The organism is Amycolatopsis sp. NPDC051061, from assembly GCF_040682935.1.
GTDB lineage: Bacteria > Actinomycetota > Actinomycetes > Mycobacteriales > Pseudonocardiaceae > Amycolatopsis.
In genome coordinates this window covers 1-51,155 of the sequence record NZ_JBFBBZ010000020.1, presented here as the reverse complement: position 1 = coordinate 51,155, position 51,155 = coordinate 1, and the positions used below count along the sequence as shown (strand labels likewise).

Below are 51,155 nucleotides of genomic sequence, written 5' to 3'. Positions count from 1 at the left end.
ACACAAAAAAAGTGTTTGTGCTTGTCGTCAGGTGGTGGCCCATCCTGTGGGGCGCGCCGGCGGCGCCCGCCGCCCCCCCCGGCGCGCCCCCCGCCCGGGTCGCTCCAGCGTTCGTAGGCGATCGTCATGACGAGCGCACCGAGCTGGGCGGCCACGCGTGAGGCAGGATCGGGCACACCGCGGCGTTCGAGGGCTTCGGCCATCGCCGCGGTGAGTCCGAGGCCCTTCAACGCCTCGCGTTCGCGCAGCTCCGGGTGGGCGGAGATCACCGCCCGCCGCCGGGTAGCGAACGCGCGGCGCTCGGCGGTGAAGGCTTCACGGCCGAGCGCGTCGAGGGCGTGGACGACGGCGTCGAGCGGGGTGGCCGCGGTCGGCGCGTCGGCGATCCCGGCGGCGAGCAGGCCGGCCATCGCGTCACCGCCGAAGAGCACCTCGCGCTTGTCCGGGAAGTGGCGGAAGAAGGTGCTCTTCGTCAGCCCGGCGCGTTCGGCGATCTCGATCACGGTCGTGTTTTCGTAGCCCCGCTCCTCGAAGAGGTCGAGCGCGGCGACGACGAGCCGCTCCGATGCGTTGGGCTGCCAGCGGGCCATGGGCCGAGTGTACGGGACTTGGTCCCGTCACCTCGTGTACGGTGATGGGACCAAGTCTCATCACTGTGGAGGTGGCTCATGAGCCGCGCTGTCATCTACGAGAAGTTCGGCGGTCCCGACGTCCTGGAGCTGCACGAGGTGCCGGAGCCGCACGCCGGGCCGGGCGAGATCCGCATCCGGGTGGCGGCCGCCGGCCTGAACCCGATGGACTGGGGCCTGGCGTCGCGTCCCGAGCTGGCGGCGCAGTTCGGCGTCACGGTGCCGTCGGGTTTCGGCTACGACTTGGCGGGGGTCGTCGACGAAGTCGGCCCCGGTGCCATGGGATTCACCGTGGGCCAACGGGTTTTCGGTGGTGTGATGGCCCGGGCCGTCGCCGACTTCGCGGTGGTGGCCACGCCGGCGGAGACCCTCTGGCCGACCCCTGACGGTGTCACCGACCTCGCCGCGGCGACGCTCCCGGTGGCGGGCATGACGGCGGCGGCGGCCCTGGCGGCGATCGGGTTGCGTTCGGGCGACACGGTCCTGATCGGTGGCGCGGCGGGCGGGGTGGGGGTGTTCGCGGTCCAGCTGGCCGCGCGCGCGGGTGCCCGGGTGATCGGAACTTCAGGAGAGGGCACGTTCTCGTTCGTGCGTGAGCTGGGTGCCACGCCGGTGGCTTACGGCCCCGGACTGGCCGATCGAGTCCGCTCACTGGCCCCGACCGCGGCAACCGACCTGTTCGGCACCGAAACCGCTTCGGCCGCGCTCGAGCTCGGCATCGCCCCCGAGCGGATCTCGACGATCGCGGCGGGCCCGAACCCGCCCGGGGGAGTCCGCGCGACCGGCGGTGTGGACGCGGCCCCGGAAGCGATGACGCGGCTCACGGACGCGATCGTCGCCGGCGAGGTCGTCGTGCCGATCGCGGCGACTTTCCCGATCGAGAAGGTGCGCGAGGCGGTGGAGCTGCAGGCTGGTCGCCACGTCCACGGCAAGATCGTGCTGACGCTGTGACCGGGGGCTCGCCGAAGTTCTTCGGCGGCCCCGGCTACGAATAAGTCCAGTGGCCCAGCCAGGATTCGCGCCAGGCCACCGTCAGCTCGCCCACTCCGTCCACACCGGACTGGTCCACGTGGGCCTTCCACGCCTCCTCCAGCGACGCGCACAGCTTGGACGCGGGCAACTCGCCGCCGCCCGAGGAGAACTGGCGCAGGACCGACTTCGGCACCGCCAGCTTCGCCTTGCCCCGCACCACGGACTGCTCGGTGGCGCGGCAGATGAGGTACTCGACGGTGGCCAGGTCGCCCGCCGAGCCCGGGGTGTCCGGGGACACCCGGGGCGCCACCTGGGCCAGCGCGCGGTACAGGCAGTCCAGCGGGGCGGTCAGGCCTCGCTGCTGGCGGGCGATCTCCCACGACACCCACACCGCCACGCAGTCCGGCATCTGGTACGGCCGGTAGGCGAACGCGGGGCCGGTGAACGTCTGGTAGTCGCCGGTCGGATCCTGGACGGACGGGCTCGGCCCGTCGGGGTCGGGCGGCAGGCCGAGGCGCTTGAACAGCTCGCGCAGCAGCTTGTGCGGCCGGGCCGGCGTCGTCGACTCGCCGAGCAGCTTGCCGAGGATGCGGTTCAGCCGGTCGGCGGCCACGCCGTGGATCGCCAGCTGCAGGTGGACGAAGGCGACGTCCGACAGCGTCGTGGCGGCGCAGCCGACCACCCCCACCTGGGGATAGCGCTGCAGGAAGGAGGCGATCGCGTTCGTGGAGCCGATCCGCGCCGGCCCGACGAACGTCACCGGCAGGACCGTGCCGATCCGCTGGCGGGACCGGAGGTCACCCTTGTACAGCGGGGAGAACTCGCCGTCGGCGTGGTAGACCTCGAACCAGTTTCCCTGCCGGTGCCCCGGCCGCGTGTCGGCGAGCCAGAAGCTGTACCCGTGCTTCTCGCACAGCTCGCGGAACCGGTCGGCCAGCTCGAACCGCGCGGCCGCGGACGCGTCCCGCAGCGCGATCGCGAACCGGACGGCCAGCGACGCGCACGGCGACGCGACTTCCTTGCGGGTGCGGAGGTCGTGGTTGCGGGTTTTGACGAGCGTCGGCAGCTGGGCCGGGCTCTGCAGCGACAGCAGCGGCGCGTCGATGAGCGAGGCCGCGGCGTCGGAGATCTCCCGGATCAGGTCGCGGACGGCGAGGCCGTGCCACTCGCACACCTCGCGCGCCGCCGGGTCGATCGCGATCAGGCCCTCGAACGTCTGCGCGGACTCGTAGATGAACGTCGGGTTGGGCGAGGTCGTCTGGTGGAACACCCAGCCGCCGTCGTTCTGCTCGGGGCGTTCCGCCGGCTGCTGGCCGTCGACGCGCTCGACGACCTCGGTGCCGTCCAGGGGCTTGCGGGTGCGGGTGCCGATCACGACGCCGGCACCGTTGGTGGCCGAGCACAGCGTCTCCAGGAAGACGGTGTTCTCGGAGTCCGTGGAGACGAGCTCGCGCAGGTAGCCGTGGCGGGCCGCCGCGTGGTGCACTTCGAAGTCCACCTTGGTCACCGGCTGCCGGGCGATCTCGAAGCCGGCCCGGGCCAGGTCGGCCACGTTCCGCACGGAGATCCGCTGGCCGCGCACCTTCACCACCCCCCGGACGAGTCGAACCGCACGTCGGCCTCGAGGGGCTTGCGGCGGTCCCAGGCGCCGGAGCCCGCCCACCGCGGCGCCCCGATGCGGGAGAGCGGGATCGCCGATTCACGCCACGACGCCTGGCCGAACAGCACGAGCGCGGCGAGCACCGGCAGCCCGACCGCGACCGTCAGGGTGGCCTGCACGACTTCGCCCCGGCTCTGCGTCGCGACGGCCGCGGCGAACGCGGCGACGGCCGCGATGCTCAGCTGCACCAGCGCCTGCGGCAGCGTGCCGAGGTAGCCGAGCACGGTGCGCCGCGGCGGCAGCGACAGGCGGCTGTAGAGGAAACCCGGCAGCAGCAGCAACATCGTGATCACGGACTGGCCGTCGCCGACGTGGCCGAGCGCCCCGGTGGCGGCCCGGCCGTACGGCCACGGGCTGCCCACGAGCATCCAGCCGAGCACGAACGAGACCGCCGCGACGGCCAGCGCGTAGAAGGTCACGTTGAGCGGGCCGGACTTCGTGGAGTCCTTGAGCACGAGCGTCGCGCGCACCCGGACGTGGTCGCCGCGCGGGTCGCGGCCGCCGGAGCGGCGCCAGTAGGCCCGCGCCTCGTTGTCGGCGATGCCGTTGACCAGCACGAGGTCCTGGCCGAACTCCCGCTCGGTCAGCTCGCGTGCGGCCTCGCGCAGGTTCGCGGACGTGAACTCGGGATGGCGCCGCAGCGAGTTGTCCAGCTCGCCCGAGCCCGTCCGCACCGCCTCGCCCGTGGTGGCCGCGGCGGTGAGCCGGTGGCAAACCGGCAGGCTGCGCGGGGACAGCTCCACCCCGGACTGGCCGGCCTCCCACTTGCGGCGGCGCACCAGGTCCGCCAGCCGCCGCAGCACGGTCTGCGCCTGCAGCTCCAGGATCTTGTGCCGGGCGCCGTCGGCTTCCTGCAGCGGGGCGGCGTCCTGGCGTTCGGCCAGGGAGAGCAGGTCCTCGGCCAGGCCGTCCACCTGGTGCTGATCGGCGTCGGTGGACAGGTACATCCGGGAGATCTCGGCCTCCGGCGCGGTGCGGGCCACGAGGTGGTAGGACTTCAGCGTCGCCGGGATCATGGTCTCGTAGCTCACGACGTAGCCGCGCCGGCTGGCGGCCAGCCGCCGCCACTGCTCCTTCGCGAGGGGTTGCCGGGCGTCGACGTGCAGCGGGGTTTCGTAGCTGAGCCGGTGTTCCTCGACCGAGTCGTCCAGCGCCACGACCAGCATGTAGTCGCGGACGGCGACGTTCAGCAGGTACGCGTATTCGACCAGCAGGTCCGCGCAGCCGGTGAGGATGTCGAGGGCAAGGTCCCGGCACTGCCTCCCGTACCCGGGAACCGTGCCGCCGGTGGGGGCCAGCGCGAACTTCTCCTCCGGGTGGTTCCGCTCGGTGAGCAGCGTCAGCAGCGCCTGCTGGATGAGCCAGCGCGGTTCGTGCACCTGGAAGAGGAAGGTGTTGAGCTCGTGCTTGGCGGTCTGCGCGTTTTCGTCGCCGGCGAGGATCCCGCGCAGCAACCGGTAGAGCCCGGCGGCGACCAGCCGGGACGCCTCGTGCTGGGTGAGCCGCGGCAGCTTCTGGCCGGCGCTGTCGAACACGTCGATGGGGGAGACGTCCCGGCGCGGCAGCCGGGCGAGCGGCACCCAGAGGGACCGCTGCCGCGCCGGTCTCGAGGCGGCCCGCTCGCCGTGTTCCTGGCCGATGAGGTCCTGCAGCTGCGCGGTCGCCTGGCGCTGCCCCTCGTCGAGGAGCTTGAGGCTGACGTCGACCTCGGTGCTGCGCCGCGCGGTGCCGTGCTCGACGACGGTCAGCCGCTCGGTCAGCCGGCGCACGTGGTTGAGCCGCAACGACGTGTCCAGGAGGGCCAGCCCGACGGCCGCGCCTTGCCGCGAGAGCCGGGGCGGGGCGCCGGGAATGGGGATCGTCTCGATCGCGTGCCGGAGACTCTCGATGCCGTCCACACCACTGAGAGTAGGAGGTGGGGCGCCGTGATACACGAAAAATGCGGCTATTGCCCGACCGGACGCCGACAAAGGCCATGAGGGGCACCCTCATGGCCTTTAGAGCCATGAAGGTGCCCCTGGCAACGGCCGGGCGTGCCGGCCGCGTCAGGCGGCGCGGCGCAGCTCGTCGTCTCCCTGGTAGGGGCCGGGCTTCGGGCGGACCTTGCCGCCGGGGAACGCCAGCCGCAGGATCGTGCGGTGGACCGTGCCGAGCTGGCGGGAGAACGGCCCCGTGTTGTACGGCAGGCCGTAGCGGCGGCAGATCTCCCGGACCTGCGGCGCGATCTCCGCGTACCGGCTGCTGGGCATGTCCGGGAACAGGTGGTGCTCGACCTGGTAGCCGAGGTTGCCGCTCAGTAGGTGGAACAGCGGGGAGCCGGTGATGTTCGCCGCGCCGACCAGCTGCCGGACGTACCAGCCGCCGCGGGTCTCGTCGCGGACCTCCTCCTGGCTGAACGTGTAGGTCTGGTCGGGGAAGTGACCGCAGAAGATGATCGAGTGCGCCCACAGGTTGCGGATGATGTTCGCGGTGAAGTCCGCCCAGAACGTCGCGGCGAACGTGCCGCCGCCCTCCGCGCGGGCCGCGGCGAGCTGGGCCCGCACCGCGCCCTTCCGGCGCCGGCCGCGCGCCCGGTCCGCCAAGACCCGGGCCCGGGAACGGGGCTCGCGCTGCACGAGCCGGCCGACGGCGGTCGCGGCCAGCGCGCTCACCAACGGCCAGCCGACGTAGTCCTTCAGGATCTGGTCGCGGGCCTTGCCCGAGATGCCCTTGAGGTCGTGCCACACGTCCTTCATCGGCTTCTCGCCGGTGCGGATGGCTTCGACGTCGAGGTCGTGAACCGCGACGCCCCATTCGAAGAAGGCCATCAGCAGCAGGTTGTACAGCGGCTGCGCCAGGTATGCCGGGTGCCACTTCTGGTGCGGGTCGATGCGCATGATCTCGTAGCCGAGATCCTTGTCCTTGCCGCGGATGTTCGTGTACGTGTGGTGGATGTAGTTGTGCGAGTGCTTCCACGCCGTCGCCGTCGAAGCGGTGTCCCAGTCCCATGTGGACGAATGGATGTACGGGTCGTTCATCCAGTCCCACTGGCCGTGCAGGACGTTGTGCCCGATCTCCATGTTCTCCAGGATCTTCGCGATCGCCAGGCAGCCGGTGCCCGCCGTCCAGGCCACCTTGGACCGGGAGCCGAGCAGCAGCGCCCGGCCGGCCACCGCGATCTGCCGGTGCAGCCGGATGACGCCCTTGATGTACCGGCGGTCGCGCTCGCCGAGGTCGCCGCGCACCTGGTCGTGGATGGCGTCGAACTCGCGGGCGAGTTCGTCGAGCTGGTCCGCGCTCAGGTGGGCGAACGGGTGGGTGGTGGAGGGCATGGGTTCCTATCTCCGCTCAGAGTTCGACTCAAAGTTCGACCGTGACCCGGCCTTCGGCGCCGTGCACGCACGTGCGCACGATCTCGTTGTGCTTCTCGCTGACGGCGTTCGTGCGCAGGTCCCGGATCCGGCCTTCCCGGATCGGCAGCACGCACGTGTGGCAGACCCCGACCCGGCAGCCGAAGGGCATGTCGACGCCCGCGTTCTCGCCCGCCACGAGGATCGGGGTGCCGGGCGGGCAGTCCGCGTCGAGGTTGCGGTGCGCGAACCGCACGGTCCCGCCCGCCCCTTCGGCGTCCTCGCCCCCGACGATCGGCTGGAACCGTTCGTGGTGCAGCCGGTCGACGTCGCCGTGCTCCTTCCAGTGCTTCTGGAGCGCGTCGAGCAGCTCGCCGGGTCCGCAGGCGTAGGTCTCCCGCTCGCGCCAGTCCGGGCACAGGGTGTCCAGGTCGGCGGGGGTGAACCGGCCGACCTCGCTCGTGATGCGCAGTTCGAGGCGGAAGCCGTCGTGCTGCTTTTCGAGCGCGGCCAGCTCGTCGCCGAAGGTGACCCCGTCGGCCTCCCGCGCGGAGTGCACGTGGACGACGTCGCGCAGGCCGGGCCCCGGCGCCAGGTGGCGCAGCATGCTCATCACCGGCGTGATGCCGCTGCCGGCGGTGACGAACAGCAGGCCGCGGTCCAGCCGGTCCGGCAGGGTGAAGGAGCCTTCGACCTCGCCGAGCCGGACGACCTCGCCGGGGTGGACCTCCTCGACCAGGAACGGCGAGACCACCCCGCCGTCGACCCTCTTGGGGGTGACCGAGATGAGCCCGTCCGGGCGGTCCGGGCTCGACGTCAGCGAATACGCGCGCCAGTGGTGGACACCGTCGATGACCACGCCGAGGCGCACGTACTGCCCGGGCCGGTGCCCGACCCAGTCGAAGCCCGGCCGGATCAGGACGGTGGCCGCGCCGCCCCGTTCGGGCTCGACGCGCTCGACGCGTCCGCGCAGCTCCCGGGTCGACCACAGGGGGTTGATCAACTCGAGGTAGTCGTCCGGGCGCAGGGGGGTGAACAGCCAGCGCAACGCGCGCAGTGCCCGCCGTCGCAGCGGCGACGCCGGGGGACACATTCCCACTTCAGCCATGCTCGTTGAGTGTACAGACGTGCACTCAGTTCGCACGCCGAGTGGGGTGAAACGTTTAAGTCAACGGCACGCCGACGAGCCGGTACGGCCGGAGCGCCACCGGCCCGAGCAGACCCGACGCGAGCACCTGGCCGCGTGCGTTGGCGCCGGTGTTCGTGACGCGCACCCGGACGCGGTTGCGGCCGGGGCGCAGGGTCGCCGTCACGTCGACCCGGTACGGCGGCCACAGCCGGGACCCGGCGGCCTCGCCGTTGACCTCCACCTCGGCCACTTCGTGGACCTCGCCGAGGTCGAGCGTCCACCGCCGGCCGGGGACGGCGGGCAGGTCGAACTCCGTTTCGTACCAGGCGGATCCGGAGTACGCGGGGTCCGCTTCGGTCCACGAGCCGAGGGGCCGCGTGGTCGTCGGCGCTCCCGCGCGGTCGAAGCGGAACGTCCAGTCGCCGTCGAGGGGAACGGGGGCGAGGGAGTCGGAGACGGTCGTCGAGCCGCGTAGACCGGCTGTCGCGGTGACGGTGATCCGGCCCGGTCCGGTGGCCCGCACGATCGCGCTGCGCCCGTCGATGCGCTCCACCGGCGCCGACGCGGACACCGCGTGCAGCGGCTCCCGTCCACCGCGGAACACCACCAGCAGCGCGGCTTTCGGCTCCAGCCGCAGCGGCACCGCGGTATTCGCGCCGGCCTTGCGCCAGACGCCCGCCGGAGTCGCCGCGCCGGTGTCGGGGTCCCACACCTCGGGCACTCCGGTCGCGGGGAACGTCGCGGTGAGATCCACGGCGTCGGCGCGCTCGCTCACCACGACAAATGCCTGCTCGCCCCGGTTTTCCAGGCTTAGCACCCGGACGTCGGCGTGCGGCGGGTCCAGCGCGGCCGCCGCCCCACCGGCCGTGACCGCTGCGGACGCGGCCGCCCCCGGATCGGCCGCCCGCCTCACCGAGCGCGTCGCGAACAGCTCGGCCAAGGCGGCCCGCAGGCCTGCGTCGTCGCCGCCGGCTTCGCGGGACGGTGGCGCGCCGGTGACGACCACGACACCGCCGCCGCGGGCGAACCGGGTCAGCGTCCGCGCCGCGCCGAGCGCCAGGACCGGCGTCTCCGGTACCACGACGATCCGGTACGCCTGCTGCCCGACGACCAGCTTCGGCCCGCTCGGCCGGGCGTGGGTCACCAGCGCGGGGTCGGCGTCGAGCGCGCCTTCGTCGAGGAAGTCGAAGTCCACCTGGACGTCTTCGAGCGCGTGCGCGGTGGTCAGGAAGGCCGTGTCGAGGCCGGCCATCGCCGGAGTGTCCTGAGTGGACTCCGCGGCGCGTTGCGGCTGCAGCAGCGCGGTCCGCGCCACGGCCGGCGCCCGGCAGGCTTCCATCAGCCTGCCGATCCAGTCGTTCAGCGGCGCGGACACCGGCCACCACGGGTTGGCGGGCTGGAACGGCGGCGGGTAGACGATCTGGCTCTCGTCGCTGAACCGCGCGTGCAGCAGCGTGTGGTTGACCCCGCGCACGGCGAACGCGCCGACGACCTCGCGGACGAACGCCGGGGTCACCGGCCACCCGGTGCCGCCCATGGCTTCGAGGTAGACCCGCTCGAGCCCCAGCTGGTGCGCGGTGCTGGCCGGGAACCGCGACAGGGTGCGGTGGTAGCCGCGCTGGTAGTGGTCGAAGATCAGGTCGGTGCCCGGCACCTGCGCCCACTGGTTGTTCGCGTTCAGGTTTCCGGAGCTCTGGAGCTGTTCGCCCGGACCGTATTCGTCCCAGAGCGGGTTGGAGATCAGCTTGACGCCGTGGCCGGTCATCCACTTGCCCTGGGTGCGGTAGTACGCGGCGGCGAACCGGTTGCTCACCGCGCGCCAGAACAGCCCGCGCAGGCGGAGGCCGTCCGGGCCCAGGTCGTCGTGCACCGCGGTCAGGGCGATCCCGGCAGACGTCCCGAGCCCGGCGAGTTCGGCGTCGAGGGTGGGGGACCAGGGGACGGTGTCGAACGGGCCGTGCGCCGAGGCGAGGTAGGGCTCGTCGTCGGCGAAGCCGCGCAGCACCGTTTCCGCCGCCCACGGGAAGCGGCGCAGGTACTCGCCCGGCACGGCGTCGAGGAACAGCCGTACCGCTTCGTCGTCCAGGAGGTCGAGGTAGGCGCGGCCGGAGCCAGTGGGCGTGCTCAGCGGGCGGACGGTGAACAGGTCCAGCTGCCACCGGCCCTCCGGCGGCGTCCATTCCCCGCCCGCCCGGGCCGGGGTCGTGAGATCCACCAGCGACCGGGGATCGGCCGAGCCCGCCGGGCGGGCGGTCGCGGCGACCAGGGGCAGGCCGCCGGCGGGCAGGTCGAAGGCGTCGAGCGCGGCCGCGGAGTCGAAGGTTTCTTCGTACAGCACGGTTCCGGCGGGATCGCGGACGGTCAGCCGGTCCCAGGAGGACCGCTGGCTCGCCACCGCGCGCACCCCGACGCGGCCGGTGGCGAAGGCGATGTCCGCCGGAGCCTGCGCCGTGCCGTCCAGCGTCACGGTCAGGTGCGTGCCCCTCGCCCGCACGATCAGGACGTGGTCCGCGCCCGGGTCGAAACCCGGCACCGGAGTACCGCTGCGGACCAGGGCGAACGAGCCGCCGGTCTGCTGCCAGACGTCGACGGCGCCGTCGGCCCGCAGGTCGGCGAGGACGCCGTCGCCTTCGCTCGCGCTGCGCACCATCAGGCCCGCGGTCGCGCTCTCGACGCGGACCTTCGCCTCGACGTCGTAGTCCTGCCACTGAGCGCCCTGCCGGAGCAGGGTGACGCCGTCGCGGGCGGCGGCGTCGACGAACAGCCGACCGTCCGAAACCGACAGTCCGCGGCTGACCAGCGGTACCGGCGTGCCACCGCTGGCGGTGAGCACCTGGTGTCCGACGCCCTTGAGCCGCAGATCGGGCCGCGGCGGGTACACGCGGCCACCGACGGTCCCGCCGTCGACGACGAGCCCGGCGGCGCGGCCGCTGGGGAAGTAGTCGTCGTTGAACAGCCAGACGTGCATGCCGTGGCGCTGGGCCTCGCGCAGGGCGAATTCGATGATGGAGAACCACTCTTCGGTGAAGAACGCGGGCTTCAGGGCCGCGGTCTCGAAAGGGAAGAGCAGGACTTCGTGCACGCCCTGGCCGCGCAGGTCCGCCAGTCCGGCGGCGACCAGGTCCGGGGTGACGGTGCCGTTCCAGAACCACAGCACGGTGGGGCGTGAGTCGGGCCGCGGATCGGCGAAGCGGTCCGCGGGGAAGGCCGTCTCGGACGCCGCTTCGGTCGCGGGGATCCGGATGGCCACCCCGGTGGCGACGGCGAGCGCGAGCGCCTGCCGCCGGGACAGCCGGACGCCGGTGGTGGGCATGATCCGCACTTCGTCGTGCTCGGTCACGGAGGTCCCCCAGAGGCATTGAAACGATTCAATAGGCAGTTAATTTACGTGACCTGAGTCACGCGCGTCAAGGGCTGATCGGGGGTGATCGCAGATTTGTCCGATGTGGACAGTGATGCGCGCCGAGCTGTCATGAACGACTCGTTCACCTCGTCCGACGTCATGAACGAGTCGTTCATGACGTTCGGGCCGCTAGTGGGGTGTGTTGCGCGCGTACTCCGTCAACTCGCCCCGGTTCTGCAGGTTCGACTTCGCCATCAAACTCGCCACGTGCTTTTCCACCGTGCGCGGGGAAATGTGCAGCCGGCGGGCGATGTCCTTGTTGCCCATGTTGTCCGCCAGCAGCTGCAGCACCTCGTACTCGCGCACCGTCACCCCCGCCGAACGCAGGCCCGCCGGGAGGCGGTCCGAGCCCGTGCGGCGCTGGCCCACCGGGGCGCCGATCTTGCGCAGCAGGCCGCGGCACGCGCTCGCCACCGCGGTCACGTCCGCCTGGTGGAAGTACTCCTCGGCCTCCTTGAGCCACGTCACCGGGTCGCCCCAGCCGTCGGCCGACGCGGACTCCGCCACCATGCGCAGGCCGAGGTGCCGGCTCACCGGGAACGGGGCCGCCGCCTCGATCGCCGCGGCCACGGCGGCGTCGGCGAGGTCCGGAGCTCCCGCGCGGCCGTGGCGGACCGCGTCGCCCAGCAGCACGAACTGGCGGTTCCAGCGCATCCCGCTCACCGCCGCCGGGGGCCGGGCCTCCTCCGGTTCCGTCCCGTCCAGCGCCTCGACCAGCAGCCGCAACCCGTGCTGGCCGGCCAGGTGGAAGCGGCTGGGCTGGCGCTCCTCCAGGGTCAGCACCTGGGCCAGCTCGCGGCGGGCGCGTTCGGCGTCCTCCTCGAGCAGGGAGCAGAACACCTGGGCCAGCCCCACGCTCAACACCAGCTCCTGCGCGCCGGCGCCACCGTGGGCGCGGAAGTCCTCGAGCGCGCGCTCCATCCGCGGCCGGTCCGCCTGGTGCGCCGCCACCATCGCGCGCGTCATGTGCGTGTACTGCAGCAGCGCGACCAGGCCGAGCCGGCCGAGCACCGCGAGGTTCTCGTCGAGGATCGTCTCGGCCTGCGCGAACTCGCCGCGCATCGCCGCGTGCACCGCGCGGCTCGCGTCGACCGCGCAGGTGAGGGTGATCGCGCCGGTCCGCTGGGCTTCCGCGCGGGCCAGGTCGAACGTCCGGACGTCGCCCTCGGCGAGCATCCGGTGCCCGCCGAGGCGGACCAGCACCTGGGTGCGCAGGTGCGTCAGCTGGTGGTGCTCGGCCAGCCGCCGCGCCAGCTGCAGGTAGCGCTCGGCTTCGGTCAGGTCCGTCTCCAGCGCCACCATGCCGAGGACCTGCAGCGCCTGGCACGAGACGAACGGCACCCCGGCGCGCTCGGCGACCTCCCACGCCTGCTCGGCCAGCTTCCGGGCCCGCTCGGTGTGCGCCGGGCCCGGGATGTCGAGCCACAGCGTCGCTTCGACGGCGTCGAGACCCGCCTTCTGCTCTTCGGTGATCTCGCCGCCGAGCGGGGCGCGGGCCTGCTCGATCTGGTTGAGGCACTCGTCGTGCCGGCCGCCGATGTAGGCCGCCCAGGCCAGCTGGATGTGCAGGTCGACCGCCCGTTCCAGGCGGCCGATCTCGGCGAAGCGGGCGGAGAACCCGACGGCCCGGTCGAACTGCCCGGTCTGCCCGAGCGCGTGCAGCAGGGCCTCCAGGGCGTCGGCCCGGTCGTCGGGGCTCGCCGTGGCCAGGAGCTCGACGGCGCGGGTCAGCATCGTCACCGCCGTGTCGGCCGCGCCGCCGTCGAGCGCGCGGCGGCCGGCTTCGGCGAACAGCCGCCCGGCGCCCGGGTGGTCCATCGCCGTCAGCCGCAGCGCCGCGGCCAGCGCGCACAGCTCGCCGGGCAGGCCGGGGTGCAGCAGCTCGACGGCGTCGGCGGCCCGGCGCGCCAGGTTCGCTTTCGTCGAGGGCACGAGCCGGGCCAGCAGCGCCTCGGCGGTGAGCGGGTGGCGGAAGGCGTACCAGCCGGGGGTGGTCTCGTCGGTGGTGACCAGGTGCGCGGCGACGCTCGCGCTGATGTGGTTGTGCAGCATGCGGTCGTCCATGTCGGTGACCGCCTGCACGACCGAAAGCGGGAACCGGCGGCCCAGCACGGCGGCCACCGAGAGGAGCGTTTCGCCGTCCGAGCCGAGCGCGTCGACGCGGGTGGCGATGCTGCTGATCAGCGCCTCCGGCACGCGGGCCTGCAGCTCGCCGACGACCTGCCAGCCGTTCGCGCTGCCGACGAGCAGGCCGTCGCCGAGCATGCCGTGCAGCAGCTCCTCGACGACGAACGGCACGCCCTCGCTGTTCTGCCACAACAGGTTCGCGACGGCGGCGGGGACCGCGGCCGGCTCCGTCTCCAGGCAGGCGGCCGCGAACTCCCGGGTGCGCTCGGCGTCGAGCCGGGCCAGTTCGAAGGTGTGACTGGACGAGCGCTGCGCCGCCGCGGTCGCCAGCCGCAGCGCCTCGCCCGGTTCGCCGCGCAGGGTGCCGATCAGCATGACCCGGCTCGACGCCAGGTTGTCGACGAGGTACTCGACGATGAACAGGGTTTCGGCGTCGGCGTTGTGCAGGTCCTCCAGCACGATCAGGCAGCCGCCTTCGCGGCCCGCCACCGACAGCAGCCGGAACACCGCTTCGGCCAGCACGAGCAGGTTCCCGTTGTCGTGCGGCCGGTCGCCGCGGTACCAGTCGGGCACGAGCCGGGCGAGCACCGGCACGAGCGGGTCGAGCTCGGGAGCGGCGGGCGGGAGGCCGCCGCGGAAGTGCGACAGCAGGGCCTCGGCCAGCGGCCGGAACGGCACCATCGGGCCGATGGAGCTGGCTCGTCCGCGTAGCACCGGGAGCCCGGTCGCCAGTGCCCGCGAGGCGATGTCGGCGGCGAGCCGGGATTTCCCGATCCCGCCTTCGCCGACAAGGAAGAAGGCCCCACCGTGGTCGGTGCGGGCCTTCTCCAGAGCCTCCGACAGTGCGCCGAGCTCCCTGTCGCGTCCGATGAGACGCGTCGAACGGATGCCCATCGCGGTCACTATAACCGGATGGGCCCCCTCCGGACGTAGGTCGAATTACCGACGCCCGGGCCGTCTCACTATTCGGTGAAGCCGCCCGTGACGACCGTGATATCCATCGTGGTCAGGGAGTTCTGGCTCACCCGTGCCGCCTTGCCCGACAGCGCGTGGTTGCGGGCGCCGGTGCGGGCGGTCCGGGGGAGGGTCAAGTCGCCGATCGGGTTGTCCGTGGCGGCGAAGTCGTGCTCGGTCATGCGGGTGGCTCCACTCTCGGTAGTGCTGTTCGTCCTGGGCGGGAAGGGTTATTCGGCGAAACCGATACTGACGGTGAAGACCGGCGTGATGTCCAGGGTGTCGGCACCATTCTGGCTCAGCCGCGCGGTCTTGCCGGACAGCGCGCGGTTGCGGGCGCCGATCCGGCCCGCCGTCGGAAGGGTCAGGTCGCCGATCGGGCTGTCGATGCCGGTGCGGTCGTGCTCGGTCATGCCGTGGTCTCCACTCTGGGTAGTGATCGGGGCGAACGGGGAGTCAGAGGGCGAAGGTGCCGTTGGTGACGACGGTGGGGCTGCCGAGCGTGTCCAGGGTGACCCCGGACAGCCGGGGCCGGGCGCCGGCCAGCGCCTGGTTGCGGACACCGCAGCGGTTCGCGCGGGGGAGCACCAGGGCGCCGACGGTGGCTTCGACGGTCTCGGCGGTGATGTCGGGCATCGTTCGTTCTCTCCTCGGGGTGGGGACGGGGGTGGGGACGGGCCTGCTCAGCGGGTCGGGGGTTGCAGGAGCAGGGCGGACGGGACGCGGGGGCCGAAGCCGAGGCGCAGCAGGCCGTAGCCGATGCCGGCCAGGCCGGTGAGCAGGCCGGGGGACGGGACGCCGTCGGGGGTGCCGCAGCGCGCGCCGTCCTGTTCGACGGCGGTGAGCAGCTGCCCGGTGCGGGTGGCGACCGCGGCGGCGGCGTCTTCGTGCCCGGTCTCGGCGAGGAAGCCGAGCACGTCGGTGATGCCGGTTTCGCCGTGGCAGAGGCTGAGGTCGCGCAGCGGGTCCTGCGCGGCGAGGACCCGGACCTGCTCGCCGAGCCCGCCGAGCACCGCGGGCTGGCCGGCGTAGGCCAGCACCTGGCCGGCCAGCCCGGAGCACCAGCCGTGCCCGGTGGCGGCCTTGGCGGGCGGCAGCGTCGCGGTCTCGCGGGGATACCCGGCCAGCGCCCAGTCGACGCCGGCCGCGCCGTGCGCGAACCCCGGGTCGGCGAGGTCGGGATCGAGGGAGCGGACGGCGAGTTCGGCCGCGTAGGCGTCGGCCAGCAGTGTGGCTTCGGCGAACCCGGTCTGGGTGGCCACCGAGCGCAAGGCGACCAGGCCGCCGGCCAGCCCGGTGGTGTACCGCGGTGACGTCTCGGGCGTCGGCGCCGGCAGCACGGCGACCGTGCGCGCGGTCAGGTCGAGCAGGTCCGGCCGGTCGAGCAGCCGGGAGAGCCGGGCCGTGGCGTAGGCGACGCCGCCGAGCCCGAGCAGCCCGCCGGGGCCGGCCGCGGCGGCGAGCTCCGGGTCGGCCTCCAGCGCCGACACCAGCCACGGCAGGCCGGAAAGCGCCTTCGCGGCCAGGTCGCGGTAGCGGTCGATGCCGGTCAGCTCGGCCAGCTGCGCGAGGAACAGCGCCACGCCGGTGTAGCCCTCGCCGAGCCCGGCGCCCATCGGCAGCACGGTCCAGTACTTCTCGTCGACGAGTTCCAGCCCCACCCAGTTGACGCGGCCGGCGGCCGACGACGCCCGGGCGATGATCGCGTCGGCGACGCCGCATGCCGCCGAAAGCAGGTGCGCGGGTTCGGGGCTCTTGCTCGGCAGGACGGTGCCGGTCACCCCGGTGCCGGCGTGGGTCTCGGCCGCCGGCCGGGTGGCCAGCGCCGCGGAGATCAGCCACTCCTGGTCGCGGCGGTCGATCGTGGTCATCCCCGCGACCTTCGCGCGCACCGTCTCGAGCGGCGGTTCGCCCAGGAGCCCGGCCAGGCGGTTCCCCTCGGCGTCCCAGAGGTCCGCGGACCCGGGCCGGCCGGTGAACATCGGGACGTCGCCCGCCCACAGGTCGGTGAGCTCGGCGTCGACGAGCCCGCGGCGGACCTCGTCGGTGCTGTCGTCGTGCAGCAGCCCGAACGCGTCGTCGCGCGCGTCGGCTTCGGCCAGCAGCGACGGGTGCGTGGTCTCGTCGAGCAGCCGCGTGTAGAAGCTGGTCGGGCGGACCAGAACGCGGATCCCCGCGCGGGCGCAGCGGTCCAGCCGGGCGGTGAACTCCGCCGCGCCGGCGGCGATGGCGTCGTACCCGGCGCGGAACCCGGCCAGCAGCGCGGCGCCGTGCTCGGCCGGCTCGACGTCGACGCCGCCGAGGGTGGGCCGGTTGACGCCGGTGCCGACCCCGCCGGGCACCCGGGTGAGCCGCATCCGGTCGGTGCCGGCGTCGAGCCAGTCGACGCGCGTCAGCGCCGGGGCCGCCGCCCGGCCGCCGCCGAGGCCGGAGATGTCGACCGCGCCGTGCTCGCCGACGATCATCTGCGGCAGCAGCATGGTCCGGTGCACCGACCGCGCGAGCAACTCGGCGGCCGGGTCGAGCTCGGCTTTGCCGGCCGGCAGCACCGGCTGGAACAGCGTCTCGATGTCGATCAGCACGGGCTGGTCGCCGGCGGCGATGATGTTCTCGAAGTGCACGTCGGTGCCGTCGAGAGCGTGCAGCAGGGCGAGCAGCACGCCCTGGCGGCGGTAGAACCGGTCCACCTCGGTGAGGTCGGCGCACGGCCGGTGCTCGACGAAGCGCAGCCAGCCGTAGCCGGGGCGCACCAGGACGTCGACCGTGCGCAGCTCGAGGCCGGGCACGCGCGGGTTGAGCCAGTCCACCAGGCCGGTGAACGCCGCGTGCAGGTCGAGCGGGCGGGGCTTGTAGATGACGCGCGCGCCGCCGGCGAACCGCAGCTCGCGGACCGAGCGGCCGCGCTGGTGGGCGTCGCCGGTGCCGCCGCTGATCTCGGTCAGCAGCCCCGGGTCGGTGCCGACGAACGCGGTGAGGGCGGCGCGGTCGGCGGCGAAGCGGTCGAGCAGCTCGGTGACCGACTCGATCGCGTGCAGCGCTGCCTGCGCGGTGAGCCGGGCGAGCACGGGGTAGCGGTGCAGCAGGTCGGTGAGCCCGGTGGGGGTGCCGGTCTGCCGGACGAAGTCGGCGAAGCGCTCTTCCGGCGTTTCCCCCGCGAGGACCTCCACGCGCCGGGCCCGGCCCAGCTCCAGCACCAGGGTGCGGGCGGCGAGCCCGGCCAGCTGGTGGCCCAGCCGCGCGGCGCAGCCGTCGGCGACCGCGGTGGCGTCGACGGCGGGCGAAGCCGCTGCGGCGCCGGCGATCGCGGCACGGGCCGCGTCGGTGAAGGGCCGGAACACCGCGGCGAACGCGGTGCGCCAGTGCGCGCTTTCACGGAAAAGCTGCGCTTCGACGGCGGCGCTTTCCCGTGAAAGCGCCGCTTCGGCGAAGCCGGCCCACGCGGGGAGAGCGGCACCGGGACGGCGTTCCCGCGCGGTCAGCGCCGCCGCCCACCAGGTGGGCGGGAGCGTCGTGGTCGCCGGGTTCGGCTGCGGGGGAATCACGAGATCGAGCATGCCAGCGGGTGACCTGGGTTACATGGGGGTGCTACGCCCGCATTCCCGCGCGGCATGGGGGCCTTCTAGGGGTTCATGGGGGCGCCGCCGGCGAAACGCCTGGTCGTGAACTACGCGGTTGCGCCGGACGGATGTGGCGGTTGCTCCGTTCGGCGGGCGGGCACGACCGGGGTTGACGAGGGCGTGCGCGCCCCCGATCCCCCATGCGGGGCACCCCGGCCCCCTGGTTCCGCGGTCGCGCGCGCGACCGCGTCGCCCGCGCGCGAGGCGGACTCCGGTGCCGGGAGCGGCGCCGGAATGCGGGGCCGCCGCACCCATGTGCGCCGGCGCCCTGGCGATGACGATTCGTCGTGAGAAGTTCGCGGCTCGCCCCGCGGACGTTCCCCGAACACACAGGGAGCGACGCACGATGACCACGTTCCAGATCGAGCAGACCCCCGACGGGCCCGGCGTGGCCGCGGGTCCTCCGCTCAAGTTCGTCCTGTCCAGCGTCCAATTCGACTCGCACATGTGGAACCTCGTCGCCCTCCAGCTGATCATGGAGGAGATGGGGCACGAGGTGGTCAACCTCGGCGCCTGTGTTCCGGTGGACCGGCTGCTGGCCGCCTGCCGCGCCGAGCGGCCCGATTGCCTGGTGATCAGCACCATCAACGGCCACGGTCACGTCGACGGCGCCCGGGTGATCTCCGCGCTGCGCGCCGACACCGGGCTCGCCGGGCTGCCCGCCGTCATCGGCGGCAAGCTCGGCGTCCAGGGCGACGCCAACGCCGAGCTGGAGACCGAGCTGCTGGCGCTGGGCTACGACGCGGTGTTCCACGTCGGTGCCGGCGACTCCGGCCAGGCGATCGAATCGTTCCGCGAGTTCGTCGCCGCGAACGTCCGGACCTTGCGGTGACCGCTGCCCGGTCGGTGTTCAGCGGCTTCGTGGCCGAGCACCGGCGCCGCCGGACGCTGCTCGTCCAGCCGCGGATGGGGTTCTCCGACCCCGCCACGATGCGCCGCGGGCTGCGCGCGGTCGCCGACGCCGGGGTGCCGGCCATCGGCACGGTGACCCTGGACAGCTACACCCGCACCGGGCAGCACGACCTCGCCGCCATGTCGATCGCCTCCGGCGTCCCGCTCAACGGCTACCCGCTGGTGGCGCTCGGCCCGGCCGTCACCGCCGAGCTGGTGGACGGCCTGTACGGCCCGCGGTTCCCGATCCAGGTGCGGCACGGGTCGGCCCAGCCGGAAGACATCTTCGCCGCGATGCTCGAAGCCGGCCTCGACGCTTCCGAAGGCGGGCCGGTGTCCTACTGCCTGCCCTACAGCAGCGTGCCGCTGCGGACGGCGGCGAAGTCGTGGTCGCGCTCGGCGTCGCTGCTGGCCGGACAAGCCGATCGGGGGGTCGAGTGCCATCTGGAGAGTTTCGGCGGCTGCATGCTCGGCCAGCTGTGCCCGCCGGGCCTGCTCGTCGCGCTGTCGGTGCTGGAGTGCCTGTTCTTCGTCGAACACGGCGTGCGAAGCGTGTCGGCCAGCTACGCGCAGCAGACCAGCTCTGAGCAGGACGCCGAAGCGCTGTGGGCGATGCGACGGCTGTGCGCCGAAGAATTGTCCACTGTGGACTATCACGTCGTGCTCTACACGTACATGGGTCTCTTCCCGGAGTCCGCCGCCGGGGCGCGGGAGCTGGTCGCCGAGAGCGTCCGGCTGGCCGTGCGCACCGGCACCGAGCGGCTGATCGTCAAGACCACCGCGGAAGCGCACCGGATCCCGACCGTCGAAGAGAACGTCGAGGCCCTGCGGCTGGCGCACGCCACCGCGCTGGACCAGCCCGCTCCGGGCGCCCCCACATCAGAGGACACCGAGGTGTACGCGCAGGCCCGGCGGCTCGTCGACGAGGTGCGTTCGCTCGCCCCGACCCTGACCGAGGCGCTCCCGGCGGCGTTCGAACGCGGCCTGCTCGACGTCCCGTACTGCCTGCACCCCGACAACGGCGGCGAAACCCGGTGCGTGCTCGACGACGAAGGCCGCCTGCAGTGGTGGCACACCGGCCGGATGCCGTTGCCGCCCGCACTGGGCGGCCGCCGCGGCCACGACCGGGTCAGCGCGACCCGGCTGCTCGCCGACCTGTCCTACCACCGCCGAAGGCTCGACCCGGTCCTGTCCTGATCCGTCCCGACCAGCTGGGAGTGAGAACGCCATGGAGTACACCGATCCGCCGGACCCCCGCACGCACCTGACCTCGGAGACCACGCGGAACGTGCTGGGCCTGCAGCACAAGCTGCTGGCCGAGGCGCGCGCGTTCCTGGGCGCCCGCGGCTTCACCGAGCTGCTGCCCCCGGTGATCGGCCCGGTCACCGACCCCGGCGGCCGCGGCGCCAAGCAGGTCGACGTCGACTTCTACGGTCACCGCTACAAGCTGATGACCAGCGCGATCCTGTACAAGCAGGCGTCGCTGCTGGGCTTCTCGAAGATCTTCTACGTCGCGCCGAACGTGCGGCTCGAGCCCCTCGAGACGGCGAACACGAGGCGGCACCTGGCCGAGTTCCACCAGCTCGACGTCGAGGTCGCCGGGGCGTCCCGCGACGACGTGCTCGACCTGCTGCAGGACCTGGTGGCGCACGTGGTGCGCCGGGTCGTCGAGGACGCCGGCGACGTGCTGGAGGCGCTCGGCCGCGACTCGGGCGCGTTCGCCGACCTGCTCGGCGGCGCGTTCGGCCGGCTGTCGCACGCCACCGCCGTCGAGACGCTGCGCGAGCTCGGGCACCCGCAGAGCGCGGACGCCGAGATCGACTGGACGGGCGAGGCGATCCTGTCGGAGAAGCACGCGCGGCCGTTCTTCCTCGTCGACTACCCGAAGGGCTCGCGTGGGTTCTACGACCGCGAAAGCGTTTCCACACCGGGTGTCCTGCGCAACTTCGACCTGATCGCGCCGGAGGGGTACGGCGAGCTGTGCTCCGGCAGCGAGCGGGAGCACGACTACGGCCGGATCGTGACGCGGATGCGCGAGACGGGGGAGAACCCGGCGAAGTACGCGTGGTACCTCGACCTGGTCCGCACGGGCATCCCGGCGAGCGCCGGGTTCGGCCTGGGCGTGCAGCGGTTCACCCGGTACGTCGCAGGGCTGGACGCGGTGTGGCAGGCGACGGCGTTCCCGAAGCTGCCGGGGGTGGTCTCGCCGTGACCGCGTTGCACGCCGGGGGTTTCCCCGAGGATCTCGTCCGGGAGCGGGCCCGGCACGGTGCCGCGGCGGTGTTCCCTGCCGCCTCTTCGTACGGGACCACGTTGTTCGGCGCTGCTGCTTCTCACGCCGACGATGCCTTGGAGTCGGCCCGGCTGGTGCCGCCGGTGTTCGTGCCACGACGGCTGGAGAAGCTGATCGAGCTGGGCCGCGAGCCGCTGTACGGCGATGTCTCGCTCTCGGCGTCGATCGGCGGCTTCGAGTCTTCGCTGCCGCTGTACCTGTCGGCGTTCGGGTCGACGCAGGTCGCCGGGGCGGGGCTGGGCGCGGCGGCTTCGGCGCAGGCCGCGCGGCTGGGCATCCCGATGGTGATCGGCGAGAACGTCGTCCCGGTGCACGGCCACGGCCGTACGGGCGGCGCGTCGGACGGGACGCTGCTGGAGCGGATGCGGGCGTACGCGGACGCGGTCCCCGACGGGCTCGGCGGCGTGGTCGTGCAGCAGAGCACCGAGGACGCGGACGCGGAGGTGTGGAACCTCGTGTACTCCGACCCGTCGGCGGCGTCCCTGCTGGAGTCCGGACGGTTGGCTTTCGAGCTGAAGGTCGGCCAGGGCGCGAAGCCGGGGCTGGGCGGGATGACGCTGGTCTCGCCGGCGGCCGCCGCTTCGCTCGCTTCGCTTTATGCAGTCGATCAGTCGCTGGGCTCGCAGGTGCTGCGGAGCGGTTCGCCGGGGACGTTCACCGACGAGATCCTGCGTCAGCAGATCCGGTTGATGCGCAATAACTTCCCGCGGGCCGGGGTGTGGGTGAAGCTGCCGCCCGGTCGTGATGTGGCTGCCGCGGCCTCGGTGGCTTGGGCGGCAGGAGCTTCGGCCGTCACGGTCGACGGGGCCGAGGGTGGCTCGGGCTGGGCGCCTCTGTCTTTCGCGTCGGTCGGGTTGCCGCTGGCGGAGTGTCTGGCGCGGATCGGCTCGCCGGCGGGCTGCCTGCTGGCGTCCGGCCGGATGTGGGAGGGAACGCGGGTGGCGAAGGTCCTGGCGCTCGGGGCTCGGGCGGCGGGCTTGGGCCGGGCGGCGTTGCTGGCGGTGGACACGGATCCGGTGGACGGGCTGGTGCGGTTCGCGGAGGCCTTGGCGTTGGAGCTGCGGATGTTGTTGAGCGCGCTGGGCCAGTACCGGGCCGACGCGCTGACCCCCGAGGACGTGTGGTTCCCCGGCGCGCCGGACCGGGTCCGCGAGCAGGTGCTCTCATGACAGCGGCACCCGGTCCGAAGGTCGCGAATGACTCATTCGGGGCTTCGGAGGTCGCGAATGAGTCATTCGCGACGCTTGAAGCGACCGCCGCCAGGCCCGCCGGCAACGGCCTCCCCGCTCCCTTCCTCGGCCTGGTCCTGGCCATGGGCCTGTCCTCCTTCGGCGACGCGGTCTGGCTGATCGCCCTCTCCATCACCCTCGTCGGCACCGCCGGACCCGCCCTCGCGGGCCTCGTCCTCGCCCTCGGTTCGCTCCCGAAAGTCCTCACCCTGCTCGTCGGCGGCGCGGTCGCGGACCGAACCGGGCCGAGGCGGGTCCTCGTCACCACCGACCTCATCCGCGCGGGAGCCATGCTCGCCGGGGCTGCCGCCGTGCTCGTCGTCGGGCCCAAGCTCCCCCTCCTCGCCGGGCTCATCGTCGTCATGGCCGTCGCCAGTGCCTTCTTCATCCCGGCCTCCGATGCCCTCCGCCCGAACCTGCTGCCGCCCGAACACCTCGTGCGGGGCAATGCCGTCTACCTCGCCGCCGTGCGGGGAGGGCAAGCCGCCGGTGGGGCGCTCGGGTCGTGGCTGGCCGGGCTCGGTGGGCTCGTCACCGTCGCCGTCGTCAACGGCGTCAGCTTCGCGATCTCCGCCCTCGCCGCCGGCAACACCAAAACCCTGACCAGCAAAGAACCCCGGGAGCGCGTCAAGCTCAGGCAACTCGGCCAGGAAATCGGCGAAGGCTGCCGGTACGTCGCACGAAGGCCTGCGCTCAGGACCGCCATGATCGTCACCGGCCTCCTCGAACTCAGCGGGGCCGGGCCGATCAACCTCGGTCTCGTCCTGCTGGGCGGCAACCAAGGCGCCGGCTGGCTGCTCACCGCCATGACGCTCGGCGCGTCCCTCGCCTTCGTCGTCTCGGTCAAGTGGCCGCCCCGCGAGAAAGCCGGACGGCTCGCCACCGCGGGCCTCGCCGTGCAAGCCGGCTGCCTCGCCCTGCTGGCCACCGGGAACCTCGCCGTCGGCATCGCCGCCTTCTTCACCCTCGGCCTGGTCGCCGGCCTCACCGCGCTCGTGCTCGTGAGCCTTGCCCAGCGGTGGGCGACTCCCGAAATGCGCGGCCGCGTCATGTCGATCCTCGCGCTGTTCACCCTCGCCGCCACCCCGGTCGGCAACCTGCTGATCGGCGTGCTGACCGAGGCGATCGGCGTCCCGCTCACCATGTTCGCCCACACCGCGGTCGCGCTCGGCGCGCTCGCCCTGCTCGTCACGACCCCGGCACTCGGCCGGGCCACTCTCACAGAGGAGAAGTAGTCATGACCAACCCCTTCGAAGACGAGAACGCCACCTTCCTGGTCCTGGTCAACGCCGAGAACCAGCACTCGCTCTGGCCGTCCACTGTGGATGTCCCGGCCGGCTGGCGCACCGTGCACGGCGAGGACACCCGCGCCGCGTGCCTGGAGTACGTCGAGACGCACTGGACCGACCTGCGTCCGGCGAGCCTCGTCGCCTCGATGCGCTGACCACCCACCCGCCGGCAGAACCGAACTGGAGCTGATCTACGTGAACGACGACACCCGGCAGCTGCTGGCGGCCTGGAACGACACCACCACCGACGTCCCGGAAGCGGGCCGCACGCTCGCCCGGCTGCTCGCCGAGCAGGCGGCCCGCACCCCGGACGCGACGGCGCTGGTGTTCGAAGGCGAGTCCCTGACCTACCGCGAGCTCCACGGGAAGGCCGACGGGCTCGCGCACCTCCTGGTCGAGCGGGGCGTGGGCCCCGGCGTCCTCACCGGCGTCTGCGCCGACCGATCCCTTGAGCTGGTGATCGCCCTGCTGGGGGTGCTCAAGGCCGGCGGCGCCTACGTCCCGCTCGACCCGGACTACCCGGCCGACCGGCTGGCCTACATGGTCGCCGACAGCGCCGCCCCGGTCGTCCTCACCCAGACCCACCACAGAAACCTCTTCGACGCCGAGACGATCTGCCTCGATGAACTCGACCTGACGGACGGCCCGGCAGTCGAAGTCCAAACGTCCACAAAGGATCTCGCCTACGCCATCTACACCTCCGGCTCCACCGGCCGCCCCAAGGGCGTGCTGGTGCCGCACGAAGGCATCGTCAACCGGCTCGCCTGGACCCAAGCCGAGTACGGCCTCGCCGCCGAAGACCGCGTTCTCCAGAAGACGCCGTCCAGCTTCGACGTTTCCGTCTGGGAGTTCTTCTGGCCGCTGCTGACCGGCGCCACGCTCGTCGTCGCGCGCCCCGGCGGCCACCGCGACCCCGCCTACCTCGCCGGGCTGATCCGCGCCGAGCGGATCACGACCGTCCACTTCGTCCCGTCGATGCTGCAGGCGTTCCTGCTCGACCCGGCCGCCGCGACCTGCACCGGCCTGCGCCGCGTGCTGTGCAGCGGTGAGTCGCTGCCCGCCGAACTGCAGGCCCGGTTCTTCGAGACGCTTCCCGGCGTCGAGCTGCACAACCTTTACGGCCCGACCGAAGCGTCGGTCGACGTGACGTACTGGGCGTGCGACCCGGCACAAAGGACAGTCCCCATCGGACGTCCGGTGTGGAACACCCGCACGTACGTCCTCGACGCGGAGCTGAACCCGGTCGCCCCCGGCGTCGCCGGTGAGCTGTACCTCGCCGGGATTCAGCTGGCCCGCGGCTACCACGGCCGGCCGGGCCTGACCGCGGAACGGTTCGTGGCCAGCCCGTTCGAGCCGGGGGAGCGGATGTACCGCACCGGCGACCTCGCGCGCTGGTCGGAAGACGGCGCACTGGAGTACCTCGGCCGCACCGACCACCAGGTGAAGATCCGCGGCCTGCGCGTCGAGCTGGGCGAGATCGAGGCCGCCCTCGACCGGCAGCCCGGTGTCGGTGGCTCGTGCGTGCTGGCGCGTGAGGACCGCGCGGGCGACCAGCGCCTGGTCGGCTACGTCGTCCCGGACGGTGCCGCGCCCGACGTCGACGCCCTGCGCGCGGCCCTCGCGGAGAACCTGCCGGAGTACATGGTGCCGGCCGCCTTCGTGGTCCTGGAGACGCTGCCGCTGACCCCGAGCGGCAAGCTCGACCGCAAGGCCCTGTCTGCGCCGGACTGGTCCGCGGCCCGCACCGGCCGCGCCCCGCGCACCCCGCGCGAAGCCGCACTCTGCGAGCTGTTCTCCGAGATCCTCGGCGTCGACGGCGTCGGCATCGACGACGGCTTCCTCGCCCTCGGCGGCCACTCCCTCCTCGCGGCCAAGCTCGTCTCCCGCATCCGCGCGACGCTCGGCGTCGAAGCCGCCATCGGCGACGTCTTCCGCGCGCCGACCCCGGCCGGCCTGGCCGAACTCCTCGAAGACGCGCCGGAAGCGCGACCACCCCTGACCCCGCGTCCTCGCCCCGAGCCGATGCCGCTGTCGTTCGCCCAGCGCCGGCTGTGGTTCCTCGACCAGGCCGACACCCGGAACGCCGGCTACCACGTCCCGCAGGCCTTTCGCCTCGCCGGCCCGATCGACGCCGCCGCGCTGCGGCAGGCCGTCGAAGACGTCGTCGCCCGGCACGAAACCCTCCGCACGATCTTCACCCGCGACGGCGACGAGCCGGTGCAGCACATCCTGCCGTCCGGAGCGGTCTCATGGACCGCGGAAGAGTCCACTGAGGACTCTCTCGCCGCCGCCCTGACCGCGGTCACGGAGGCCGAGTTCGACCTCGCCCGCGAACTGCCGATCCGCGCCACGCTCTTCACGCTGCCCGGCGACTCCGCCGTGCTGCTGCTGGTCGTGCACCACATCGCCAGTGACGGCTGGTCCTTCGCCCCGCTCCTGCGCGACCTGTCGACCGCCTACGCGGCCCGCATCGCCGGAAACGCTCCGAAGTGGACGCCACTACCGGTTCAGTACGCGGACTACACGCTGTGGCAACAGGAACTCCCCGTCGAGCGGGACCTCGCGTACTGGCGTGACGCCCTCGCCGGACTCCCCGAAGAACTGCCGCTGCCCGCCGACCGCCCGCGCCCGGCGGTCGCGAGTCACCGTGGCGGCGTCGTCCCGATGGACGTGCCCGCCGACGTCCACCGCCGCCTGGCCGCCCTGGCCGCGGCGGAAGGCGCGACGCTGTTCATGGTCCTGCAGGCCGCGTTCACCGCGCTGCTCACCCGCCTCGGCGCCGGCGACGACGTCCCGGTCGGCTCGCCGGTCGCCGGCCGCACCGACGCGGCCCTCGACGACCTCGTCGGGTTCTTCGTCAACACCGTCGTCTTGCGCACAGCCACCGATGGCGACCCGACGTTCCGCGAGCTCCTCGACCGGGCCCGTGAGACCTGCCTGGCCGCGTTCGAGCACTCCGAGGTGCCGTTCGAGCGCGTCGTCGAGGAGCTGAACCCGGCCCGGTCGCTCGGCCGCCACCCGCTGTTCCAGGTGCTCCTGGTGCTGCAGAACAACCTCGCCGCCGAGCTGGCCATCGACGGTGTTCAGGCCACCGGCGAGCGTGTCGGCATCGGCTACGCGAAGTTCGACCTGGCCGCGATCTTCGAGGAACGCGACGGCGAGCTGACCGGCCTGCTGGAGTACGCGAGCGACCTGTTCGACCGCGACACCGCCACGACGCTGGCCGGGCGCTTGCTGCGCGTCCTGGCCGCCGTCGCCGCGGACCCCGGCACGCGGATCGGCGACCTCGACCTCCTCGACGCCGCCGAGCACGCCCGGGCCGTGACGGGCGGCATGCCCGCCCCCGCCGCGCCGGCCGGCACCCTGCACGACGTGATCGAGGGCCACGCCCGCCGCACCCCGGATCGCACCGCGCTGCTGTTCCAGGACGAGGCCGTCACCTACGCCGAGCTGGACGCCCGCGCGAACGGCGTCGCCGCGCTCCTGGCCGGCATCGAACCCGGCCGGATCATCGCGATCTGCCTCGACCGCGGCCCGGACCTGGTCGCCGCCATCCTCGGCGTGCTCAAGGCCGGCTGCGGCTACACGCTCCTCGACCCGTCGTTCCCCGCCGAACGGCGGCAGCTGCTGGCCGAGCAGGTCGACGCGCCGGTCGTGCTCGACGACCTGTCCGCAATGGACACCGTGGATCCGACGGCGACCTCGCCGAGCCGTGCGGTGTCGCCGGCCGGACCCGCCTGCGTCATGTTCACCTCCGGCTCGACCGGCACACCGAAGGGTGTCGTCGCCTCGCACGCAGCCGTCGCCACGACGATCCTCGGCCAGGGCTACGCGGGTGAGGTCTGGCTGCAGACCGCGCCCGTCTCCTGGGACGCCTTCGCGTTCGAGCTGTTCGGCGCGCTGCTGACCGGCGCCGCCTGCGTCCTGCAGCCCGGCCCGAAGCCCGAGCCCGCGCTCATCGCGGACCTGGTCGAGCGCCACGGCGTCACGACGATGTTCGCCTCGGCCAGCCTCCTGAACTTCCTCCTCGACGAGTACCCGGCCGTCTTCTCACAGGTCAGCGACGTCTACACCGGCGGCGAAGTCGCGTCGGTCGCCCACCTGAGCAAGGCCCTGGAGACCCACCCGGAGGTGGCGTTCACCAACGCCTACGGGCCGGTCGAGAACATGATCTTCGTCAGCGGCCACCGCGTCACGACGGCCGACCTCACCGGCGCGCCCATCCCGATCGGCACCCCGCTGAACGGCAAGCGCGCGTACGTCCTGGACGAGCGGCTGCGGCCGGTCGCGCCCGGCGTCGCCGGCGAGCTGTACGCCGCGGGCGGGGGCATCGCGGACGGCTACGCCGGCCGCCCCGACCTCACCGCCGTCCGGTTCGTCGCGTCACCGTTCGAGCCGGGGGAGCGGATGTACCGCACCGGCGACCTGGTGCGCCGCCGCGCCGACGGCGTCCTCGAGTACGTCGGCCGCGCCGACGACCAGGTCAAGATCCGCGGGTTCCGCGTCGAGCCGGGTGAGATCCGGACCGCGCTGGGCACGCACCCGGCCGTCACCGAGTCCGCCGTCGTCGTCCGCGAGGACCGGCCCGGCCAGAAGCTCCTGGTCGCCTACGTCGTGGGCGAGCCGGCCGACTTCCGCGCCTACCTTGCCGAACGCCTGCCGGAGCACCTCGTGCCGAGCGCGTTCGTCTTGCTTGACGCGTTGCCGCTGACGCCCAACGGCAAGCTCGACCGCCGCGCCCTGCCCGCCCCCGAGCGCACGAGCACCAGCCGCGCGCCGCGGACCCCGCGTGAGGAAGTCCTCTGTGGACTCTTCGCCGAGGTGCTCGGTGTCGAGACGGTCGGCGTCGACGACGGGTTCTTCGCCCTCGGCGGGCATTCGCTGCTCGCCGCCCGGCTCGTCGCCCGCGTCGGGGCGGTGCTCGGGGTCCGGATCGGCGTCGCGGACGTCTTCCGCGCGCCGACCGTCGCCGGGCTGGCCGCGGTGCTCGACACCGCGCGGGCCGCCCGCCCGGCCGTCGTGGCCCTGCCGCGCCCGGACGTCCTGCCGCTCTCGTCGGCGCAGCGCAGCCTGTGGTTCGTCGAGCAGCTCGACCGGCCCGGCGCCACCTACAACGTGCCGCGCGCCCTGCGGCTGACCGGCACCCTCGACGTCGCCGCGCTGCGCCAGGCGTTCGCCGACGTCGTCGAGCGGCACGAGGCGCTGCGGACGGTGTTCCCGGACACCGACGGCGTGCCCCGCCAGGAGATCCGCCCGCTCATCGAGCTGCCGTGGACCGAGGCCGCGGCGGACGTCGCCGAGTTCGCCGCACGCGAGTTCGACCTGGCCGCCGACCTCCCGATCCGGGCCGCGCTGATCCCCGAAGGCGACGACCACGTGCTGGTGATCGTCACCCACCACATCGCCGGCGACGGCTGGTCGTTCGGCCCGCTGCTGCGCGACCTGTCGACCGCCTACACCGCCCGTGCGGCGGGCGACGTTCCGAAATGGACACCGCTGTCGGTCCAGTACGCGGACTATGCGCTGTGGCAACAGGAACTGACCGACGATTCCTTGGACTACTGGGCCGACGCCCTCGCCGGGCTGCCCGACGAGATCTCCCTTCCTTTCGACCACCCGCGCCCGCCCGTCGCGAGCCACCGCGGCGCGACCGTCCCGGTGACTCTCGACGCGGACCTGCACGCCCGGCTCCTGCACCTCGCCCGCGGCGAGCACGCGACGCTGTTCATGGTGCTGCAGGCCGGGTTCGCGGCCCTGCTTTCCCGGCTCGGCGCCGGGGACGACGTCGCCGTCGGCACCCCGTCGGCGGGCCGGCCGGACGCGGCGCTGGACGACCTCGTCGGCTTCTTCGTCACGACCCTGGTGCTGCGCACCGACCTCAGCGGCGACCCGAGCTTCACCGACCTCGTGCGCCGCGTCCGGGAGAGCTCGCTCAAGGCGTTCGACCACGCCGGCGTTCCGTTCGAGCGGGTCGTCGAGCGGCTCAACCCGGCCCGCTCGACCGCGCGGCACCCGCTGTTCCAGGTGATGCTGGCGCTGCAGAACAACGTCGCGGCGAACCTGGCCCTGCCCGGCCTGGCCGCGGCCGACGTGCCGGTGACGACCGCGACGGCGAAGTTCGACCTCACCCTCAACCTGGAGGAGAACACCGGCGCCGGCGGCACGCCGGCCGGAATCGGCGGCTACCTGGAGTACGCGACCGACCTGGTCGACCCGGGCACCGCGGCCGACCTGGCCGCCCGGTTCGTCCGGCTGCTCACCGCCGCCGTCGCGACCCCCGCCGTCGCCTTGTCCACAGTGGACCTTCTGTCGGCCGTCGAGCGCACGGCGATCGACGCGTCCAACGACGAGACCGCGCGGCAGCTGCCGGACACCTCGGTCATCGAGCTGTTCGAGGCGCAGGCCGCGGCCACCCCGGACGCGCCCGCGCTGGTGTTCGGCGCCACGACATTGACCTACGCCGAGCTGAACGCCCAGGCCAACCGGCTCGCCCACCGCCTGGCCGGGCGCGGCGCCGGGCCGGAGCGGTACGTCGCGCTCGCCCTGCCGCGCGACGAGCAGCTGATCATCGCCATGCTGGCGGTGCTCAAGACCGGCGCCGGCTACCTCGCCCTGGACCTGGACTACCCGGCCGACCGCGTCGCGATGATGCTGGAGGACGCCGACCCCGCACTGGTGCTCACCCGCGAGGAACTCATCTTCGACGGGGACGCCGGGAACCTGCCGCACACCGCGTCGCCGGACAGCCCGGCGTACGTGATCTTCACGTCGGGCTCGACCGGCCGCCCCAAGGGCGTCGTCGTCCCGCGCCGGCCGCTGCTGAACTTCCTGCTCGACATGGTCGAGCGGTTCGGGATCACCCCGGGCGACCGGCTCCTCGCCGTCACGACCGTCGGGTTCGACATCGCCGGCCTGGAGATCTTCGCGCCGCTGCTGGCCGGGGCCACCGTCGTCCTCGCGAGCCGCGACGACGTCCGCGACACCCGCGCCCTGGCCGCGCTGGCCGAGGACGGCGTCACGCTCCTGCAGGCCACCCCGAGCCTCTTCCACGCGCTGCTGGCCGAGCCCGTCGACCTCTCCGGCGTGCACGTCCTGGTCGGCGGCGAAGCCCTGCCGGACGACCTGGCCGTCGCGCTGCGGGCGCGGGCCGCGTCGGTGACCAACATGTACGGTCCGACCGAGACGACGATCTGGTCCACCACCGCCCGCGTCGGCGAGGGCGCCCCGACCATCGGCACGCCGATCGCGAACACCCAGGTCCACGTGCTGGACCGCGCGCTGCGGCCGGTGCTGGCGGGCGTGCCAGGCGAGCTGTACATCGCCGGCGACGGCGTCGTGCGCGGCTACCTCGGCCGCCCCGACCTGACCGCGGACCGGTTCGTCGCCTCGCCGTTCGCGGCGGGAGAACGGATGTACCGCACCGGCGACCTGGTCGCCCGCCGCCGGGACGGCGAGATCCGGTTCCTCGGCCGCGTCGACCACCAGGTCAAGATCCGCGGCTTCCGCATCGAGCTCGGCGAGATCGAGGCCGTGCTGGCCGCGCACCCGGCCGTCGCGCTGCGCGCGGTCGTCGTCCGCGAGGACCGGCCCGGCGACAAGCGCCTGGTCGCCTACGTCGTGGCTCACGGAAGTGTCGAGGTCGAGGACCTGCGCCGGCACCTGGCCGCCGCGCTGCCCGGGTACATGGTGCCGTCGGCGTTCGTGCTGCTCGACGAGCTGCCCCGGACGCCGAACGGCAAGCTCGACCGCAAGGCCCTGCCCGCGCCGGCCCTCGAAACCGGTGTCGGCCGGCTCCCGCGCACCGCCCGCGAGCACGCGCTGTGCGAGTTGTTCGCCGAGGTCCTCGGTCTGCCCCAGGTCGGCGTCGACGACGGCTTCTTCGACCTGGGCGGCCACTCGCTGCTGGCCACCCGGCTCGCCGGGCGGATCCGCGCGGTGCTGGGCCTCGACGTCACCGTGCGGGCGCTGTTCGCGAACCCGACCGTCGCCGGGCTGAGCGAAAGCCTCGGCGTCGCCGTCGCGGCGCGCCCGGCGATCACCCGGCGCGAGCGCCCGGAGCGGCTCCCGCTGGCGCCCGGCCAGGAACGGTTGTGGTTCCTGGCCCGCATGGACCGCGACGACACGTCCTACCACATGCCGATCGCTTTGCGGCTGCGCGGCGACGTCGACGCTTCCGCGCTGGCGGCCGCACTGTCCGATGTGGCCGGACGGCACGAAGCCCTGCGCACGTACTACGCCGAGGACGAGTCCGGGCCGTATCAGGTGATCCTGGACGACTTCGCGGTGCCGTTCGAGGTCACGACCGGCTCGGTCGCCGACGCCGCCCGGACCCCGTTCGACCTGGCCGCCGCGCCACCGGTGCGGTCGTGGCTGTTCAGCGAGGGCGACGAGCACGTCCTGCTCGTGGTGACCCACCACATCGCCGGCGACGGCTGGTCGATCCCGGTCCTGCTCGGCGACCTCGCCGACGCGTACGCCGCCCGCGTCAAGGGTGAGCGTCCGAAGTGGACCCCGCTGCCGGTGCAGTACGCGGACTACACGCTGTGGCAACGGGAACTCGACACCGACATCGCCTACTGGGCGAACGCGCTCGCCGGGCTGCCGGAAGAGCTGGCGCTGCCCTACGACCGCGTCCGGCCCGCCACCGCGGACCACACCGGCGGGTCAGCGGCCGTCGCGATCCCGGCGGAGCTGCATTCGCGGCTGCTCGACCTCGCCGCAGGGCAGCGCGCGACGCTGTTCATGGTCCTGCAGGCCGCCCTCGCAACGCTGCTCGCGCGGTTCGGTGCCGGCGACGACGTCCCGATCGGCACCCCGGTCGCCGGTCGGCCGGACCCGGCCCTCGACGACCTCGTCGGGTTCTTCGTCAACACCGTCGTGCTGCGCACGGACCTCAGCGGCACTCCGACGTTCGCCGAGCTGGTCGAGCGCGTCCGGGAAGCCGACCTGAGCGCGTTCGAGCACGACGACGTTCCGTTCGAGCGCCTGGTCGAGGAGCTGAACCCGGCCCGGTCGGCGTCCCGGCACCCGCTGTTCCAGGTGATGCTGGTGCTGCAGCAGGACACCCCGGCCGTCGCACTGTCCGGTGTGGACACCGAGCCGTACGAAGTGGCCCGCGCGGTCGCCAAGTTCGACCTCACCGCGGCCCTGGAGGAACACAGCAATGCCGGTGGGATCACCGGTGCCTTCGAGTACGCGACAGCGTTGTTCGACGCCGCCACCGCCGAGCGCCTGGCCGCGGCGTTCGTCCGGTTGCTGGAGCAGATCGCCGACGCGCCCACGACGTCGGTCGCGGCATTCGACGTCCTCACCGCCGCCGAACGCGACCTCGTGCTGACCGCGGGCCATGCCGTCGAGGTGAGCGCGGCGCCCGAGGACTGCCTGCACACCATCGTCGAACGCCAGGAACCCGGCGCCGTCGCGATCCTGTTCGAGGGCGAGACGCTGACCTACGGCGAGCTGAACGCCCGCGCCAACCAGGTCGCTCACCACCTCCTGGACGACGGAGTCCGCCGCGGTGAGGTGGTCGGGGTCCTGCTGGACCGCGGCTTCGACTTCGCGGCCGCGGTGCTCGGGGTGCTCAAGTCCGGTGCCGCGTACACCCTGCTCGACCCGAGCTACCCGGCCGAGCGTCTGGCCGCGGTCACCGAGCAGGCCGGCGTGCAGCGGGTGCTGACGGCGGTGCCGGACCACCCGGACACGACGAACCCGGACGTCGAGCTGACCCCGGCCGACCTGGCCTGCGTCATGTTCACCTCCGGCTCGACCGGCGTGCCCAAGGGCGTCGCCACCTCGCACCGCGGCGTCGTCGCGACCATGGGCCAGGCCTACGCGACCTTCGACGCGGGCCAGGTGTGGCTGCAGTGCGCCCCGGTGTCCTGGGACGGCTTCGCGCTCCAGCTGTTCGGTGCCCTGCTCTACGGCGGCCGGACGGTCCTGCAGCCCGGCCAGAACCCCGAGCCGGACCGCATCGCCGCGCTGGTCGTCGAGCACGGCGTCACCGTGCTGCACGCCTCGGCGAGCCTGTTCAACTACCTCCTGGACCAGGAGCCGCAGGTCTTCACCGTCCTGCGCCGCGCGATGACCGGCGGCGAGCCGGCGTCCGTCGAGCACGTGACGAAGGCACTGCGCGAGTACCCGGACGTCGAGCTGATCAACGGCTACGGCCCGGCCGAGAGCATGGGCTACACGACGTTCCACCCGATCACCCCAGCCGACCTCGGTGGGGTCGCCATCCCGATCGGGCGGCCGGTCGCGAGCAAGCGCGCCTACGTCCTCGACGCGCACCTCGCCCTGGCCGCGCCGGGTGTCACGGGAGAGCTGTACCTCGCGGGCCACGGCCTCGCCGACGGCTACCGCGGCCTGCCCGGCGCCACCGCCGAGCGGTTCGTGGCTTCGCCGTTCGTGGCGGGGGAGCGGATGTACCGCACCGGTGACCTGGTCCGCTGGAACGCCGACGGTGTTCTCGAGTACGTCGGCCGCGCCGACGACCAGGTCAAGGTCCGCGGCTTCCGCGTCGAACCCGGCGAAGTCCGGGCAGTGCTGGCCCGTCACGAGGGCGTCGAGCAGGCCGCGGTCGTCGTCCGTGACGGGCGGCTGATCGGGTACGTCGTCGGCTCGGCCGAACCGGCCGCACTGCGCGCGTACCTGGCCGACCGGCTGCCGGACTACCTGGTGCCCTCGGCGATCGTGCCGCTGCCCGAGCTGCCCCGGACCGCGAACGGCAAGCTGGACCGCCGGGCGCTGCCCGCGCCGGACTTCGCGGCGGGCTCCCGACGCCGGCCGCGGACCGTCACCGAGAACGTCCTCTGTGGACTGTTCGCCGAGGTGCTCGGACTGCCCGAGGTCGGCCTCGACGACGGCTTCTTCGAACTGGGCGGGCATTCGCTGCTGGCGGCCCGGCTGATCGGCCGGGTTCGCGCCGTGCTCGGCATCGAGCTGGGCATCCGCGAGCTGTTCCGCACCCCGGCCGTCGCCGGGCTCGCCGAAGTCCTCGGCGACGCCGCCCCGGCGCGGCCGCCGGTGACCCGCCGCGAGCGGCCCGAGCGGCTGCCGTTGTCGTTCGCGCAGCAGCGGTTGTGGTTCGTCGACCAGGCCGAAGAGGCCAACGCGGGCTACGACGTCCCGCGTGCGCTGCGCCTGCGCGGCGCTCTCGACGTGGCTGCCCTGCAGGCAGCCTTGGCTGATGTCGTCGAGCGGCACGAGTCGTTGCGCACGGTCTTCCCGTCGCACGAAGGTGAGCCGTGGCAGGAGATCCTGACCGCACCTTCGGTGCCGTGGACGCTCACCCAGTCCACTGAGGACGCACTGTCCGATGTGCTGGCCGAGGCCGCGGCGCACGTCTTCGACCTGCGGACCGAGCTGCCGATCCGGGCGCACCTGGTCGAGGTCGCCGCCGACGATCACGTCCTGCTGCTGGTGCTGCACCACATCGCGTCCGACGGCTGGTCGGCGGCGCCGCTGTGGCGCGACCTGGCCACCGCCTACGCGGCCCGCCTCGACGGCGCGGCTCCAGGGTGGACGCCGTTGCCGGTGCAATACGCGGACTACACGCTGTGGCAGCGCGAAGTCCTCGACGAACCGGAGATCGCCGGCCAGCTCGCGTTCTGGCGCGACGCTCTCGCCGGCGCACCCGAGGAGCTGGCGCTGCCCGCCGACCGGGTCCGCCCGGCCGTGGCGAGCCACCGCGGCGGCTCGGTGGAGTTCGCGCTCGGCGCGGACGTCCACGCGGCGCTGGCCGACCTGGCCCGCGGCAGCGGCGGGACGCTGTTCATGGCGCTGCAGGCCGGGTTCGCGGCCCTGCTGTCGCGGCTCGGCGCGGGCGACGACGTCCCGCTGGGCACCGCTGTCGCCGGCCGCGGCGACACCGCCCTCGACGACCTCGCGGGATTCTTCGTCAACACCCTGGTCCTGCGCACCGACGTCTCGGGGCAGCCGACGTTCCGGCAGCTCCTGGCCCGCGTTCGCGACGCCGGACTGGCCGCGCTGGCGCATGCCGACGTCCCGTTCGAGCGGGTCGTCGAGGAGCTGAACCCGGCTCGGTCGGCCGCGCGGCACCCGCTGTTCCAGGTGATGCTGGTGCTGCAGAACAACGCCACCGCGCAGCTCGGCCTGCCCGGCCTGGAAACCGAGGGGGTCACGGTCCGCCGGGACGTCGCGAAGTTCGACCTGACCGCGGGCATCGAAGAGAACCACACCGCGGACGGCGTTCCAGCGGGCCTGACCGGTCAGCTGGAGTACGCGGCCGACCTGTTCGACGCGGCCACGGCTTCCTCGATCGCGGTCCGGTTCGCCCGGTTCCTCACCGCCGCTGTGTCCACTCCGGACGCTCCGATCACTGATCTGGACCTGCTCGCCGACGGCGAACGCGCGGCGCTGCTGGCCCAGGGCACGACGACGGTCACCGCCCCGGCGATGCGGCTGCACGACCTGTTCGAACGGCAGGCGGCGTGGGCGCCGGACGCGACCGCGTTGATCTTCGAGGGTTCGTCGCTCACTTATGGACAGCTCGACGTCGAGGCCAACCGGCTCGCCCGGCACCTCGTCGCCGAGGGCGTCCGGCGCGGCGACCTGGTCGGTGTCCACATCGGACGCTCGCCGCGGCTGGCCGTCGCGCTGCTCGCCGTGCTCAAGGCCGGGGCAGCCTACACCGTGCTGGACACGGACTTCCCGGCCGAACGCCTGGTCGGGGCGCTGCGCCGGACTTCGGCCGCGGTCGTCCTCACCGACGGACGCTCGCTGCCCTGGCGGCGGATCGACGTCGTCGAAGACGCGGCCGCGATCGCCGTCCGCGACGGCGGAGGCCTCGGCCTGCCCGGCCGCCCGGACGACCTCGCCGTGGTCATGTTCACCTCCGGCTCCACCGGGATCCCCAAGGCGGTCGCGGCACCGCATCGCGCGGTCGTCGGCACGCTGACCGGCCAGGACTACGCCGGGTTCGGCCCGGACGACGTCTGGCTGCAGTGCGCGCCGGTGTCGTGGGACGCGTTCGGCACGCAGCTGCTCGGGCCGCTCCTGTCCGGGGGCACGGTCGTGCTGCAGCCCGGCCAGCGCCCCGAGCCGGCGCTGATCGAGGATCTGGTCGTGGCGCACGACGTCACGGTCCTGGACGTCTCGGCCAGCCTGTTCGACTTCCTGGTCGACGAGCACCCGGCGGTGTTCGCGACGGTCCGCCGCGCGATGACCGGCGGCGAAGCGGCGTCGCCCGCGCACCTGGCGAGGGTGCTGCGCGCGTATCCGCACGTCGCGGTGATCAACGGCTACGGCCCGGCCGAGACCATGGGCTTCAGCACGTTCCACGCGGTCACGGCGGTCGACGGCCCGGTCCCGATCGGCCGGCCGGTCACGGGCAAGCACGCGTACGTCCTCGACGCGCGGCTGCGGCCGGTGCCCGCGGGGGTCGTCGGTGAGCTGTACCTGTCGGGTGTCGGCACCGCTCACGGCTACCTCGGTCAGCCCGGGGCGACGGCCGAGCGGTTCGTCGCTTCGCCGTTCGCGGCGGGGGAGCGGATGTACCGCACCGGCGACCTCGCGCGGTGGAACGCTCTCGGCGTACTCGAATATGCCGGACGCGCCGACGACCAGGTCAAGATCCGCGGCTTCCGCGTCGAGCCCGGCGAGGTGCAGGCCGTGCTGGCCGGTTTCGAAGGGGTCTCGCAGGCCGCTGTGGTCGTTCGCGACGGGCTGTTGGTCGCCTACGTCGTCGGCACCGCCGCCCCCGCGGTACTGGCCGACCACGCTGCCGCGCGGCTGCCGGAGTACCTGGTGCCGTCGGTGATCGTGCCCTTGGCCGAGCTGCCGCGGACCGCGAACGGCAAGCTCGACCGGGCCGCGCTGCCCGCGCCGCAACGAGTGGTCGCCGGACACGTCGCCCCGCGGACGGCCGTCGAGGTCGCGCTCGCCGCGATCTGGGCCGACGTGCTGGGGGTGCCGGAGCCGGGAGTGGAGGACAACTTCTTCGCCCTGGGCGGCCACTCGCTGCTGGCGGCGAAGGTGACCGGCCGGATGCGCACGGAGTTCGGCGTGCGGCTGGGAGTGCGGGCGCTGTTCGAGGCCCCGACGATCGCTTCATTGGCGCGGCTGGTGCCATCGGCGTCCACAGTGGACTTCGAGCCGATCCCGGTTCGCGAACACGGGAGTCGCACGCCGCTGTCGCCGGTGCAGCGCGGACTTTGGTTCGCCGAACGGCTCGCGCCGGGCTCGGCGGAGTACCTGGTACCCCTCGCCCTGCGCATCGGCGGCGACCTGGATGTGGCGGCCTTGGCCGGCGCGCTGTCGGCGGTCGTGGCCCGGCACGAGGTGCTGCGCAGCCGGTTCGTGGAGATCGAGGGCGAGCCGGCCCAGGTGGTCGACCCGGTGCGGCCGCTGCCGCTCCCGGTCACCGAGGTCGCGGACGTCGAGGCGTTCCTCCGCTCCCAAGTGGACACTCCGCTCGACCTCGAGCACGGCCCCGTGGTCCGGGCCGCACTCGGCCGGATCTCCGCCACCGAGCACGTCCTGGTGCTGCTCCTGCACCACATCGTCGCCGACGGGTGGTCCATGGGCGTCCTCGCCACCGAAGTGCGCGACCACTACGCGGGAATCCGCCCGGCGGCGCTGCCGGTGCAGTTCGGCGACGTCGCCGCGTGGCAAGCCGCCGCCGATGACGAAGCCGGTCTCGCCTTCTGGCGCGACGCCCTCGACGGCATGCCGCACGTCGCCGAGCTGCCCGCCGACCGGCCGCGTCCCCTGACCCGGGACATCGCCGGCGCCAAGACACCCGTCCACGTCCCGGCCGAGGTGGTGGGCCGCCTGGCGAAGCTGGGGGCGAGCCACGGCGCCAGCTTGTTCATGACCGTGCTCGCCGCCTTCGAAGTCCTGGTCAGCCGCTACACCGCCATGCGGGACTTCGCGATCGGCACTCCGGTGTCCGGCCGCAGTCACCCGCAGACCGAACCCCTGGTCGGCCACTTCGTCACCATGGTGCCCCTGCGCGCCGACCTCTCCGGCGACCCGGCGTTCACGGAACTGCTGCGAAGGGTTCGCGCCGGCACCCTCGCCGCGTTCGACCACGACGACGTCCCGTTCGACCGGATCGTCGAGCTCCTGCGCCCGCAGCGTGACCTCACCCGCACCCCGCTGGTGCAGATCGTGTTCGCCCTGCAGAACAACGAGAAGGCCGGCTGGGCGCTGCCCGGCCTGGTCGTCGAGCCCCTCGCCGTCGACACCCGGGTCAGCAAGTTCGACCTCGAACTCGCCATGGCCCAGGACGCCGACGGCGCCCTGACCGGCATCTTCGAGTACCCGACCGCGCTGTTCGACGCCACCACGATCGAGCGGCTGGCCGGCCACTTCACGACGCTGCTGGAAAGGATCGCCGAGGCGCCCGAGACCCCGGTCGGCGAGCTGGATCTCCTCACCGAGACCGAGCTCACCCACCTGGTGCACGGCGTCAACGACACCGAAGTCGCTTACGACGAGAGCGTCTGCCTGCACCACCTCATCTCCGAGCAGGCAGCGAAAACCCCGCACGCGATCGCCGTCGAATACCTGGACGACCACATCGACTACGCCGAGCTGGAACGCCGAGCCGGAGTTCTCGCCGCGCGGCTCATCGAGCACGGCGTCGGCCCGGACGTCCCGGTCGGCCTCCGGATGGACCGCTCGATCGACCTGATCGTCGGCCTGGTCGCGATCCTCAAGGCCGGCGGCGCGTTCGTCCCGATCGAAACCGACGCGCCCGAACCCCGGGTCCTCGGCATCCTCGGCGACGCGAACTCGCCCGTCTGCCTGATCAACGCCGGGGCGCCCGCACCGGAAAGCCACGAGGTCACCTTCCTCGAAGTGTCCGATTCAGACGGTGAAGCACAACGGCTGCCGGACACTACCCACCCGGACAACCTGGTGTCGATCTACTACACCTCCGGCTCGACCGGGAAGCCCAAGGGCGTCGCGAGCACCCACCGCGGCTGGGTCAACCGGCTGCGCTGGCACCAGGACACCTATCGGCTCCAGCCGGGCGAAGGCGTCCTGCAGAAGACGACGCTCGTGTTCGACGACGCCGCCGTGGAATGCCTGTGGCCGCTCATCGTCGGCGGTCGCGTCGCCCTGATCCCGCCGGGCCTGCACCGCGACCCCGCCGCGATCCTGGCCGGCGCCGTGCGACACCGGGTCGCCAACCTGCAGTTCGTGCCGAGCATGCTGACGCTGTTCCTGGAGCAGCTGACCCCGGCCGACCAAGTTGCGCTCAGCACGGTGCGCAACGTCATCACCAGTGGTGAAGCGCTGCAGCCGGAACTGTTGAAGCTGTTCTTCGACCGGCTGGGCGAGACTGCGACCCTGCACAACCAGTGGGGCGCCACCGAAGTGTCGATCGACTCGACCATGCGCGAATGCGTCCGCGCCGACCTCGACGGCGCGGGCTCGGTCAGCGTCGGCTCGCCGATCGCCAACAACCGGATCCACGTCCTCGACGAGCACCTGCGGCCGGTCCCGGTCGGCGTTGCCGGCGACCTGTTCATCGGCGGTGTCGGGCTCGCGCGGGGCTACCTCGGTGACCCGGGCAAGACGGCGTCGGCGTTCCTGCCCAGCCCGTTCGACCCCGGCGAGCGGCTGTACCGCACCGGCGACCGCGGCCTGCGCACCCCGGACGGCGCGCTGACGTTCCTCGGCCGCCAGGATTCGCAGGTCAAGATCCGCGGCATCCGCGTCGAACCCGGTGAGGTCGAGCAGGTGCTCCTGGAGCTGCCGGGTGTCCGCGAAGCGGCCGTGACGGTGTGGCAGCCGGTGCCGGGCGACAAGCGGCTCGCCGGCTACGTCACCCCGCAGGGCGGCGGCACGCTCACCGAGGCCGGGATCCGGGAACAGCTGCGCGAGCGGCTGCCGGTCTACCTCGTGCCGACGGCGCTGAGCGTGCTGCCGGAGTTCCCGACGACGACCAGCGGCAAGATCGACCGCAAGGCGCTGCCCACCCCGACGGGAACTCCAGTGGCCGAGTACCGCGCCCCGAAGGGCCCGGTCGCGGAGCTGGTCGCCGAAGTGCTGCAAAACATCCTCGGCGTCGAGCGGGTCGGCGCCGACGACAACTTCTTCGACCTCGGCGGGCACTCCCTGCTGGGTGTCCGGGTGGTCGCGGAGCTGCGCAAGCGGCTCTCGGCGGACATCCCGATCCGGCTCATCTTCGACTCGCCCACGGTCGCGGAGCTGGCCGACGCCGTCGCCCGAGCCACCCGGCGTGAGTTCGAGGCGATCCCGAAGCGGCCCGGCGGTCCCGCGCCGCTGGCCGGGGTCCAGGTCGGCATGTGGCTGGCCGACCGGATGGCGCCGTCCAGCGCCGAATACCTGGTGCCCAACGCGGTCCGCCTCCGCGGCAACCTCGACATCGGCGCACTCGGGGCCGCCCTCACCAAGCTGGTCGAACGGCACGAGATCCTGCGGACCCGGTTCGTCGAGATCGACGGCGAGCCGCGGCAGGTCGTCGACGCCGCCGGGCCGGTCCCGCTGCCCGTCACCGACATCGACGCCGTCACGCCGTTCCTGGCACCGCGGGGCATCGACCTCGCCACAGGTCCGGTGTTCGCCGCGGCACTCGGCCGGCTGGCCGAGGACGACCACGTGCTCGTGCTGTCGGCCCACCACATCGTCCTCGACGGCTGGTCCGAAGGCCTCCTCGCCGAGGAGCTGCGCGACCTCTACGCCGGTGCCGACCTGCCGCCGCTTCCGGTGCAGTACGCCGACGTCGCGGCCTGGTCCCGGCCGACCGGAGTGGACGTCGAGTTCTGGCGGACGCAGCTCGCCGGGGTGCCGCAGGTCGTGCAGCTGCCGGCCGACCGGCCACGGCCGCCCGTGCGTGACCCGCGGGGCGCGCGGTACGAGTTCAGCGTGCCCGCGGAGCTGGCCACGCGGCTCGGTGAGCTGGGTGCGCAGGCCCGGGCCAGCCTGTTCATGACCCTGCTGGCCGGGTTCCAGGTCCTCGTCTCCCGGCACACCGGGCTGCGGGAGTTCGCGGTCGGCAGCCCCGTCGCCGGCCGGGACCACCCGGACACCGAGCGGCTGATCGGCCAGTTCGTCAACACGCTCGCCCTGCGTGCGGACCTGACCGGCTCGCCCGGCTTCACCGAGCTGCTGGAGCGGGTCCGGGAGACGGCGCTGAACTCCTTCAGCCACCAGGAGGTCCCGTTCGACCGGGTCGTCGCCGAGCTGCGGCCCGACCGCGACCCGAGCCGCAACCCCTTGGTGCAGCTCATGTTCGCGCTGCAGACGGTGTCCGAAGGCGGCTGGGAACTGGGCGGCCTGGACTGCGAGCCCCTGGGGATCGAGACGGGCGCGGCCAAGTTCGACCTCGCCGTGGTGTTGCGCGAGCAGCCCTCCGGCGCGGTCGACGGCGTCCTCGAATACCCGGTCGCACTGTTCGACGAGGAGACGGTCGCCGCGTTCGCGGAGCGGTACGTCCGGATTCTCGAAGGGGTCGCCGCCGACCCGCAACGGCCGGTGGACCGCGTCCCGATGCTCGACGCGGCCGAAGTCACCCCGCTCGACGAACCTGCCCCCGGCGGGACTTTCGCGGAGTTGGTGGAAGCCCAGGTGCGACGCGATCCGGATGCCCTGGCCGTGGTGGCCGGACCGGACTCGCTCACCTACGCCGAACTGGACGCGGCGGCGAACCGCGTGGCCCGGGTCCTGCGAAGCCGGGGCGCCGGCCCGGAGCAGGTCGTCGCCCTGCTGCTGCCGCGCTCGGCCGATCTGGTCGTCGCGCAGCTGGCCGTGGTCAAGACCGGGGCCGCGTTCCTCCCGGTCGACCCGAGCTACCCGGAGGAGCGCATCCAGTACATGCTCGACGACGCGAACCCGGTGCTCACGCTGCGGGACCTGCCGGCGTCCACAATGGACGACAGTCCACTGGACGTCGAAGTAGAGCCGGAGAACGCGGCGTACGTGATCTACACGTCGGGTTCGACCGGACGGCCGAAGGGCGTCATCGTCAGTCACGCCGGCCTCGCCACCCTGGTGGCGAACACCGTCGCCGCCTACCAGGTCGGTCCGGGCGACCGGGTGCTGCAGTACGTGTCGCCGAGCTTCGACGCCTCGATCCTCGAACTGTGCGCGTCCCTGATGACCGGCGCCGCCCTCGTCGTGACACCGCCGGGCCCGCTGCTCGGCGACCAGCTGCGGGACGTTCTCGCCGAGGGACGGGTGACGCACGCGCTGATCCCGCCCGCGGCGCTGGCCACGGTCGAGGACCCGGACCTGCCGGACTTCCGGACGGTCGTCGTCGGCGGCGACGTCTGCCCGCCGGAGCTGGTCGCGAAGTGGGCGCCGGGGCGCCGGATGCTCAACATGTACGGCCCGACCGAGGCCACGGTCGTGTCCACGGTGAGCGAGCCGCTGGTGCCGAGTGAGCAGGTGACCATCGGCCGCGCCCTGCGGTACACGAGCGCGTACGTCCTGGACGGCCGGCTCCAGCCGGTGCCACCGGGCGTGGCGGGCGAGCTGTACGTCGCGAGCCCGGGCCTGGCCCGCGGGTACCTCGGGCGGCCGGGACTCACCGCGAGCCGGTTCGTCGCCAACCCGGCGGGCGGGCGGATGTACCGCACTGGTGACCTGGTCCGGCGCACCCGCGCCGGCGAGCTGGAATTCCTGGGGCGGACCGACGACCAGGTCAAGATCCGCGGCTTCCGCATCGAACTCGGCGAAGTCGAGTCGGCGCTGCGGGCCCACCCCGCGCTCACCGCCGCGGTCGTGCTCGCCAAACCGGACCCGGCCGGGCAGAAACGCCTGGTCGCCTACACCGTCGGCGACGTCAGCCCCGCGGATCTGCGTGCCTTCCTCGGACAGCGCCTGCCGGAGCACCTCGTGCCGAGCGCGTTCGTCGTGCTCGACGCGCTGCCGGTCAACGCGAGCGGCAAGCTCGACCGCGCCGCGCTGCCCGAACCGGCGGAGGAGACGGCGGACTACGTCGCCCCGAGCAGCCCCGAGGAGCAGCTGATCGCCGACATCTGGGCCGAGGTCCTGGGTGTGCCCCGCGTCGGGCTCGGCGACGACTTCTTCGCCCTCGGCGGGCATTCCGTGCTCGCCGCCAAGGTTCGCATGCGGCTGCAGGCCGCCTTCGGCGTGGACCTGCCCCTGCCCGTGCTGTTCCAGACCACCACGGTCGCCGCGCTCGCCGCCGTGGTCCACACCGAGATCGAGGCCGAGCTCGCCGGCATGTCCGAGCAGGAGCTCCTCGACTCCCTCACCGAGGAGGCCAGCGCATGACCACGTTCGACATCCGCCCGGAGGCCCCGGACGTGCCAACCGACGCCGATCGGGCGGCCCGGCTCCGGGCCGCGGTGCTCGCGAAGCGCCTGCGCGGCGGGGCCACCGCGCCGGTCCGTGCGTTCGGCCGGGCCGACCGCGCCGCGCCGCTCCCGCTTTCGGCCGGGCAGCAGCGATTGTGGTTCCTCGACCGCCTCGACCCGGACAGCGCCGAGTATGCGGTCCCGCTCCTGCTCCGCCTGGAGGGCGCCCTCGATGTCGAGGCGCTGCGCCGCTCGCTCGACGCCTTGGTCGCGCGGCACGAGATCCTGCGCACGACCTACGTCGCGGAGGACAACAAGCCGCGTCAGGTGATCGGGGCCCCCGAGCCGGTCGACCTGCCGGTGGTCGACGGTGACCTGGACGCGGTACTCGCCGAGTACGTCAGCCGCCCGTTCGACCTCGCGGCCGGGCCGGTGTTCCGGGCGATGCTGGTCCGCGAGGCGCCCGAACGGCACGTGCTGGCGCTCAACGTCCACCACATCGCCTGCGACGGCTGGTCGCTCCCGATCCTCCTCGAAGACCTGCGCCGGCTCTACACCGGCGCCGAGCTGCCTCCGATCGAACTGTCCTATGCGGACTTCGCGGCCTGGGAGCAGTCCCGGGTGGACGCCCACGACGCCGCTCTCGCGTACTGGAAGGAGCGGCTCGCCGGGCTGGAGACCCTGGAGCTGCCCGCGGACCGTCCGCGGCCGGCCCAGCGTGACCATCACGGCGCGTCAGCCCGCTTCACCATCCCCGCCGACGCCGCCGAAGCGGTACTGAATCAGGGAAAGAGCACGGGCGCGACGCCGTTCGTGACGCTGCTCGCCGCCGCGTACGTCGTGCTCGGGCGCCACACCGGCCGGGACGACCTCGCCGTCGGCACCCCGGTCGCCGGGCGCGGCCGGGCCGAGCTGGAGCACATGGTCGGGTTCTTCGTGAACACCGTCGTCGCCCGCGGCGACCTGTCCGGCGACCCGGACTTCGCCACTCTCACCGACCGCGTCCGCGTGGCGCGGCTGGCGGACCAGGCCCACGAGGACCTGCCGTTCGAGCGGCTGGTCCAGGAGCTGGCGCCGGAACGCGACCTCGCGCACACCCCGGTCGTCCAGGTGATGTTCGCGGTCTACGACTCGTCGTCCGGGGAAGCAAAGCTGGGGGACCTCGCCGTTTCGCCGGTGGACCTGCCCTCGACGACGGCGAAGTTCGACCTGATGATCTCCTTCGTCCGCCAGGCCGACGGTTCCCTGGAAGGCGTCCTCGAATACGCGACCGCGCTCTTCGACCAGGCCCGGATGGACCGCATGGGCGAGCACTTCGTCCGGCTCTTCACCGAGCTGGCCGCCCGACCCGGCGTCCGGCTGTCCGAAGTGGACATCCTCGGCGCCGACGAGCGGAAGCTGCTCCTCGAGACCTGGAACGCCACCGCCGAGCCCTACCTGCGCGGCACGCTGCACGGCCGGATCGCCGAGCAGGCGGCGACGAACCCGGACGCGATCGCCGTCCGCTGCGGCGGCGCCGAGCTGACCTACGCCGACCTGGAAGCCCGCGCGACCCGGCTGGCCCAGCGGCTGCGGGCGCACGGCGTCGGCCTCGAAACCCCGGTCGGCGTGCTGTGCGAACGCGGCCCGCTGCTGCTGCCGGTGCTGCTGGCCATCCTCAAGACCGGCGGCCACTACATCCCGCTCGACCCGGCCTACCCGCAGGACCGCAAGGAGTACATGCTCCGCCAGGCCGGCGCCCGCGTGCTCGTCACCACCCGCCGCTACGCCGGCGAGAACCTCGGCGACGTCGTGGTCTTCGCCGACGAGCCGGTCGCCGACGACCCGGTGTCGTGGCAGGACCCGGTCGTCGACCCGGAGAACCTCGCCTACGTCATCTACACCTCCGGCTCGACCGGCCGTCCCAAGGGCGTGCTGATCAGCCACCGTGGAGTGCTGCACTACCTGGACTGGTGCCGCCAGGCCTACCGCGCCGACGAGGGCGACGGCGCGCCGGTGCACTCTTCGCTCGCCTTCGACCTCACCGTCACCGGGTTGTTCCTGCCGCTGCTGTGCGGCACGACCGTGACACTGGTGCCGGAGGACGAACACCCGGTGGCGGGCCTCGCGGACGTGTTGTCGAGCGGCCGGAAGTTCAGCTTCGTCAAGCTCACCCCCGCGCACCTCGAGCCGCTGCGCCGGTGCCTCGCGCCCGAGGCGGCGGCCGCGGCCGCGCACCTGGTCGTCGGCGGCGAGCAGCTCACCGCCGAAGCTCTGGAGTTCTGGCGCGAGAACGCCCCCGAGGTCGTCGTGGCCAACGAGTACGGCCACACCGAGACGTCCGTGGCGAACGTGATCAACGTGCTGCCCGCCGCCGAGTGCGTCAGCACACCGATCTCGGTGGGCCGGCCGATCTGGAACACCGAGGTCTACCTGCTCGACGAGCACCTGCGGCCGGTCCCGGCCGGCGTCACCGGCGAGCTGTACGCGGGCGGTGCCGGAGTCGCGCGCGGCTTCGCGGGCAGCCCGGGCCTGACCGCCGCGAAGTACGTCCCGAACCCGTTCGGGCCGGGCCGCCTCTACCGCAGCGGCGACCTGGCCCGGTACCTGCCGGACGGGCGGCTGGAGTTCGTCGGCCGCACCGACCACCAGGTCAAGGTGCGCGGCTACCGCATCGAGCTGGGCGAGATCGAGGCCGCGCTCGTCGGCGGCCCCGGCGTCACCGAGGCGGTCGCCGTGGTCCGCGACGGCGCGCTCGCCGGGTACGTCGCGCCGTCCACTGTGGACGCCGAAGCGGTGCGGGCCCACCTTTCCGAGCGGCTGCCGGAGTACATGGTCCCGTCGACGCTGACCACTTTGGACACCCTGCCGCTGACGTCCAACGGCAAGATCGACCGCGTCGCCCTGCCCGCCCCGGACGCCGCCCCCGTGTCGACGTCCGGTGTCTTGCCGCGCGACGAACTGGAGATGGCGCTGGCGAAGCTCTGGGAGGATCTGCTCGGCCGCCGCGTCGGCGTCACCGACGGCTTCTTCGACGTCGGCGGGCACTCGCTCCTGGCCGTGGTGCTGGTCGACCGGATCCAGGCCGAGCTGGGCGCGACCGTCGGCCTGGCCGAGGTGTTCCGCGCCCCGACGATCCGGGCGCTGGCCGACCTGATCCGCGCCGGCGGAAGCGGCGGGGGACTGGTCGTTCCGCTCTCGCCGGGCCGTGCGGGCGTCGCCCCGCTGTTCCTGCTGCCGCCGACCGCCGGGAGCCCGTTCCCGTACCTGCAGCTCGTGGCCGAACTGGACCCGGCGCTGCCGGTGTTCGGCCTGCAGGCGCCCGGGTTCGCGCCCGGCGAGGACCCCGTGCACACCATCGAGGAGCTGGCCGCGGCGTTCCTCGCGGACCTCCTGCCGGTGGCCGGCGACCGCCCGATCCGGCTGGCGGGCTGGTCGCAGGGCGGCTCGGTCGCCTTCGAAATGGCCGCCCAGCTGGAAAAGGACGGTCGCGCGGTCGAGCACCTGTGCGTCATCGACGCGACCGTCCTCGGCGTCGACGACTACGGCAACCCGCTTCCGGAGGTCGATACCAGCGACCCCCTCGCGTGGTTCGGCGAGGCCGTGCTGAAGCTCGCTCCGGGGGCTGTCGACACGCTGGACGAGATGCTCGCCGAGGCCCGTGACCGCGGCATGGTGTCGGAAGTCGCGGGCAACGCCGTCGTCGAGCAGATGGCGCGGGTCTACCTCGCCGGCAAGGACGCCGTCGAGGCCTACCGCTGCCGCGCCGTCGTCGATGCCGGCATCCACCTCATCACCTCCACCGGCACCCACCCGGTGAAGGGCCGCCCGGAGGTGCGGCCGGAGAGCTGGCGCGCCCGCACGCGCGGCGAGCTCACGGTGACGCCGGTTTCGGGCCACCACTGGGACATGGTCGAACCGCCGCACGTGGCGGAGCTGGCCCGGGCCGTGCTGGCCGGGCTCGCCGTGACCGCCGACGAGTGAAGGAGAACGCCATGACCGAAGACCTCGCGGTCGCCGCACCGGCCCCGGCCACCGTTACCAGTCCGGCCAAAAGCAGGCCGGCCCTCGCGCGCAACGTAACCGTTGCTACGAAGCCATTCGGCCGTGACCGTGGTCGGACTGGCAACGATCAGCACAGTACCGACCCGCGCGCGGGCAGCTTCCGCGTCGACGCCCACCACGGCGAGATCCTGCAAGGGGTGTTCGTCGCCGGCGGCCGGCTCCGCCGCGGCCTGGTTACGCTGCCGTGCCCGCTCTACAGCACCCGCGCCACGTTCCTGCCCACCGAAGACAGCGGCACGACCGTCCGGCCCGCGTGGCGCACCAAGGCCCGCCGCGCCGCCGACCTCACCCTGGCGCGGCTCGGCCACCCGATCCCCGGCGGGCTGCTCGACATCACCAGCGACATCCCGCTGTGCCGCGGGTTCGGCTCCTCGACCGCGGACGTGACGTCGGCGATCGGCGCGGTCCTGGCCGCGACCGGACGGCGGCTCTCGCCCGCCGAGGTCGGCGCGCTGGCCGTCGAAGCCGAGACGGCGTCCGACTCGCTGATGTACGGCGGCCGCGCGGTGGTCTTCGCTCACCGCGAAGGCGAGCCGATCGAGGACCTGGGAGAGCTGATGCCGTTGTCCGTACTGGGGTTCGGCACCAGCCCCGGCGGCCGCGGCGTCGACACCCTGGAACTCCCGCCCGCGCGCTACACGTCGTGGGAGATCGAGGCGTTCCGGCCGCTGCGCGGCCTGCTCCGGCGCGCCGTACGCGACGGCGACGCGGGCCTGCTCGGCCGCGTCGCCACCGCCAGCACCCTGCTCAACCAGCGGCACCTGCCGATCCCCGTGCTGGACGACGTCCTCGCCGTCGCCCGCGCCGCCGGGGCCGCCGGCGTGCAGGTCGCCCACAGCGGCGACGTCGCCGGCCTGATCTTCGACGCGACCGACGCCGAGACCCCGGCGCGGCTGGAATTCGCCGCGACGCGGCTCGACGTGACCGAGACCTGGCAGTTCGAAACCGAGAGGTGAGTCCGATGACCCTTGCCACACCCGTGAGCCGGTCCGTCGTGGAGGCGACTGAGCTGCCCCGGATCATCCGCATCCGGCCCCACTTCCACGTGGCCGCCTTCGGCCTGATGAAGCTGCTGCCCGCCCGGTTCATGCTCGACCGCGCCGAAGAACGCGGCGAAGTCGGCCCGGGCACGACCGTGCTCGAGACGTCGTCGGGAACCTTCGGCCTCGGCCTCGCCATGGTCTGCCGGCTGCGCGGCTACCCGCTCACGATCGTCGGCGACCCGGCGATCGACGCCCCCTTGAAACGCCGCCTCGAGCACCTCGGCGCCCGCGTCGAGATCTGCCCCGAGCCCAGCCCGGTGGGCGGGTTCCAGCGCGCCCGGCTCGACCGTCTCGAGGAGCTGCGCGCGGAGTACCCGAACCACTGGGTCCCGGGCCAGTACCGCAATCCCGACAACCCGCGGTCGTACGCACTCGTGGCCGAGCAGCTCGCCGAGACCATCGGCGTGCCCGACTGCCTGGTCGGCGCGGTCGGCTCCGGCGGTTCGACGTCCGGGACGAGTTCGTTCCTGCGGATGCTCGTCCCCGACCTGACGCTCATCGGCGTCGACACCCAGCGCAGCGCCATCTTCGGCCAGGAGGACGGGCCGCGCGTGCTGCGCGGGCTCGGCAACAGCCTGGTGCCGCCCAACGTCGATCACTCGAGCTACGACCAGGTGCACTGGATCGGCGCGGCCGAGGCGTTCGCCGCGACGCGCGAGCTGTACGCGCGGCACTGCCTGTTCATGGGCCCGACCAGCGGCGCGTCGTTCAAGGTCGCGGACTGGTTCTCGCGCCGGAACCCGGACGCCACGGTCGTCGCGCTGCTGCCGGACGAGGGCTACCGCTACCAGGACACGGTGTACTCCGACGAGTGGCTGCGCGCGCAGGGGCTGGCACACGCGGGCGCGGCCGAGCCGTACGAGGTCGTCGCGCCCGCCGAGCCGGGCGGCTCGTGGACGTGGCTGAACTGGGGCCGGCGCTCGCTGGCCGACGCGTCGTGACGCGCACGCTGCTGCTCGTCGAGAGCAACACGACCGGCACCGGGCGGCTGTTCGCGCGGCAGGCCCGGTCCCTCGGGTACGAGCCGGTGCTGGCCGCGGCCGACCCTTCGCGCTACCCGTACGCGGCCGAGGACGGCGTGCGCGTCGTCCGCTGTGACACGGCGGACGCGTGCGCGGTGCTGGCTGTGCTGGATTCGGGGATCGGCGAGCCGGCCGGGGTGACGAGCAGCTCGGAGTACTACATCCCGGTGGCGGCCCGGATCGCGGCGAAGCTGGGCCTGCCCGGGCCGGATCCGGTCGCGGTGACCGACTGCCGCAACAAGGCCCACCAGCGGACGGTTCTCGGGGCTCCCTGCACGGTGGCGACGTCGGTGGCCGAGGCGGTCGCGGCGGCGGTCGAGTTCCCGGTGGTGCTCAAGCCGGCCGAGGGGTCGGGGAGCGTCGGGGTGCTGCGCTGCGAGACGCCCGACGCGGTGGCCGCCCAGGCGGCGGCGCTGCTTTCGGTGACGCACAACGAACGCGGGCTGCCGGTGCCGGCGCAGGTGCTGGTGGAGCCGTACGCGAGCGGGCCGGAGTACTCGGTGGAGCTGTTCGGCGACGTCGTCGTCGCGGTGGTGCGCAAGCACCTCGGACCGGCGCCGTTCTTCGTCGAAGTGGGCCACGACGTCCCGGCCGCGCTGCCCCCGGCGGACGAGACGGCGTTGATCGACACGGCCCGCGCGGCGGTGACGGCGCTGGGTCTCGGCTTCGGCGCGGCGCACGTCGAGATCCGGCTGACCCCGTCCGGGCCGTGGTTGATGGAGGTCAACCCGCGTCCGGCGGGCGGCATGATCCCGGAGCTGGTCCGCGCGGCGACCGGCGTCGACTTGGTGGCGGCGCAGGTTTCGGCGGTGCTGGGCCTACCGCCCGACCTGCGGGCGACCCGGCGCAAGTGCGCCTCGCTCCGCTTTCTCACCGCGACGGCGACCTCGGTCGTCGGAGCGGGGGACGCGGTCGCGAAGGCGTCCACGGTGCCCGGTGTCGCCGAAGCCCGCCTTGATCGCGCGGACGGCACGGTGGTCCGCCCGGCCCGCGACTACCGCGACCGAGCTGGACACGTCCTCGCGGTGGCAGACCGCCCCCGGGGCGCCCGCGCGGCCGCGGTGGCGGGACTCGGCCGGCTGCGGGCGGCCCTGGTTCCCGCCCCGAAGGGAGAGTCTCGATGACCCTGCGGTTCCTCATCACCACAGTGGCGCAAACCGCTCGCGCCGATCGCCGCGCCCACGTCGCGAATGACTCATTCGGGGCGCCGGAGGTCGCGAATGAGTCATTCGCGACCTCCGGGCGAGCCCCCGTATCCCCCCCCGTCAC

General features: G+C 73.2%; 23 protein-coding genes. 12 read left to right on the top strand and 11 right to left on the bottom strand.

Annotation, left to right across the window (positions count from 1 at the left end; translation table 11 throughout):
* A partial coding sequence (locus AB0N03_RS26005; RefSeq protein ID WP_364376799.1) for a helix-turn-helix domain-containing protein occupies positions 1–590 on the bottom strand: 590 nt, incomplete at its 3' end.
* 78 nt (positions 591–668) lie between these two features.
* Here AB0N03_RS26005 and AB0N03_RS26000 point away from each other — a divergent pair.
* Positions 669–1,580, top strand: coding sequence for an NADP-dependent oxidoreductase (locus AB0N03_RS26000; protein WP_364376796.1), 912 nt, complete (start codon positions 669–671; stop codon positions 1,578–1,580).
* Positions 1,581–1,614: 34 nt separating this feature from the next.
* On the opposite strand, the gene AB0N03_RS25995 is transcribed toward AB0N03_RS26000, so the two are convergent.
* From AB0N03_RS25995 to AB0N03_RS25950, 10 genes are all read right to left on the bottom strand, one after another.
* On the bottom strand, positions 1,615–3,183 hold the full coding sequence (locus AB0N03_RS25995; RefSeq protein ID WP_364376793.1) for a hypothetical protein: 1,569 nt from the start codon (positions 3,181–3,183) through the stop codon (positions 1,615–1,617).
* Between the two features lie 2 nt (positions 3,184–3,185).
* Complete coding sequence (locus AB0N03_RS25990) at positions 3,186–5,159, bottom strand: hypothetical protein (RefSeq protein WP_364376790.1); 1,974 nt, start codon at positions 5,157–5,159, stop codon at positions 3,186–3,188.
* Positions 5,160–5,306: 147 nt separating this feature from the next.
* On the bottom strand, positions 5,307–6,572 hold the full coding sequence (locus AB0N03_RS25985; protein ID WP_364376787.1) for an acyl-CoA desaturase: 1,266 nt from the start codon (positions 6,570–6,572) through the stop codon (positions 5,307–5,309).
* 28 nt (positions 6,573–6,600) lie between these two features.
* On the bottom strand, positions 6,601–7,698 hold the full coding sequence (locus AB0N03_RS25980; protein WP_364376784.1) for a ferredoxin reductase: 1,098 nt from the start codon (positions 7,696–7,698) through the stop codon (positions 6,601–6,603).
* A 55-nt stretch (positions 7,699–7,753) separates the two neighbouring features.
* Entirely contained in the window at positions 7,754–11,059 is a 3,306-nt protein-coding gene (locus AB0N03_RS25975; protein ID WP_364376781.1) for a glycosylhydrolase-like jelly roll fold domain-containing protein, read from the bottom strand.
* Between the two features lie 192 nt (positions 11,060–11,251).
* Positions 11,252–14,143 carry an AAA family ATPase gene (locus AB0N03_RS25970; protein WP_364376780.1) on the bottom strand — a complete coding sequence of 964 codons (2,892 nt, stop codon included), beginning with the start codon at positions 14,141–14,143 and terminating at the stop codon, positions 11,252–11,254.
* Between the two features lie 68 nt (positions 14,144–14,211).
* Positions 14,212–14,385 (bottom strand): hypothetical protein, encoded by a 174-nt coding sequence (locus AB0N03_RS25965; protein ID WP_364376778.1) that lies wholly within the window; start codon positions 14,383–14,385, stop codon positions 14,212–14,214.
* Between the two features lie 48 nt (positions 14,386–14,433).
* A complete protein-coding gene (locus AB0N03_RS25960) occupies positions 14,434–14,616 on the bottom strand; it encodes a hypothetical protein (RefSeq protein ID WP_364376776.1) in 183 nt (60 codons plus the stop codon).
* Between the two features lie 43 nt (positions 14,617–14,659).
* On the bottom strand, positions 14,660–14,839 hold the full coding sequence (locus tag AB0N03_RS25955; RefSeq protein ID WP_364376773.1) for a hypothetical protein: 180 nt from the start codon (positions 14,837–14,839) through the stop codon (positions 14,660–14,662).
* Between the two features lie 47 nt (positions 14,840–14,886).
* A complete protein-coding gene (locus AB0N03_RS25950; RefSeq protein ID WP_364376770.1) occupies positions 14,887–17,757 on the bottom strand; it encodes a type 2 lanthipeptide synthetase LanM family protein in 2,871 nt (956 codons plus the stop codon).
* A 409-nt stretch (positions 17,758–18,166) separates the two neighbouring features.
* On the opposite strand from AB0N03_RS25950, the gene AB0N03_RS25945 reads away from it, so the two are divergent.
* From AB0N03_RS25945 to AB0N03_RS25895, 11 genes are read left to right on the top strand one after another with little or no spacing between them, the layout of a single operon-like run.
* Positions 18,167–18,652, top strand: coding sequence for a cobalamin-dependent protein (locus AB0N03_RS25945; RefSeq protein ID WP_364376767.1), 486 nt, complete (start codon positions 18,167–18,169; stop codon positions 18,650–18,652).
* Positions 18,649–19,908 carry a methylaspartate mutase gene (locus tag AB0N03_RS25940; RefSeq protein WP_364376764.1) on the top strand — a complete coding sequence of 420 codons (1,260 nt, stop codon included), beginning with the start codon at positions 18,649–18,651 and terminating at the stop codon, positions 19,906–19,908. Before AB0N03_RS25945 ends, AB0N03_RS25940 begins: the two co-directional genes overlap by 4 nt.
* 31 nt (positions 19,909–19,939) lie before the next feature.
* Positions 19,940–20,923 carry an asparagine synthetase A gene (locus tag AB0N03_RS25935; protein ID WP_364376761.1) on the top strand — a complete coding sequence of 328 codons (984 nt, stop codon included), beginning with the start codon at positions 19,940–19,942 and terminating at the stop codon, positions 20,921–20,923.
* Entirely contained in the window at positions 20,920–22,173 is a 1,254-nt protein-coding gene (locus AB0N03_RS25930) for a glutamate synthase-related protein (RefSeq protein WP_364376758.1), read from the top strand. Before AB0N03_RS25935 ends, AB0N03_RS25930 begins: the two co-directional genes overlap by 4 nt.
* Positions 22,170–23,468 carry an MFS transporter gene (locus AB0N03_RS25925; protein ID WP_364376755.1) on the top strand — a complete coding sequence of 433 codons (1,299 nt, stop codon included), beginning with the start codon at positions 22,170–22,172 and terminating at the stop codon, positions 23,466–23,468. Before AB0N03_RS25930 ends, AB0N03_RS25925 begins: the two co-directional genes overlap by 4 nt.
* A 2-nt stretch (positions 23,469–23,470) precedes the next feature.
* Positions 23,471–23,677 carry an MbtH family protein gene (locus tag AB0N03_RS25920; RefSeq protein ID WP_285479050.1) on the top strand — a complete coding sequence of 69 codons (207 nt, stop codon included), beginning with the start codon at positions 23,471–23,473 and terminating at the stop codon, positions 23,675–23,677.
* Positions 23,678–23,702: 25 nt separating this feature from the next.
* Positions 23,703–43,754 (top strand): non-ribosomal peptide synthase/polyketide synthase, encoded by a 20,052-nt coding sequence (locus tag AB0N03_RS25915; RefSeq protein ID WP_364377075.1) that lies wholly within the window; start codon positions 23,703–23,705, stop codon positions 43,752–43,754.
* Positions 43,751–47,740: an amino acid adenylation domain-containing protein gene (locus tag AB0N03_RS25910; RefSeq protein WP_364376751.1), complete on the top strand. Its 3,990-nt coding sequence runs from the start codon at positions 43,751–43,753 to the stop codon at positions 47,738–47,740. Before AB0N03_RS25915 ends, AB0N03_RS25910 begins: the two co-directional genes overlap by 4 nt.
* Before the next feature lie 11 nt (positions 47,741–47,751).
* Positions 47,752–48,777, top strand: coding sequence for a kinase (locus AB0N03_RS25905; protein WP_364376748.1), 1,026 nt, complete (start codon positions 47,752–47,754; stop codon positions 48,775–48,777).
* 5 nt (positions 48,778–48,782) lie between these two features.
* Positions 48,783–49,805 carry a pyridoxal-phosphate dependent enzyme gene (locus AB0N03_RS25900; RefSeq protein ID WP_364376745.1) on the top strand — a complete coding sequence of 341 codons (1,023 nt, stop codon included), beginning with the start codon at positions 48,783–48,785 and terminating at the stop codon, positions 49,803–49,805.
* Positions 49,802–51,010 carry an ATP-grasp domain-containing protein gene (locus AB0N03_RS25895; RefSeq protein ID WP_364376742.1) on the top strand — a complete coding sequence of 403 codons (1,209 nt, stop codon included), beginning with the start codon at positions 49,802–49,804 and terminating at the stop codon, positions 51,008–51,010. The genes AB0N03_RS25900 and AB0N03_RS25895 overlap by 4 nt, the downstream gene beginning before the upstream one ends.
* Positions 51,011–51,155 lie beyond the last annotated feature (145 nt).

Coding starts and splice junctions, on each gene's coding strand:
- AB0N03_RS26000 (WP_364376796.1), top strand. CDS start 669: ATGAGCCGCGCTGTCATCTACGAGAAGTTCGGCGGTCCCGACGTCCTG.
- AB0N03_RS25985 (WP_364376787.1), bottom strand. CDS start 6,572: ATGCCCTCCACCACCCACCCGTTCGCCCACCTGAGCGCGGACCAGCTC.
- AB0N03_RS25980 (WP_364376784.1), bottom strand. CDS start 7,698: ATGGCTGAAGTGGGAATGTGTCCCCCGGCGTCGCCGCTGCGACGGCGG.
- AB0N03_RS25970 (WP_364376780.1), bottom strand. CDS start 14,143: ATGGGCATCCGTTCGACGCGTCTCATCGGACGCGACAGGGAGCTCGGC.
- AB0N03_RS25965 (WP_364376778.1), bottom strand. CDS start 14,385: ATGACCGAGCACGACTTCGCCGCCACGGACAACCCGATCGGCGACTTG.
- AB0N03_RS25960 (WP_364376776.1), bottom strand. CDS start 14,616: ATGACCGAGCACGACCGCACCGGCATCGACAGCCCGATCGGCGACCTG.
- AB0N03_RS25955 (WP_364376773.1), bottom strand. CDS start 14,839: ATGCCCGACATCACCGCCGAGACCGTCGAAGCCACCGTCGGCGCCCTG.
- AB0N03_RS25950 (WP_364376770.1), bottom strand. CDS start 17,757: ATGCTCGATCTCGTGATTCCCCCGCAGCCGAACCCGGCGACCACGACG.
- AB0N03_RS25945 (WP_364376767.1), top strand. CDS start 18,167: ATGACCACGTTCCAGATCGAGCAGACCCCCGACGGGCCCGGCGTGGCC.
- AB0N03_RS25935 (WP_364376761.1), top strand. CDS start 19,940: ATGGAGTACACCGATCCGCCGGACCCCCGCACGCACCTGACCTCGGAG.
- AB0N03_RS25925 (WP_364376755.1), top strand. CDS start 22,170: ATGACAGCGGCACCCGGTCCGAAGGTCGCGAATGACTCATTCGGGGCT.
- AB0N03_RS25920 (WP_285479050.1), top strand. CDS start 23,471: ATGACCAACCCCTTCGAAGACGAGAACGCCACCTTCCTGGTCCTGGTC.
- AB0N03_RS25910 (WP_364376751.1), top strand. CDS start 43,751: ATGACCACGTTCGACATCCGCCCGGAGGCCCCGGACGTGCCAACCGAC.
- AB0N03_RS25905 (WP_364376748.1), top strand. CDS start 47,752: ATGACCGAAGACCTCGCGGTCGCCGCACCGGCCCCGGCCACCGTTACC.
- AB0N03_RS25900 (WP_364376745.1), top strand. CDS start 48,783: ATGACCCTTGCCACACCCGTGAGCCGGTCCGTCGTGGAGGCGACTGAG.